Origin of the sequence: Staphylococcus simulans, assembly GCF_002994445.1 — a bacterium.
GTDB lineage: Bacteria > Bacillota > Bacilli > Staphylococcales > Staphylococcaceae > Staphylococcus > Staphylococcus simulans_B.
On record NZ_MRZJ01000001.1, the window covers coordinates 1 to 56,796 of the forward strand.

Genomic DNA, 56,796 nt, shown 5'->3' on the forward strand with positions numbered 1-56,796 from the left:
GTATTAAAATGGAGAATTAGCTCAGCTGGGAGAGCATCTGCCTTACAAGCAGAGGGTCGGCGGTTCGAACCCGTCATTCTCCACCATTTAAATAGCCGGCCTAGCTCAACTGGTAGAGCAACTGACTTGTAATCAGTAGGTTGGGGGTTCAAGTCCTCTGGCCGGCACCATCTCAGAGCCATTAGCTCAGTTGGTAGAGCATCTGACTTTTAATCAGAGGGTCAGAGGTTCGAATCCTCTATGGCTCACCATTTAAACGCGGGTGTGGCGGAATTGGCAGACGCACTAGACTTAGGATCTAGCGCCTTACGGCGTGGGGGTTCGACTCCCTTCACCCGCATATAAGCAGAAGTAGTTCAGCGGTAGAATACAACCTTGCCAAGGTTGGGGTCGCGGGTTCGAATCCCGTCTTCTGCTCCATTTTTTTGCCGGGGTGGCGGAACTGGCAGACGCACAGGACTTAAAATCCTGCGATAAGTGATTATCGTACCGGTTCGATTCCGGTCCTCGGCACCAATTAAATAATGCGCCCGTAGCTCAACTGGATAGAGCGTTTGACTACGGATCAAGAGGTTATGGGTTCGACTCCTATCGGGCGCGCTTTATTTCTACGGGAAGTAGCTCAGCTTGGTAGAGCACTTGGTTTGGGACCAAGGGGTCGTAGGTTCGAATCCTGTCTTCCCGATAACCTTAGAAATTAATATGGGGGCTTAGCTCAGCTGGGAGAGCGCCTGCTTTGCACGCAGGAGGTCAGCGGTTCGATCCCGCTAGTCTCCACCATATATTTCATTACAACATAACAAACTTTACAATGGCGGTGTAGCTCAGCTGGCTAGAGCGTACGGTTCATACCCGTGAGGTCGGGGGTTCGATCCCCTCCACCGCCACTAATTATTAGGTTGTAAAATTATTTAGGACCTTTAGCTCAGTTGGTTAGAGCTAACGGCTCATAACCGTTCGGTCGCAGGTTCGAGTCCTGCAAGGTCCATATAATTTTTTGGAGGAATACCCAAGTCTGGCTGAAGGGATCGGTCTTGAAAACCGACAGGGGCTTAACGGCTCGCGGGGGTTCGAATCCCTCTTCCTCCGCCATTTATAAAATAACATTATCGCGGGATGGAGCAGTTCGGTAGCTCGTCGGGCTCATAACCCGAAGGTCGGTGGTTCAAATCCGCCTCCCGCAATTTTATTATGTTGGTCCCGTAGTGTAGCGGTTAACACGCCTGCCTGTCACGCAGGAGATCGCGGGTTCGATTCCCGTCGGGACCGCCATTCAATAATTTAATTATGGTTCAGTAGCTCAATTGGTAGAGCAATGGATTGAAGCTCCATGTGTCGGCAGTTCGACTCTGTCCTGAACCATTTTTTGCCGGCCTAGCTCAATTGGTAGAGCAACTGACTTGTAATCAGTAGGTTGGGGGTTCAAGTCCTCTGGCCGGCACCATCTCAGGAGGGGTAGCGAAGTGGCTAAACGCGGCGGACTGTAAATCCGCTCCTTCGGGTTCGGCAGTTCGAATCTGCCCCCCTCCACCATCTATTTTTAATAGGGGCATAGTTCAACGGTAGAATAGAGGTCTCCAAAACCTTTGATGTGGGTTCGATTCCTACTGCCCCTGCCATGGCGACTGTGGTGAAGTGGTTAACACATCGGATTGTGGTTCCGACATTCGTGGGTTCGATTCCCATCAGTCGCCCTTTATTATTAATGGGCTATAGCCAAGCGGTAAGGCAACGGACTTTGACTCCGTCACTCACTGGTTCGAATCCAGTTAGCCCAGTTTGCTTTTGGCGGCATAGCCAAGTGGTAAGGCCAAGGTCTGCAAAACCTTTATTCACCGGTTCAAATCCGGTTGCCGCCTCCATGAATTATTATGCGGGAGTAGTTCAACTCTTAGAACACATTCCTTCCCGGAATGAGATATAGGTGTAAATCCTATCTTCCGCTCCATATTTTATTTTATGCGGGAATAGTTCAACTCTTAGAACACGTTCCTTCCCGGAACGAGGTATAGGTGTAAATCCTATTTTCCGCTCCATTTTTAATTTACGCGGGAGTAGTTCAACTCTTAGAACACGTTCCTTCCCGGAACGAGGTATAGGTGTAAATCCTATCTTCCGCTCCATATATTTTATTCATGCGGGAGTAGTTCAACTCTTAGAACACATTCCTTCCCGGAATGAGATATGGGTGCAAATCCTATCTTCCGCTCCATATTATGCCGGTGTGGCGGAATTGGCAGACGCGCGGGACTCAAAATCCCGTTCCAGTCAATGGAGTGCCGGTTCGATCCCGGCCACCGGTATCAGCTTACAAACTTCATAAAAGTTTTAAGAGTAAAACTATTGAGATAATCAATGGTTTTACTCTTTTTTTATATTTGGAATTTGCTATTTGTGTATGTTTTGTAGAAATTATTAATTATTACTATTCAAGTTGTTCATAGCATAATCAGCTTCCTCTTCAGTAAAGTTCTCTCCATAAGGTGAAACTAATTGATCATAAATTCTTTGATCAGACATATTTAATCCATTAGCATAATCTCTAGCTTTTTTTAAAGCATTTTTCTTATAATCTGCTTAAATATTATCAATTGCGTATTGAGCAGCTTCTGAACGAAATTTTTCTCCACTTTCAGATGTTAATTGTGAATATAACCTTTTTTTAGATAGATAAAGTAGTTTATTATACCTTTCTGCTGTTTTAAGTGCAGCAATTTTTTCTCGAGAAAGGTTACTAGTATTAGTTGAATTATTATTTTTATATTCAGTGGAAGTTTGCTCATCACTTGCTAAATTATTTTTCTTTTTTACATCCTCTATTGCTGAATTAATTTTTTCAAAATCTTGTTCTAAACTATTACTTGGAAGTGTTGATAATGGTTCTTTTATTTGGATTGTTTGTTCACTTGTTTCTTCAGTTATGTTGTCTTTTTGCTTTAGTTTGTCTAAGTTTTGCATACATATTACAAATACAAATAATGCAGGGTAATGAATAACCCTATATGCACTTTGTATTTTTGTATACCAAGTTCTTTTGCCTTTTTATTACCATTGTTTTTGGCCAAATCTTTTTTACTATTCATGAAGTCACTTCCTTTGATGTTAGATATAAAATTAATTATACAAAATTAGTATACAAATGAGAGGTTTCTTTGTAACCAATTGTCACATATGTTTCATTCTGCGTATTGTTGCTTTGATTGTTTTGTAATAGAATAAAAGCATTACTTAGTGAACGGAGGATATACAAGTAGCTTATGGCAAAGTCAGAATTAAATATTAAAGTATTTTTAAGCAACATCCTGAATGCGGTAGGAGCAGGTGTTGTTGTAGCATTATTGCCTAATGCATTATTGGGTGAAATTCTTAAAGTTTTTAAAGAGAGCAACCAGTATTTAGAATTAATTTTTCAAATTGTAATTGCTATACAGTCATTTATGGCTTTTATTATTGGTGTACTTGCAGCACATCAATTTAAATTCAGCGGCCCTTCAGCTGCAATGATTGGTACTGCCGCAATGATTGGTTCAGGTGCATTGCAGTTTACACCTAAAGGTTTAGCATTAAAAGGGATCGGCGACATTATAAATGTGATTATTGTCGTAATTATTGCATGTCTATTAATTTTGTTATTAAGCGGTCGTTTAGGGTCTCTTGAAATGATTATCTTGCCTGTTGTGATACCAGTAGTTGCTGGCTTTATCGGTTTGACGACATTACCATATGTCTCGGGTATTACAAAAGCATTAGGCGCTGTTATTCATTCATTTACAGAGCTGAATCCATTACTGATGAGTATCTTAATTGCAATGGCATATTCGCTCTTAATGGTTACACCGATTTCAGTAGTAGCAATCGCAACAGCAATTTCATTAACAGGATTAGGCAGTGGTGCAGCTAACTTAGGTATCGTTGCTGCATGTGTAACATTTATTTGGGGCTCTCTTAGAGTCAATAAAGCAGGGGTTAACATAGTGTTGATTATCGGTGCAGCGAAGATGATGATTCCTGTTTATTTCAAGCATCTGATCATTGCAGTACCTTTAGCATTAAATGGTATTGTAGCGGGATTAGTCGCATACTTTATCAATGTACAAGGTACACCAATGTCAGCCGGTTTCGGTTATACTGGTCTGGTCGGACCGATCAATGCCTTTAACCGTATGGAAGGGGATGCTTTTACAAATATTATTCTTCTTGTCTTCGGCTACTTTATCATTCCATTTGTTTCAGGGTTTATTATTCATCAAGTCTGTAAGCGCATTTTGCCCGGCTATCATGACGATATTTATAAATTTGAAATACCGAAACAGTAATATTTTGAGTCTTGTTCCATTCATTTGGGACAAGGCTTTTTTATTTTACGTAAATGAAAACGTTTACTCTGATTAATTATCAGAAAATTTAAAAATAAGTATTGCATATAGATACATCTAAATGTATAATAATTCCATGAGTTAAGGAGGACACCACTATGATACAAAAGAAAGCAATGAACATAATTAAAGTTATCATTTGTACCGTATTTTTATGCGGATTGATTTTCCCAATCTTCTCAGCAAAAGCGGGTGCTGAGGAACAAGATCAAACATGGGAAAAAATTAAGAAAAGAGGAGAATTAAGAGTCGGGTTATCTGCAGATTATGCTCCATTAGAATTTGAAACAACTAAAAACGGAAAACGTGAATTTGCGGGTATTGATATCGAACTTGCGAAGAAAATCGCTAAAGATAATCATTTGAAATTAAAGATTGAAAACATGTCATTCGACAGTTTATTAGGGGCTTTGAAAACAGGAAAAATCGATATGATTATTTCTGGTATGACTCCTACACCTGAACGTAAAAAAGAAGTCGACTTTTCTGATTCATATTTAAAATCTGGACAATCAATGGTCGTTAAAAAAACAGATTTAGATAAATATAAATCTTTGAGAGACTTTGATAATAAAAGAATTGGAGCTCAAAAACAAACTACACAAGAGCAATTAGCTAAAACAGAAATCAACAACGCAGATGTACATGCTATGACTCGTTTGCCTGAAACTATTCTTTCTTTAAAAAGCGGGAAAGTAGACGGTATTATTATTGAAAAACCAGTCGCAGAAGCATATTTACAACAAAACCCTGAATTAGGATTTGCGAATGTTAAATTCCATGAACCAGAAAAAGACACTTCTATAGCATTACCTAAAAATTCACCAGTCTTTTTAGCACAATTGAATAAGTCAATCAAAGACATGAAAGATCAAGGCTTAATGGAACAATATAAAGAAAAAGCAGCACAATCTATGGAAGAAGACGGCAACTTTTTCACAAAATACAGCTCATTCTTTATTACTGGTATTAAAAATACAATTCTGATTTCGATTGTCGGTGTGGTCTTTGGTGCTTTATTCGGTGCATTGTTCGCATTGATGAAATTAAGTTCTATTAAACCATTAAAATGGTTAGCTTCAGTCTATATCGAATTTATCAGAGGGACACCATTATTGGTACAAGTATTCTTAGTATTCTTTGGTACAACAGCAGTACTTGGTTGGGATATTTCAGCATTGATTTGCGGGATGATAGCGATGGTCATCAACTGTGCAGCTTATATTGCGGAAATTATCAGAGCTGGTATTAACGCAGTAGATAAAGGACAAACTGAAGCAGCCAGAAGTTTAGGCTTAAGCTATGGTCAGACAATGAAAAATATTATCTTGCCGCAAGCAGTCAAAAACATTCTGCCGGCTTTAGGTAATGAGTTTGTGACAGTGATTAAAGAATCTTCAATTGTATCTGTAATTGGTGTCAGCGAAATTATGTTTAACGCGCAAGTTGTGCAAGGTGCATCCTTCGATCCATTTACACCATTGCTTGTCGCAGCAATTTTATACTTCATCTTAACGTTCACATTATCTAGAGTGATGAACATCTTGGAAGGGAGAATGAAAGTCAGTGATTAATATTAAACATTTAAAGAAGAACTTCGGTGAAAACGAGGTATTAAAAGATATTGAACTAGAAGTTCAAGCAGGCGAGGTAGTTGCGATTATCGGTCCTTCCGGCGGAGGCAAAAGTACATTATTACGTTGTATTAATTTATTAGAAAAACCAGACGGCGGTCAAATCATTTTTGAAGGTACAAACATTCTTGATAAAGGTGTTCATGTTAATGAATTAAGACAGAAAATGGGGATGGTATTTCAAAACTTCAACTTGTTTCCGCATAAAACTGTATTAGAGAATATTATGTTGGCACCTAAACTGTTGAAACATACAGATACACAAGAGTTGAAAAAAGAAGCACAAGAGCTTTTAAGCAAGGTAGGTCTTGCGGAAAAAGGAGACAGCTATCCTTCTCAATTATCAGGCGGACAAAAACAAAGGGTTGCCATTGCCCGTGCCTTAGCAATGCATCCGGATGTACTGTTATTTGATGAACCGACTTCAGCACTCGATCCGGAAGTAGTAGGAGATGTATTGCAAGTTATGAAAGATTTGGCCAAAGAAGGAATGACCATGGTTGTGGTTACATATGAAATGAACTTTGCGAAAGATGTCAGCGATAAAGTCGTGTTTATGGCAGACGGTGTAGTAGCAGAAGCGGGTGAACCTTCGCAAATTTTCGGCAATCCGCAACACGAAAGAACACAGCAATTTTTGAAACGTGTATTGTAATTAAGTAAGGGGATGGCAGAAATGATTGAAGTTGGAATAGTAGGCGGAAGCGGATATGGTGCAATTGAATTAATAAGATTACTTCAACATCATCCTGCCGTCCACATCAAATATGTATTTTCACATTCTAAACAAAACAAACCGATAAAAGACACTTTTTCTCATTTGTATCATAAAGATATTATGTTTACTGAATTAGATATTGCTGAAGTGGGATGCGATGTGATATTTTTTGCGACACCGTCAAACGTGTGCAAAAAGTTTGTGCCTGATTTGTTAAACAAAGGTATTAAAGTAATAGATTTATCCGGTGATTTCCGCTTGCAAGATCCAGAAGTATACCGTCAATATTATGGAGAATATCCATTAGCACAAAAATGGCTGAAACAAGCAGTATATGGTTTAGCTGAACAGTAGAAAAATTATCAAGATGTGCAATTAATTGCTAATCCCGGATGTTTTCCAACAGCTTCATTATTAGCATTATCACCACTTATCAAAGCAGGTGTTATTGATGAGGGACAGATTATTATCGATGCGAAAACAGGCATTTCAGGTGCAGGGAGAACTATCAAACAGCAAACACACTTTCCAGAACTGAATGAAAACTTTCAAGCCTATGCAATAGGCAAACATAAGCATACGCCAGAGATTAATCAATTTCTAAGCCAGCTTGCAGGTCATGAGGTTAAAGTTAGATTTACACCGCATCTTGTACCGATGACAAGAGGTATATTAGCAACATGTTATGTATCGTTTAAACATCCTGTGACTGAAGAAGCAATCAGAAAACTATATGATGATGGATATAGCAGCAAACCTTTTATCAGAATCAGATCAAGTAATAATTTTCCAGCAACTAAAGAAGTCTCAGGCAGCAACTTTTGCGATATCGGACTTTATGTTGATGAAACCAGCCAGACAGGTATTATCATCAGCGCCATTGATAATCTCGTAAAGGGTGCCAGCGGACAAGCAATACAAAATATGAATCGGTTATTCGGATTGAATGAACAAACAGGATTAAATCAAACACCCGTATATCCATAAAAGAAGGTGACAACTATGAATACAACACAACACGCATATAAAGTGATTGAAGCTGGTGATGCGGCATCTCCAAAAGGTTTTAGTTCAGGCGGCGTGCATGCAGGATTAAAAAAGAAGAAACGTGATTTCGGCTGGATTGTCAGCGAGGTGCCTGCCAACGCAGCAGGTGTCTATACAGTCAATCCATTTAAAGCAGCACCATTGAAAGTAACAGAACAGACAGTCAAAATACATCAAACATTACGTGCCATTGTAGTAAATTCAGGAGTAGCAAATGCTTGTACAGGTCCAAAAGGCTATCGTGATGCTTTAGCCATGCGCAGTAAAGCTGCTCAAGAATTAGAAGTACCTGTGAATGAAGTAGCCATTGCATCTACAGGTGTAATCGGAACGTTGTTGCCGATGGATGCGATTTATTACGGGTGTTCAAAAATAAAGGAAGCGGCGTACCAAAATAGCCAATATTTTAACGAGGCCATATTAACGACAGATACAACTGCAAAACACATAGCGGTTGAAGTAGAAATAGATCATCAAATTGTCACGATTGGCGGTACAGCCAAAGGGTCAGGTATGATTCATCCTAATATGGCTACTATGTTAGGGTTTATGACTACAGATGCGGTCATTGAAAGCAAGCATTTGCAGGGATTATTGAAGGAAGTTGTGGATGACACATTTAATATGATTACCGTGGATGGCGATACGAGTACTAATGATATGGTGCTGGTACTAGCGAACGGGAAAGTATCAACAAATCCCTTAACACCAGAGCATCCAGCTTGGAATCAATTTAAAGCAGCATTTTTGAAAGTTGCGAAACATTTAGCAATCGCTATCGCGAAAGATGGCGAGGGTGCGACAAAACTCGTTAAAGTAAAAGTAACCGGTGCACCGACTAAAACGATTGCAGGTCAAACTGCTAAAGGTATTATCTCGTCAAATCTGGTGAAAACAGCATTATTCGGTGAGGATCCTAATGTTGGACGCTTATCTTCAGCAATCGGGAATTTCTATCCGAATGTACGTCCTAATGAAGTCAATATTTGGTTATGCGGCACATTAGTCGTTAATAATGGATTGCCTGCAGACTTTAATGAATCTGACTTAAAAGCGCAAATGGGCAATCATATAATAGATATTACCGCGACTATCGGCAAAGGCAAATATGAACAAGAAGCATTCGGCTGCGACTTATCCTATGATTATGTACGTATCAATGCATCTTATAGAACGTGAGGTCATCTTATGAAATACATCGTATTTAAAATCGGCGGCAGTATCATCGAGAAAACGTCATTATCCGTTTTCGAAGAAATTGCGGAGAGTAAAAAGAAGGGTTACTTCCCACTTATTATTCACGGCGGCGGCCCGATGATTAACGAAGCGTTGAAAGAACAAGGCATTCCATCAGAATTTGAAAATGGTATACGCAAAACGGATTTAGCAACACTGAAAATATTAGTGAATACGTTATTGTGCAAAGTCAATGTGGATTTAGTTGAACAAGCCAATACCTTATCCCAGCAATTTATCGGAATTAACGGTGCTTACTTTCCATTGTTTAAATGCCATCCCTTCAACAAAGCATTAGGATATGTGGCAGTGCCTGACTCAGTTAATACTGAAGCATTAAAACAGTTATGCAGCGCTTATATACCGATTATGGCATCTGTCGGACGTTATCATAATCAATTCTATAATGTAAATGCGGATACACTCGCTTATAAAGTTGCTTCTGCCTTAAATGCGCCTTTAGTCATATTAAGCGACATTCCAGGCGTGTTGAATAATGGGGAAGTGATACCAACCATTCAACAAAAGAATCTAGATACATTAATTCAGTCTCATATTGTTTATGGCGGTATGATTCCTAAGCTTAAAGATGCTTCTGAAGCATTGGATGAAGGGTGCCCAAAAGTCATGATTATACCAGGGTACGAACCGCATATTATCGCAGACTATTTTAACGGAGACTCTATAGGAACAACCATTCAAAAATAAATCTAATCATAAGCTGATGTATCTGCATCGGCTTTTAATTTTGAAGAATTTCTTCAATTTCAATATCCATTTTGTGTTAAAATACAGAATGGACCATTAATATGGAGGCATTATGGTGGATAATAAACAATTAAAGAAAGAAATAATAGATTATGCGCATCAAATCGGTATCGACAGTATTGGTTTTACGACTGCAGACCCCTTTGATGAGCTGAAACAAAAGTTAGTAGACTATCATGCCAAAGGTTATGCATCTGGTTTTGAAGAACCTAATATTGAATTAAGAGTCAACCCTAAGTTATCAATGCCGACAGCAAGATCCATTATAGCGATAGCAGTGGGTTATCCGAATAAATTAAAAGGCGCACCGAAAAGTGTACGCGGCGACCGCAGAGGTATGTTCGCAAGAGCTTCATGGGGCCAAGATTATCATACAATTATGCGTAAACGTTTAGATCAGCTTGGCGCATTCATTAAGGAGAAAGTACCTGATGTAGAAATGTTATCGATGGTAGATACAGGCGTATTGTCAGATCGTGCAGTCGCAGAACGTGCCGGCCTTGGTTTTACAGGCAGAAACGGCTTCGTTATCAATCCAGACTTAGGTACATGGACATATTTAGGAGAAATGCTGGTCAGCATTCCGTTTGAACCTGATGACCCGCTGCTGGACAGCTGCGGTGATTGTACAATATGTGTAGATAGATGTCCTACAGGTGCTTTAGTAGGAGACGGTCAATTAAACAGCCAAAAATGTATTTCATTCTTAACGCAAACTAAAGGCTATTTGCCAGACGAATACCGTTATAAAATCGGCAACCGTCTTTATGGTTGCGATACATGTCAGCAAGTTTGTCCGAAAAACAGAGGTATTAATACTGAACACGATGATATTGTATTAGAACCAGAAATACTCAAACCAAGATTGATTCCATTGCTTCAAATGAGTAACAAAGAATTTAAAAATACTTATGGTCATTTAGCTGGAGCTTGGAGAGGCAAGAAGCCGATTCAACGCAATGCCATTGTCGCACTTGCGCACTTTAATGAAACATCAGCGATTCCAGAACTGAAAGAAGTGGCACTCAATGACCCGAGACCTATGATCAGAGGAACAGCGTATTGGGCCATCGGTCAAATTGCAGGCGAAGACGAACGCACCTTTATTGAAACTAACTTTGATGATGAAGAAAAAGAAGTTCAAGAAGAAATGTTAAAAGGATTAGAAAAGAGGAATTAACTTATCATGACGAACCATGTCGTTTTATACCAACCCCAAATACCAGCCAATACCGGCAATATTGCGAGAACATGTGCAGGAACAGATACCCATTTGCATCTGATTAAGCCTTTAGGTTTCAGCACAGATGATAAAATGCTGAAGCGGGCAGGATTAGATTACTGGGTACATGTCAATATTACGTATTATGACAGTATCGAAGCATTTTTCGAACAAACAAAGGGACACTACTACTTAATTACTAAGTTCGGTCAAACAACCTTTACAGACTTTGACTATTCAGATTCAGATGAAGATCATTACTTTGTATTTGGGAGAGAAACGACTGGATTGCCGGATTGGGTGAAAGAAAAATATGCGGACACAGCATTAAGAATACCGATGAACGACCATATCCGTTCTTTAAACCTATCCAATACGGCTGCAATTTTAGTTTATGAAGCGCTAAGACAGCAAAACTATCCGAATTTGCATTAGTAAATTTTTAGATTGAGTGGAAAATCGATACACAAAAGGTATAATAGAGTTGAATTCACTGTATACAAATGCGTTTATTGCTATGATAGAGAGGGTAAATAATGTAGCAAATAACGCTATATACGAACTGAGAATAATTAGAGGAGTGTACATTATGGCAATGAACTTTAAGGTTTTTCCAACTGCAGATAAAGCAGCACGTTATTCTGCGGATATTATCAGAAAGACATTTAATAATAATCCAACAACAATCATGGGTGTGCATCTAGCAGATGACAATGCACCTGTTTTAGAAGACTTAAAACAAAATGTGTTGAGAAATCCAGTAGATTTCAGTCAAATCAACATTTTAGATTATGATGAAAACAAATCATACTACGAAACATTAGGTGTGCCTAGCACACAAGTTTACAACTTATCTTACAATGATGGTGTTGTAGACTTTATCGAAGAAAATATCAAATCAAAAGAAAATAAAGCAAAATTCACATTGCAAGTTTTAACAATCAACGATAAAGGCAGCTTAGATATTGCAGTGAAATCCGGAGTAATGCCTGCACGTGAAGTGATTTTAGTCGTGACTGGACCGGAAAAAGCAGAATTAGTGAAAAAATTATACGAAGAAAATGGTAACTCAAGCTACGTGCCATCTGACTTAAAAGCACACCGTATGGTCAATGTAATTCTAGATGAAGCAGCAGCTGAAGGCTTGCCAGAAGATGTACGTCATTATTTCACTGAGCGTTTTGCTTAAGGAAATCAAATAGAGCAGAAGTATCCGAGTTATGTTGAAGGATTTCGATATAACTCGGATTTTTGTTTGTATTCTTAAATCAATTCATTTATTATTTTTATGAGCGAGTAATATCAGAAAGGAACATTACCATGCAAAACTTACATAAACATTGGAAATTATTAATGATCATTACGTTCATTGTCAGTTTGCTGTCTATTAAAGGATTTCCAATTGCACTAGGCGCATTATATCTGCCAGTACTTTTCAGAGTTGTTAAACTGCAAATGAATCTTTCAGAAGGGTTAGTCAGCCAACGAGATCCGCAGTTATTTATTAAAAGCAATCAAAAGGGTGTGATTATCAGTGTCATCTGCTGTATTGCGGTAACCTTTATTTTGTTTAAACCGCTAGGTGAGTTCTATGCGAGTTTAACGGGCTTTTTAGGCACTTTAATCACACTGAGCCCAATTCTATTAGTTATCAGTATTATCCTTTATATCCTTACAGCTGTTGCAGTGATACAAGCAGTTAAACACTACTTTGCGGCAAAACAATAAATTTCAATACTCAAATTCAATCGAGCTTAGTTTTGACTAGGCTCTTTTTTGTTACATAATACATTATCAGAGAAGTTGGAAACATTAATGAAAGCGTTAACTATATAGCGATTTAATTTAAAAAGGTTTAATGCTATACTTGTGATAAATACCATTCAAAAAGGGGAGACAAGTCAAATGTCAGTAAGAATTGAGCATGATACTTTTGGAGAAATCGAAGTACCTGGAGATAAGTTCTGGGGTGCACAAACTGAAAGAAGTAAACGTAATTTCCCAGTCGGTAAAGAACGTATGCCGATTGAAGTTGTGTATGGCTTTGCACAATTAAAACGTGCAGCAGCATTAGCAAACTTTGAACTAGGCAAGTTAAGCGAAGATAAAAAAGATGCGATTGTCTTTGCATGCGATCGTGTGATTAAAGGGGAATTGGATGAACATTTCCCATTAGTTGTATGGCAAACAGGAAGCGGTACACAAAGCAACATGAACGTCAACGAAGTTGTCAGCTATGTGGCGAATGATTACTTAAAAAAACACGGCAGTGAAGATACAGTACATCCAAATGACGATGTCAACAAATCACAAAGTTCAAACGATACATTCCCAACAGCAATGCATGTTGCTTTATACCACGAAATCGAATCAAACTTGGAACCTGCGTTGAAACAATTACGCGATACGTTTGAAAAGAAAGAAAAAGACTTCCATGACATTATTAAAATCGGCCGTACACACTTGCAAGATGCTACACCGATTCGTTTAGGACAAGAAATCAGCGGTTGGCGCTATATGCTTGATAAATGTGAACAAATATTAGGGGAATCAAAAGCGCATTTATTAAGCTTGGCAATCGGCGGTACTGCAGTTGGTACAGGTATCAACGCGCATCCTAAATTCGGCGATATGGTAGCAGCAAACATTAAAGAAAATACAGGCTATCCATTCGTATCATCAGAAAATAAATTCCATGCATTGACAGCACATGATGAAGTGGTTCAATTGCACGGTTCATTAAAAGCTTTAGCAGCTGACTTGATGAAGATTGCGAATGATATCCGTTGGTTAGCTTCAGGTCCGCGTGCAGGTTTAGCTGAAATCAGCATTCCTGAAAACGAACCAGGTTCTTCAATCATGCCAGGTAAAGTGAACCCGACACAATGTGAAATGTTGACGATGGTGTCAGTTCAAGTTATGGGTAACGATACAGTTGTAGGTATTGCGGCATCACAAGGTAACTTTGAATTAAATGTATTCAAACCAGTGATTATGGACAATACATTACAATCTATTTACTTATTAGCAGACGGTATGAGAACATTTGATGAAAACTGTGCACAAGGCATTGAACCGATTGAAGAAAACATCGATCAATATTTAAATCGTTCATTGATGCTTGTTACTGCATTGAACCCGCATATCGGTTACGAAAAAGCAGCTTCAATTGCAAAAAATGCACATAAACAAGGCATTACATTAAAACAATCAGCAATTGATTCAGGTTATCTGACTGAAGAGCAATTTGATGAATGGATTAAACCTGAAAACATGGTAGAACCTAAAGAATAAAATAGATAATCAAGCAGTAAAAAGGAGAGGGCGCAATGCCTTCTCCTTTTATTATTTGTCATCCAATGAAACAGAAATCAATTGTTTTGTCAGCGGATGTGTAAATTCAATTTTATGACTGTGCAAGCGCAACTTTCTCAGTTTAGAATCACCATATAAAGGATCTCCAAGAACTGGATGGCCGATTGCGGCTAAATGTACACGGATTTGATGTGTACGTCCTGTATCCAGCTTAATATCTAGTTCGCATTCGTTTTCTTTGAGCATACGTGCATCTAAAATGTGCGTAACAGCGTGTTGTCCTGTTGGCGAGACTCTTCTGCGGTTCGGATGAAACTTGTCTTTACCGATAGGCTTATCGATCGTTTGCGGTTTTAACGGCAGTTGGCTTTTAACCACTGCTTTATAAATACGCGCAATTTGATTGTCTTCCAACATACGGTCAAGCAGCTTTTTCATCAATGGGTTTTTTGCCACAATCAACAAGCCGACAGTTTCTTGATCCAGACGATGAATCGGTTCGACATAATCACTGTCAATCGTGTAAATAACATGGTTCATCAGTGTGTTGCTTTCTTTTAAATCATTCGGATGTGTTTTTACGCCTTTGGGTTTCTTGATAATCGCAATATCATCATCTTCATAATAAACATCCGCATAGCGGTAACTCGGCAAATAGTTGCTGACTTCGTCAGGCGTCGGCACAAATACTTGATCGCCTTGTGCAGCTTTATCTGATAATTTAGCTTCCATGCCATTAATCGTAATGGCTTTTGACATATTTAATTGATGCAGTTCTTTTTTAGGTAATTTCACATCTTGAAAAATTTCACGCAATGTATAGCCATTGTATTGTTCAGGTACTTTAAATTCCATAATGTCCTCCTCGATTATTACTTAATATCATAACATATTCTGTTAGTAATGCGTCGAGACTTGAAGTAGAATGCTATCGTTAAGATAGCTGAATCGGTATAATATAGATAAATTGACATTGAGAGGTGACGCTTTTTGGTTAAACCGACACGCCTTGCATTACTAAAAGAAATTGCTGAATATCTGAATGAAGAAACAGAAATCTATACGATGATGCGTGGTGCTTTGCGGCTTTTAGTGGAAGGCAGTGCTTTTACTACCGGTTGGATTTTCTTTATCAATGAGGACGGGCAGCAAGAAATGGCAGCGGACTATCATTTGCCGCCTTCTCTGATGAAAAATGAATGCCAAGGTATGAATGAAGGCACTTGCTGGTGCGTACAAGCTTACCATAGCGAAAAACTGATGAAGGCTTCAAATATTATCCATTGTTCAAGAATCAGTGCAGCCAATCAAGCGTATCTTGACGAATCAGAAGGGATTACACATCATGCGACAGTCCCGCTGCGGTCAGGCAGCGAACGTTTCGGGTTATTGAATGTAGCTTCGCCTTATACTGAGAAATACTCAGAAGAAGATTTGGAGTTGCTCGAATCAGTAGCATTTCAAATCGGTTCGACCATCAAGAGAATCGAGCTGACGAATAAAGAGAAAGAAGCGGCACGATTAAATGAACGCAACCGTTTGGCACGTGATTTGCATGATTCAGTCAATCAAATGCTGTTCTCTTTGAAATTAACAGCACATGCGGCTTATGGTATGACTAAAGAACCTGTAGCAAAGAAAGCCTTTGAAACGATTGAAACAACCAGCCAGCAAGCAGTCAATGAAATGCGTGCATTGATATGGCAATTAAAACCGATTGGCTTAGAACACGGTTTAGTCAGTGCATTAAAACAATATTGCAAACTGATTGGTATACAACCGGATATTGAAGTAGAAGGTTTGATTGATTTATCTAGCACAGTGGAAGAACATATCTACCGTATCTTGCAAGAAACTATGAATAATGTTAAAAAACATGCACAAACCAATAATGCTTATATCTTGCTGCACCAAAAAGATAATCAATTTGAAGTTGTTATTTCAGATTATGGTGTGGGTTTCAATCCAGAATGGGTCAACCAGACTTCTCATGGTATTCACAATATGCGTCAGCGTATCAAACAAATACAGGGAAGTATTGAAATCAACTCGAAGATAAACCAAGGAACGACAATCCGTTTAAATGTTCCTTTAACGTCGGCAAAGAAGGAGATAAATCATGAACCAAGTAGTTTTGATAGATGATCATTACATTGTTCGGCAAGGCCTTGAATTTTTAATTTCAACGATAGATGATTTAACAGTTCAAGGGTCTTTTGCGAACGGAAAAGAATTTATCGACAGCTTGCAAAATACTGATACCTATCCAGATATTGTCCTGTTAGATTTGGTTATGCCGGAAATGAACGGCATTGAAGTAACCGAAATGTTGAAAGCACATTATCCGGATATCAAGATTCTAGTACTGACAAGCTATGCGGATGACGAACATGTCATTTCAGCGCTCAATAAAGGTGCTGATGGTTATGAGATGAAAGATGTAGAACCAGAGGTCTTGATTGATTCCATACATAAGGTACTGCAAGGGGAAAAAATCATTCACCCAGAGGTTCAAAAAGTAATGGATGATGTAGCTAGAAAACCTCACCATATAAACAAGCTGTCGAACAGAGAAAAAGACGTATTAAAAGAAATGGCAAAAGGAAAGACTAACCGAGAAATAGCAGAAGCTTTATTTGTGTCAGAGAAAACGATCAAAACACATGTGAGCCATATTTTTTCTAAATTACAAGTCACAGATAGAACCCAAGCAGCAATTTATGCGATGGAAAACAAATTAATTTAATTTATTAAAAACGTGCAGAAAAGGCGAAATCAAAACCTTTTTCTGCACGTTTTCTTTGTCATGTAAAAATATAAGTAAGATATATATTTACTATTTCTGAAAAATCTGACTATAATATATATAACTAAATAAAAGGGGGATGGAGCCAATGAAAAGCAAAAACTTAACAATGAATATTGTCATTGCTTTAATTGCAGGGATTATCATTGGATCGATTTGTGATATTTATGCACAAACAAGTTTAGTTAAAGGGGTAGACCAGTATTTCTTTAATACTGTTGGCCAAATTTTCTTGAATTTGATCTTTATGCTCGTTGTTCCAGTGGTCTTTGTTTCAATTGTGCTTGGCGTTGTCGGTGTAGGGGATCCGAAATTACTCGGAGGCATCGGCTTGAAGACTTTGATTTTCTTTTTATGTACCACGGCAATTGCGATTACGATTGCAATTGTACTGGCATTGATTGTTAAACCAGGTGCAGGACATTCTGATTTAATGAAAAGTGCAGATGTTTCATCATATCAAAAAACACTAGATAAACAAAACGAAGGTGCAGATGCACCTGCAAAACAAACTTTTGATCAAACATTGATTAATCTATTTCCGAAAAATCCAGTTGAATCCATGACACAAGGCAATATGCTGCAAGTCATTACATTTTCAATATTTATCGGAATCGGAATTATGATTATGGGAGAAAAAGCACTCATTGTTCGGCAGTTCTTTGAACAATTCAATGAAGTACTGATGTATATTATCTCTATGATTATGCGTGTATTTGCGCCGATTGGAACATTTTGTTTAGTTGCACATGCTTTTACAGGTGCAGGCTTAGGTGCAATCCGTCAACTTGGATTATACTTTATCGTTGTACTTGCTGCGTTGATTTTGCACTTCTTCTTAATCTACGGCGGTACTATCAAGTTCATAGCTAAAGATAGTCCTATTAAATTCTTCAAAGGATTTATTCCAGCAATTACAATTGGTTTCGGCGGATCAAGTTCTAATGCAGCTTTGCCGGTTTCAATGGAATGTACGAAGAAAATGGGAGTCAGACCAGCGATTGCTTCATTTGTGCAGCCGTTGGGGGCAACCATCAACATGGATGGTACAGCGATTATGCAAGGGGTAGCAACTGTATTCATCGCACAAATTTCTGGGGCTGAATTGACCATTATTCAAATCTTGACTGTAATTACTATTGCAGTCATCGCAAGTATCGGAACTGCAGGTGTGCCAGGTGTAGGTTTAATTATGTTAGCCATGGTGTTAACAGCAGTAGATTTAAATCCAGCCGCCATCGGTATTATCATCGGTATCGATAGATTGCTTGATATGACGCGTACTGCTGTCAATATTACAGGTGATGCAGCATGTGCCTTTATGATTTCAAAGCAAGAAGATAGAAAAGAATTAAAGCGTGTATAGTTTTTATTTTGGATTGGGGCGAAATAAATTCGTCTCAATCTATTTTTGACTTAAATACACTTTATACAACTGAAATAAATATTTCTACTTTAAGGTAATATTAACTTAAAAAGCAAAAATGACTTGAAAAATCGCAAAATTTCGCCATAATAGAGTAAGAGCTTAAAATCCTAATCAAAATGACCGAGATACTCTATTTCATAGGGATACCGGTGAAAATATAAGCGGAAAAGTGTTTGATTATTTTGATAATTTCGGCTTTAACAAAATACGTTATAAATACGATTTCGGTCTTTTAATTTTTGTTATTTTGTATTAAGATGTTATTTGTGTTTCAAGAAATGTGTATAATTGCAATTTCTTGCGTACGGAAGAATCACATAATAGAAAGGTAGAGTAATGATGGACAGACAAAGTTTTACAGATTTAATTCAAACGAAGTTCAAGATGGTGAGAATAGAAGCAGGCTATACTCAAGATACAATGGCTCAAACGATAGGTTTATCTAAAAAAACCCTTGTTCAAATTGAGAAAGAGCGCGTCTTACCTAACTGGACAACATGTGTTTCAATTTGTGCTTTATTCAGAGACTCAGATGTCTTGAACAGCACATTCGGATGTGATCCATTAGAAATCGTTCAAACGATTTCCAGAAATCACTGTGCATATCCTAAGCATTCAACAACAAGCGATATTTATTGGAATACATTGGATGCTAAAAACGGATTTATTTTACAAAGCAACAAAGTCAGTGAAATCTACCGTGTATTAAATAAGGATAAACAACCTATTTTTGGAACTTCTAAATTAAGAGAAGCCGAAACATACTTCGGAAGAATCTCTAAAGATGAATTAGTGCATGCTTAATTCATAACCGATAAAAAGTGATAACAGAATCTTTTGCAGAGATTGATACACTTTTTAACGATTTGAATCATGATACTTAAAAGATTGGTGGCTCTGGTCATCAATCTTTTTTTATTGGGCGAAACCTCTCAATTGTGAATGGATTCCAATCTATTGTAGTATTATTAATACGAGTGTCAGTAAAAGGAGATAAAATTATGCACGCATTTTTAGTCATATTATTTATGATTGCTATCGGTGCAATTATAGGCGGGGTCACGAATATCATCGCAATCAAAATGTTATTCCATCCGCAAAAAGCCTATCATATAGGTAAGTGGAGAATTCCTTTCACGCCAGGTTTAGTACCTAAGCGCAGAGAAGAAATCGCAAATAAAATCGGACGTGTGATTGAAGAACATCTGATCACGGAAGATTTAATCAAAGAAAAAATCAGTTCAACAAGTGCCAGAACAGCCATAGAAAGCTTTATAGGCCAGCAAATGCATAAGTTAAGCAATGATAAGGCAACTTTGCAGAATTTTGCACAGTCTTTAGATATTGACTTAGAACAAGCAGCACAAACTAAAGTACAGCGTGTGATTGAAGAAAAGTTAACACAATATTATAAAGAGCACGGCCAACAAGAAATTCACCAATTACTACCTGAATCATTAGAACAAGAAATTGATGAAAAAGTTGAAGCCTTAACACCGTTATTATGCGACCGTGCCCGTATTTATTTATCGTCTTCAAAAGGGGAAGAAGATATTTACAATATGCTGGATACGTTTTTTGCAGAAAAAGGCAAAATTGTCGGCTTGCTACAAATGTTCATGACGAAAGAAAGTATTGCTGAACGTATCCAAATGGAATTAATTCGTTTAACCAATCACCCGAAAGCACGAAAAATTGCAGCACAGCTCATTCGAAACGAATATCAGACCTTAAAAGAAAAGCCGCTAGATCATGTGCTGTCACCTGCGCAATTCAATAACATTAAAGACAAAGCAACACCGATTATCATGGCTTATATCGATATTCCGACTAAAGTTAATCAACCGTTAAAAGAACTTGCACCTGGACTTGTGGACTATGCAGAGCAGCATGCGGCTGGTTATATGACAGATTTAATTGTCAATAAAGCAGCTGAGCATATTTCATCCATTATGAAACAAGTGAATCTCAGCGGTATTGTTGAAGAACAAATCAATTCCTTCGATTTGGATTATATTGAACGTTTAATCATTGATATTGCCAACAAAGAATTGAATCTGATTATGCTGCTTGGTTTCATTCTTGGCGGTATTATCGGCTGTTTCCAAGGAATTATCGCTTTATTTGTTTAAATCAGCAATGTCTGGGAATGTATTAAAGGGCAGTTAATAGCAGTGATGATTAAATGTTTCGACAGTGTTAAACATTTATGTTATGTTTATTGACGACGTAGTAAAATAACTAATAGGAGTGAATTTGAAATGGCAGTAGATTTACAAGAACAAGCACACAAATTAGAAGAGGCTTTAAGAGAAAGCAAAGAGTATCAAGCAATTAAAGATGCTTACGATAAAGTTAAAGCCAACGAAGAATCTAAAAAGTTATTCGATGAGTTCCGTGAAACACAATTGAAATTCCAACAAATGCAAATGCAAGGTGAACAAATCGAAGAAGATGACTTGAAAAAAGCTCAAGAGCAAGCACAAGCAATCGAAAAAGACGAAAACATTGCTGAGCTTATGTCTGCTGAACAACAAATGAGCCAAGTATTCCAAGAAATCAACCAAATCATCGTAAAACCTTTAGATGAAGTTTACGCTGAAGAAGAAAAATAAGGTTTGAAATTCTCACTGTCGGAGTAGTATCCGACAGTTTTTTTATGTCTTTTTAAACCTAAGTTCTTTAGACCGTTAACGCGTAGTATGGTAAAATAAGATGATACTTTGGTTGCGAAAACATTGAATTTTACATAAGAAATTTAAAATATGGATGATATATTGAAAAGGAGCTTACCAATATGGTGAAATTTATTCATTGTGCAGATTTACACCTGGATAGTCCGTTTAAAACGCATAGTCATTTGAGTGAAAACATCTATGAAGATGTCAAAAGAAGTACATATGAAAGTTTTAAATCTATTGTCAACTTTGCATTGCAAGAAGAAGTGGACTTTATCGTAATAGCCGGAGATGTGTTCGATCATCGAAATCGTACATTGAAAGCAGAAGTATTTTTAAAAGAACAATTTGAGCGCTTAAAGAAAGAACAGATATTTGTTTATATGTGCCACGGCAATCATGATCCGCTTTCTGATAATGTTACAACAGATTGGCCGGAGAATGTTTCGGTATTCGATAAAAATGTTGAAACATATCAAACCATCACAAAAGGCGGAGAAAAGATTTATCTTCATGGTTTCAGTTATCAAGATGAAGCAAGCTATGAAAATAAATTAGATGAGTATCCTTCCAGTCAAGGCGAGAAAGGCCTGCATATCGGTGTATTACACGGTACTTACAGCAAATCCTCAACAAAACACCGTTATACTGAGTTTCGTTTAGAAGATTTAAATTCTAAGTTGTATCATTACTGGGCATTAGGTCATATTCATGAGCGCCAACAGCTTAATGATATGCCGCCGACATTTTATCCCGGTAATACTCAAGGCCGTCATTTCAATGAAATGGGCGACAAAGGTTTCTTGTTAGTTGAAGGAGATGAGTTCAAATTAAATGTTGAATTCAAGCCTTCGCATTACATTCGTTTTGATGAGGTTAAAATCGAAACAGAAGCAACGACAAAACAAGAACTATACGACGTCATTCAAAAATTTAAAGAGCAAGTACGTAAGCAAGGGAAAGCTTTCTATAGAGTTTTCCTTGAAATCAACAGCGATGAACCTGTCCCTGCACAAGATTTGCAGCAAGTTGATGAAATGCTGAAAGAATATGAAGAGAATGAAAAGAACTTTGTGTTTATTGAATCATTGATTGTATCTTATAAAGATGACGATGCAAGACCATTAGAACAAGAATTCTCTCAAGAGTTAAAAGCGGATGAAGCCGTCTTCGATCAAGCAATGAATGAATTGTATCTCAACCCTAAGGCTTCGAGATTCTTGGATAATTATGATGACTTCGATAAGACAGAATTGATTAATCGTGCTGAGGCATTGCTTAAATCGGATTTGAGAGGTGATAGATCATGAAGATTCTTGCATTAGACATTTATGGATACGGTAAATTTGTTGAAAGAAAGATTAAATTCAACAAAACATTAACACAGATTTTCGGTGAAAACGAAGCGGGTAAATCTACGATTCAAGCCTTTATCCATTCTATTTTGTTCGGATTCCCAACTAAACGTGAAAATGAACCGCGCTTTGAACCGAGATTAGGCAATCAATACGGCGGTAAATTATATCTTCAATTAGATGATGGCCAAAAGATTGAAGTTGAGCGTGTGAAAGGTGCAGCACAAGGTGATGTGAAAATCTTTCTTGAAAACGGCGGTATCCGTGATGAAGAGTGGCTTAGAAATAAATTAAATTATATCGATAAAAATACGTACAAAGGTATTTATTCCTTTGACGTCTTGGGTCTGCAAAATATTCATCGCAATATGGATGAAAAACAGCTGCAAGAATATTTGCTGCAAGCAGGGGCATTAGGCTCTACACAATTTACAACGATGCGCGAACAGTTGGAAACACAAAAAGCAGAGTTATATAAACGCTCAGGCAAGAATCCAATCATCAATCAGCAGTTAGAACAGCTGAATGACCTTCAAAATCAAATCAGAGCGCATGAGAGCGAACTTGAGTCTTATCATAGCCTGATTGATGAACGTGATAAAGCAGAGCGCCGATTAGACCATTTGAAACAAAATTTAATGCAACTGTCTAAAATGCATGAATCAAAACAAAAAGAATTAGCATTGCTGGATCAAGCACAAGAATGGAAAGCATTAGAGCATGAATTGAATATCGAACCGCTGGATTTCCCTGAACAAGGTATCGAGCGTTACGAAGCGTCCAAAGCACGTGAAGACCAGCTTAAAAAAGATATCAGCTTGCGCAGTGAAAAGCTTGAACAATTGCAAAATGAAAACGAACATATTACTGTGCCTAAACAGATTGATATCGAAGCATTAGATAATATTGTGAAACAAGAAGATGAAATCAAACAAAAAGAAACGCAATTGCATGCATTAAATAAAGAGATTGAAGATAAAACAAGAGAAATCGAAGGCTTAAAATCTAATATCGGATGGCAAGAAGACCATGAAAATATTGACACGTCTGATAGTGTGAAAAGCTTTGTCAGCAAACAGATTTCTAAGAAGAACGATCAATCATCTTATATTACGCAGCTTGAACGTACGTTAGAAGAACAGCAAATCGAGCAAGCGAATAATGATGAAGAAAAAGAAGCGGTTGAAGCAGCGCTTGTTTCTGATGAAGTCTTCGACAAGAAAAAACAATATAATCAGCAATCAATTGAGCTTGGCGAAAAGAAAAATCTATATCAAAAAATGAAAGAAGCATTTGATACAGAACAAGAAGAACGTAATCGCAAACAAAAAACAACACGCATTATCTTTATTATATTAGCGCTTATCAGTGCTGGTTTAGCAGCGTTCTCATTTGTGACTCAAGCAATGTTGTTTGCGGTAATATTTGTCATTGCGGCAATCGGCTTTGTGGTCGGCGCTATCTTGTTTAAATCATCAGAAATCGGCCATAGCGAGACATTCTCAAATGAAATTGCGCAATTGGAACAGCAAAATGCTGATTTAGAACAAAACTATGACTTAGACTTTGATTTAGATGAACAATATCGTTTAAGAGAACAAAACCACAGTGTGAATAAAGCGATAGATGTATTGCATTCTAAAATTGAATTGACTGAAGATAAGTTGAAAGAAGCAAAACAAAATTTCGAACACTTCGATAAAAACATCCAAGAAGTCAAATCAGATTTGCATGTATCTGACAAAATGTCTGATGATTTGATTATTGACGGTGTTAAAACTATTGAACGTATTCAAACATTAAAACAACGTGTTGCAGAATTAACAGAGCAGCAAAAAGCATTGAAAGAAGAAGTAGATACATTCTATAACCATGCAGAAGCGGTCACAAAAAATCAATTAACAAGCTTTAATGCCTTAGCATTATTCCATGATACGAAACACTGGTTAAAAGAAGCTGAAGATAATAAAACAAAATGGAAACGTAATGATGAAGATATCCAATTATTGACTAAAGAAATCGAACAATTGAATGAACGTTTAAACGAACATCAACAGTCAATCGAAAGTTTATTCAATTTTGTCAATGTAGGGGATGAAGAAGCATTCTATCGTTATCATAACCGTTATACAACATATAAAGATAATCACAGCCGATACCAAGATTTAAACAAATACTTGGAAAATCAAAATATGATGTATGACGATGCGTCTGATTTAAGTGCGAAAACAAAAGTACAACTAGAAGATGAGAACAATGTGTTAGCTTCTCAAGTTGATGAATACAATGATAAGTATCTTGCATTGCAAACAGAAGTCAGTGATTTGAATGCGCAAATCAAGCATATGGAAACTGACGACACATTAGCACAATTACGTCATAAATATTACATGTTAAGAAATCAAATGAATGAAAATGCGAAAGATTGGGCGAGCCTCAGCTACTTGCAAGCACTTGTCGATGCGCATATCAAACAAATCAAAGACAAACGTTTACCGCAAGTGATTGATGAAGCAACAGACATTTTCAGCCGCTTAACGAACGGCAACTACACACAAGTTACTTATGCGAATGAAGATGTCAGAGTCAAACACCGCAACGGTCAAATGTATCATCCGAATGAAATCAGCCAATCTACGAAAGAATTATTGTATATTGCATTGCGTTTAAGCTTGATTAAAATTTTACAGCCTTATTACTCAATGCCGATTATTATTGATGATGCTTTCGTTCATTTTGATAAACATCGTAAAGCAGCTATGATGGAATACCTAAAAGAATTAGCTGCGAAGTATCAAATTTTATACTTTACTTGCGCGAAAGAAAATTATATTCCGTCTAAACAAACGGTAGTCTTAGAAAAATTAGAAGAAGGAGGCAAAAAATGAGAAATGTAGAAAAGCTTCAGCCAGGAGATTCAGTTGATCATTTCTTCTTGATTCACCGTGCAGCACAAGGTGTAACTGCACAAGGTAAAGATTATATGACTTTATACTTGCAAGATAAAAGCGGTGAAATTGAAGCTAAAGTATGGACAGTCACAAAACAAGATATGGAAGTACTTAAACCAGAAACGATTATCAAAGCTAAAGGTGATGTCATTAATTACCGCGGTCGCAAACAAATGAAAGTCAATCACTTTGAACTTGCACAGCCGGCAGATGGTTTATCTGCGAAAGATTTTATTGATGGGGCACCTTTAACACCTGATCAAATTAAAGAACAAATTGATTATTTCTTATTAGATATAGAAAACAGCAACCTGCAGCGATTGACGAGACATTTATTGAAAAAGCACCACGATGCTTTTTATGTCTTTCCTGCTGCTAGTTCATTCCATCATAACTTTGCGAGCGGTTTAAGCTATCATGTATTAACGATGCTGAAAATCGCAAGCGGATTATGCGACATTTATCCAATGCTGAACAGGAGCTTGTTATACAGCGGAGTTATCTTGCATGATATCGGTAAAGTTAAAGAGTTAAGTGGACCAGTTGCGACATCTTATACTGTTGAAGGTAATTTATTAGGACATATTTCTATCGCCAGCGAAGAAGTTACGAAAGCCGCAGAAGATTTAGGTATCGAGGGCGAAGAAGTGATGTTGCTGAAACATATGATTTTATCACATCATGGAAAACTAGAATACGGTTCACCGAAGTTGCCGATGCTGAAAGAAGCGGAAATCTTAACATATATTGATAATATTGATGCGAGAATGAACATGTTTGAAAAAGCATTCAAAAAGACTGGAAAAGGGCAGTTCACTGAACGTCTTTTCGCAATGGAAAATAGACAATTCTATAATCCGCAAAGTTTAGATTAATATATAATAAAACGCTGAATCCTACGTGGAATTCAGCGTTATTTTTATGCATTCAGATTTGATTAAGGAGTAGACATACCTTCACCAGAACTGCCGCCGCCTTGAGACTGCTGTTTAAGTTTTTCTGGATTTAAGATAGAATCATCGACTGCTTTTTTAATGTCTCTATCTTTAAAGTCTACATTATATTCTTTTAACAGATCTTTGTAAGCATCTACTAAGATTTTCGGGTCTTTTTGAACTTTATTTTGAACGATTTGAGATTTTAATTTCTTACGTTCTGAAGAGAAGTCCGTTGGTTTTTCGGCTTTAATAATGTGATAGCCGTAATCAGTTTTCACTACATCTGAGATTTCGCCATCTTTTAATTTGAATAAAGCTTTATCGAACGGTTCGACCATTTGGCCTTTGATAACATAATCTAAGCTGCCGTCTTTTTTGGCACTTGCTTTATCCATTGATTCTTTTTTCGCAATTTCACCGAATTTATCAGGATTTTTCTTCACTTCTTTTTGGATAGATTCAGCTTTTTGTTTTGCTTCTTTATCACTTAAACCTTCTTTATCTTTGTCGTCAGATTTGACTTTAATAAGGATATGAGAAGCTTTTTTAGTGTTGTCCTTCAACTCTTTATCGGACACTTTGACTTTATCTGTCAGCAGTTGTTTTTGATAAGCTTGAAGTTTCTTTTGTTCTTTATAATCTTTAAGTGTCATACCTTGTTGTTTTAGAGCACTTTCAAACTGATCTTTGCCGCCGTATTGTTTTTGTTCTTCTTTGATTTGTTTATCAATTTCTTTATCATCCACTTGATCAGCATATTTCTTTTCAAGCAATTTGCCAAGCAGGATTTCAAAAGAACTGTTCGCAATTTGTTCATTGCCTATTTTTTTCATAACATCTTCAACTTTAACATCTCCGGCTTTTGAAGATATCAGTACATTATCTTTAGAGTCCGTTGCTTGATTCCCGCATGCGCCTAATAGTACAGCACTTGCTGCGACAGGAATCATAATCTTCTTAAATGATCTCATATCACAATCTCCTTTTTTAAATATAACAATGTTAATATACCATACTATGAATGTGATACAAATTCATTTCTGTTGTATTAAGACCAAAGTATGAAGGAGAAGGTAAAAAAAGAGTCTGAACAAAGCAGTGCAATGTTCAGACCTTTGAATAGTATTTCAAATTTAATTAAAGTTCGGATCCAACGGATAATCGTATTTGTTTAAGATATTGAAACCTGTGCAATGTTCTTCGATATATTTACCTTCATTAGAGAATAAAATCAATTTTAAATACATGAAATCCATTACTGAAAATCCTGCATTGAGAGAAAGTAAAAACATAAAGTAATGACCGTATTGCGGTAATAAAGCAGCGAGATAAATACTAGCTGCTGTAATAACGATTAACGGTGTGATTAAGCATAAGCAGAACAAATATTTGTTCACAGGTGTGCTGACATATAAGTTATATAAAGGTATCCAAGGACGTTTTGTTAAACGTTTCTTTTTAAAGTGTTTATAGTAGGGTGCCAGTACCACTAAATGAATCATTTTATGAATCGGATACAACAACAGCACCGCTGCTAAAAAGACGAAAAAGTATCGATCTGTAATTTCCTTGTGAGATAAAAATATCAGTACCTCATAACTAATTAAAAAAGTAATAATCGTAGTAACGAGCGCTATGAAAAAGATACGCGGTAAGCCAAATCTAGTATTAATGTCAATTTGACGAGAACACATGAACATCACGATACCTCCTCGCATGTATATTTTTGAAATTTTTGGATGTTTTTTTACTTGTTTCTTATCAATACTTAGGTATTATCTATCTTTATTTCAAAAGAGTCAAGTATTATTTACGAGGAATTTTTACATGTGTTTTCAAAGGAAAGAGAAAAGGGGATAAATGTTGTCATAATGCATATTAAAGCGTGATTAAATGCATTGAAAAAGTACAAAAAAAGATTAGAACAAAATGATTTTGTCCTAATCTTAATTGAATGTTTATTCAGCTTCAGTATCAATTTTTTTATCTTTAGGTTGAACAGCTGCTGAATGGTTTTGATAAACAGTTTCTTTTTCATCTCTGCCGATAGCTTGAGTTTTTGGTGTGTAAGGCGGAATGTTTTTCTTGCTTGGGCTTTTAGTAATATCTTGCACCGTAGCTGTAATAACATCACCGCGTTTTTGAATGTCTTCGATATTTTCTTGAATATGATTAATATTCGGTTGAATATCTTTCATGAAGTCGCTGATTAATGTTTTAACTTCGTCGACAATCGTTTTAACTTGTTTTGTTTCTTCTTTGATTTGATTCACATAGCCTGTGATATTGTTGGTAGATTGCTTGATTGCACGTGTACTGTCGTCAAATTCGCCTTGACTAGTTTTAGATTGGTCTTTGTTAAAAGCAGTAACTGCTAAGCCAGCTGCTGTACCGGCTGCTAATCCACCTAAAATACGTAATACTTTCATAGGTTAGTCTCCTTAATTATTTGATGTTCAGATTTGATATAGTATGCTATTACCCGATTTTTAGGCAATCATTCAAATTGTGCTTGAATCTCTTTGGCGATTTCAGCTTTTGCTGCATCGTCAATCGTATCTTCATGTGTAATCCATTTATAACCGAAACCGTCCACGTCGTTTTCATATCTAGGCAAGAAGTGGAAATGTAAATGGAATACTGATTGGTCTGCAAATTCACCATTGTTTTGAATGATGTTTAAGCCGTCTGGATTGAATGCTTTCTTAATCGCATTTGCAATCTTAGGCATCGCAGCACCAATATGCTGCATTGTTTCTGGATCTGTTTCAAAGATATTCGGAGAAGCTTTTTTAGGTACCAATAACGTATGGCCTTTCGTTACTTGAGAGATATCTAAAAATGCATAGACATAATCGTCTTCATAAACTTTATAACTTGGAATTTCACCATCAATGATTTTGCTGAAAATAGTTTCTGACATCACAATTCACTCCTTAAAAGGTTTACTTAATCTACATTATAGCATTACCCGCTGTGAAACGTCATGTAGTGAATGATATCTCTATGAGTTATGTTTCGCTTTTTGGTACAATTAAAAACAGTTGGAGGTTATGAATGATGACTGTAAAAGTAGAACATCTTACAGGCGGCTATGGTAAGAAGCCTGTAATTAAAGATATTAATTTTGAATTGAATGATGGAGAAATCGTAGGTTTAATCGGATTAAACGGAGCAGGGAAGAGTACGACGATTAAACATATGCTCGGCTTGCTGACACCTGCATCTGGTGAACTTTCGATTTCCGGTACTAATATAAAAGAAGATATAGAACAGTACAGACATAAATTGTCATATATTCCTGAAGCGCCCGTAATTTACGAGGAGCTGACACTGCAAGAACATATCGATATGACTGCAATGGCATACGGTATAGATAAAGCAGAAGCGATGAAACGGGCGCAGCCTTTATTGAAGACGTTTCGCTTAGAGAAGGAATTACAAGTATTCCCAAGTCATTTCTCTAAAGGGATGAAACAAAAAGTAATGATTATTTGTGCTTTCATCGTTAATCCTGAGCTTTATATTATTGATGAACCATTTCTTGGATTAGATCCGCTCGGGATTCAATCGATGCTTGATTTGATGGTAGAAAAGAAAAATGAAGGCCGTACTGTATTGATGAGTACACATATCCTAGCTACAGCAGAACGTTACTGCGACCGATTCATTATTTTAGATGAAGGGAAAATCGTCGCGTTCGGCAACTTAGATGAATTAAGAGCACAAACAGGTTTGCATGATAAAACGTTGGATGAAATTTATATTCATGTAACGCAAGGTGGTCAGACAGTATGACAGATCACCGAGCAGTAGCATTATTTAATCAAAGAAGACAAGCAATCAGCAAAGAAAAAGCGCATTACAATAAGTTTATTTTTAATGGGCACTTTTCCGTATTCTTATTGATATTGTTCGGCGCTTTTCTTTTAGGTTACGGGAATTGGCTGAAACATATTCCGACCGGTATTCCTTATGCTTTGCTTGCAAGTTTAGCGGTTGCTGTAATTTCCATATTTCCGCTGAGAACATTATTAAAAGAGGCAGACCGATTATTCTTGCTGCCGTTTGAACGCCATATGTCCAGTTATTTAAAGTACAGTATGCTTTATAGTTATTTGGGCAGAGTGGCTTTGCAGATTGTAGTATTGATAGTGCTGTTCCCGTTATTTAATAAACTAGACAGCAGTAATTTCATCTACTTTGTTTTATTTGCTATCAGTGCATTAATATATCCTTATTTAGGGTTGCTTGCTAAATTGGAATGGATACAAGCCAATCGTCCTGTTTGGGTGATGCAGTTGGTACAATGGGTCTATTTTGCTCTGACTTACTTCATTATTCTTGGTGCACATCAATGGCTCGGTATCATTTTGATTTTCATCTTTGCAAGTTGGATTGTGTTATTAAAGAAAGGGAATCAACAACGGTTATTGCCTTGGGAACGCTTAATTGCGATAGAACAGCAGCACCACATGAATTATTATAAATTCGTCAATATGTTTACAGATGTGAAACATTTGCGCTCAATGGCAGTACGCAGACGTTATCTTGATTTCTTGCTTGTACGTCCGAATGCTAATAAATATAATGCAAAACATATGTATCTCTTCTTATTCAAACGCAGTTTCTTAAGAGGGAAAGATGCATTGAATATTATATTGCGTTTGGTGATTTTGACATTAATTTTAATGATATGGTTATCTAACCAATGGATTTCGCTGATTGTAGGCGGATTGTTCATGTACATCATTATTTTGCAGACAGCACAATTTTATACGCAGCAAGCATATGGGCTTTGGCCGCAAGTTTGGCCGGTTCCTGAAGAACGAGTGATTCAAGGGTATGCCCACTTCCTTTATCATATTATGTTTGCAGTAGCGATTATTTTAACCATCACATATGTCATTTTATTCCCAGCACAATTTTATTTCGCATTATTATTCTTTATTGTCGGGTTTTTAACAATCAGAAACATTGTGAAGAAATTAAAATATCAAGAAGCATTGCTGAGAGATTAACAGCAAAAAAACAACGCCTGATTAACTTTTTAGTTAATCGGCGTTCTTTTAATACTATCGTTTTCGTCTTAATCTTTATCCACGGGGTAGAGGTAACGTTCAAAGTAACTTGAATGTTGTCCGCTAGATCCGAAGAATTGAGATAGTGCAGCTTTTGAAAAGTTTTCTTGATAAACTGAAGAAGCTTTGAAATCTTCAAAATTACGGCGTTCATTAAAGCCAAAGTAAATTTTATAAGTTGTGCCTTTGTCTGGTTTCAATAAACGATAACATTTGAATCCAGGGAACTTTTCAAAGTTTAAAGATAATGATGTTAAACGTTTCTCTAACTGATAAGCATGATTTTCAGCAGTCGGCACAAACACAACTGCATAGAAACATTCTTCTTCAAGCTCTTTAACACTTGATAATACCTCATAAGTTAAAGGCTCTTTTAATGCACTCGGCATATCAGTTTCTTCAAATATTAATGATGTATCATTTGCTGAAAATAAATATAAATGATGGTCTTTGTTGTTCAATCTGATTTGGTTGAGGTATCCGAATGAACCATAGGATGCATAGAATTTCATGGTACTCTCCTCCTTTGTCTTATTTTGCAATAAACAATATTAATTGCTAGCGCAATTCTTTTGCTAGTACTTACATTATAAAGCATTAAATGGATAAAGTGGTAAAAAAATGAAAAGGAAGTTCAAAAAGTTGTCGAAATTGTAAACGGCGAAAATGAGAGTTGTGCTGAATTATGTCATAATATAGAGTGATGAGAAATTAAGAAAGAAATTGTGATTGAAAAGTTCTGTTTCTTTAATTTCCTATGTCGTATTTATGACATTTCCAATGATTAAAATACGCATATTCTTTATATATGCTAGAATAGATTAGAATGATTATTATTGTGGGAGGATACTGTGGTGCATCGTAAAAATAATACAATTTTAAAAATGATTAAGGGAGAAGAGGTGCCGCATACACCATTATGGTTTATGCGACAAGCAGGGCGTTCACAGCCTGAATACCGTGCCTTAAAAGAGAAATATTCGTTATTTGAAATTACACATCAACCTGAGTTATGTGCCTATGTTACACATTTGCCCGTCGATCATTATCAAACAGACGCAGCAATTTTATATAAAGATATTATGACACCGTTAAAACCGATTGGTGTCGATGTTGAGATTAAATCAGGAATCGGACCTGTCATCGATAATACAATTAAAACGTATCAAGATGTTGAAAAGCTAGGTAAAATCGATCCGAAAAGAGACGTTCCCTATGTTTTAGATACAATTAAATTATTAACAGAAGAGAAGCTGAACGTGCCGTTAATCGGATTTGTGGGCGCACCGTTCACATTAGCCAGCTATATGATTGAAGGCGGACCTTCTAAGAATTATCATTTTACAAAAGCAATGATGTATCGTGATGAGGCAACATGGAATGCGTTGATGAATCATTTAGTCGACATGTCGATTACGTATGCGAATGCGCAAATCGAAGCGGGTGCAGAATTAATTCAAATCTTTGATTCATGGATTGGAGCATTGAATGCGCCTGATTTCAGATATTATATTAAACCGCACATGGAACGTTTGATTAAAGGTATAAAAGCTGAACATGATGTGCCGGTTATTTTATTCGGTGTTAATGCGACGCATTTAATCGAAGAATGGAATACATTGCCGATTGATGTGTTAGGTATAGATTGGCGTACAACAATTAAAGCTACTGCTGATGCAGGCGTAACCAAAACAATTCAAGGTAATTTAGATCCGTCATTATTACTTGCTCCTTGGGAAGTAATTCAACCAAGATTAGATGAAATTTTAGATCAAGGTATGGCACATGGCAAACATATCTTTAATTTAGGCCATGGTGTATTCCCTGAAGTGAAGCCGGAAACGCTGAAACAGATTGCGGATTACGTGCATCAATATACGAAAAGAAAATAAATGAATTGTGAAACGAAAGATAAAGGAAGGGTTTATAATGACTCGAACTATAGGATTACTTGTGATGGCTTATGGTACGCCGTATCAAGAAAGCGACATTGAAGCGTATTATACAGATATCCGTCATGGTAAAAAGCCGACACCAGAAGAAGTTCAAAATTTAAAAGATCGTTATGAGTTTATCGGCGGTTTATCACCGCTTGCAAGAATTACAGATGAACAAGCAGAAGCGCTGCAAAAACATCTCAACAACATGTATAAAGAAAAAGAGATTGAATTTAAACTTTATGTTGGATTAAAACATATCCATCCATTTATTGAAGATGCGGTAGAGCAAATGCATGAAGATGGTATTACTGAAGCGGTTACGATTGTTTTAGCGCCGCATTATTCTAACTTCTCTGTAGGCTCATACAACAAACGTGCAGCAAAAGCAGCTGAACCGTACGGTATTAAATTAAAACATGTTAAAAGTTTTTATCAGCAGCCTAAGTTTATTCAGTATTGGGTTAAACAAGTGAATGAAACACTTAAAATGATACCTGAAGCTGAACATGATCAAACAGTCTTAGTTGTTTCTGCACATAGTTTGCCAGAAAGAATGATTATTGAATCAAATGACCCATATCCAGAGCAGCTGAAAGATAACACACGTTTGTTAGAAGAGCTTTCTAACATTCAGCATACTGCACGCGGATGGCAATCAGAAGGGAATACGGGAACGCCTTGGCTTGGACCTGATGTGCAAGATTTAACTAGAAGTTTAGCTGCAGAATACGGTTATAAACATTTCATTTATACGCCGTTAGGCTTTGTCTGCGATCATTTAGAAGTATTGTATGACAACGACCATGAATGCAAAGTTGTGTGTGATGAAGTAGGTGCAACGTATCATCGTCCGCCGATGCCGAATACACAACCGCTATTCATCGGTGCCATGGCAGATGAAATTTATCAGCTCTTATCAGTGAAAGAAGTGGATGAACATGAGTAAGAACATAGCAATCATCGGTGCAGGTATTACAGGCTTATCTGCAGCTTATTATTTGAAAAAAGAACATCCGGACTTTGATGTGACAATCATCGAAGCCGCTAATCGCACAGGCGGTAAAATTCAAACATATCGCAAAGATGGTTTTACGATTGAACTCGGACCGGAATCTTATTTAGGCCGCAAAAAGATTATGACAGAACTCGCAGAAGAGGTAGGGTTAGGTGATGATTTGATTACCAATCAAACTGGACAATCCTACATTTATGCGCGCAATCAGTTATATCCGATACCTGGCGGTTCTATTATGGGTATTCCGACAGATATCAAACCATTTATGACGACTAAGCTGATTTCTTTAAAAGGAAAAGCAAGAGCAGCAATGGATTTGACTAAAAAACCGATTGAAATGGATGGCGATATTTCCGTCGGCGACTTCTTCAGACAACGTTTGGGCGACGAAGTACTAGAAAATTTAATCGAACCTTTAATGGGGGGAATCTATGGTACAGATATCGATCAGTTAAGTTTGATGAGTACTTTCCCTAACTTTAAACATCGAGAAGAAGAATATGGCAGTCTTATCAAAGGTATGCGTCAAGAAAAGTTGGAACGCCAACGCCAAAAAGAATTGTATCCAGGTGCGCCTAAAGGACAATTCAAACAGTTCAGACATGGTTTGAGCTCATTTATAGAAGCATTGACACAAGCAGTTGAAGCACAAGGTACAACGATTCAATATCAAACGAAAGTCGAAGATATTATCGGCTTCCAAAAAGGCTACAATGTGGTTTGTAAAGGTGAGAAACACTTTTATGACGGTGTTCTTGTAACTGTACCGCATCAAACGTTTATGCAATGGTTCTCTGAAGATCCGGCATTAGATTACTTTAAAACAATGGACAGTACTTCAGTAGCTACTGTTGTGCTGGCATTTGATGCGGAAAATGTTGAAAACACTTATGATGGCACTGGATTTGTGATTGCGAGAACATCAGATACACGCATCACAGCATGCACATGGACCAGCAAGAAATGGCCGTTTACAACACCAGAAGGAAAAGTCTTGCTTCGTGCATATGTCGGCAAACCTGGCGATCCCATTCTCGAAGAGATGGACGATGAACAAATTGTTGCGACAGTAAGAAAAGATTTAAGTCAAATGATGACGATCAAAGGCGACCCTGAATTCTCAATCGTCCATCGTATGCCGAAGAGCATGCCGCAATACCATGTAGGTCATATTCAGCATATTAGACGTATACAAGACCATATCAGACATACGTATCCGCATTTGCGTATAACAGGTGCGGGATTTGAAGCAGTTGGTTTACCAGATTGTATTCAACAAGGTAAAGATTCTGCAGAAGAATTAGCAAGCGCTGTACAATAATTATTAAGAAACGATGAAATTTCTGAAAAAAAGATTGACCTTTTTATCAAATAAGATTAATCTGAATATGGAAGACAGTGAGATAATATAATGGATTGTATGATATAGATAGAAGAAGTATACAAGAGAAAGATGACCTGAACCTGGGTTCTATTAGTATTGAAACAAAGACTACCTTTTGATGAGCACAAAAGGCAGCAGTTTGTTTTCAGGAATTTGAACCTGTTATTCAGGTCATTTTCTATTTGAAAGTGCAAGAGGTGAAGTTGATGACAAATATTATTTTAATTCATGCACAAGGTGCAGATGCACATGAAAACTGGTATGAATGGTTAGAACAATCGCTTAAATTAGAAGGTTATCAATCAGATATTGTGAATATTGAACATAGTCTGCCGGTTAATATGGATGAGTGGCTGACACAATTAAATGAGCAAATTGATATTACTAATTATGAAACTTATTTCGTAACTCATGGCTTTGGAACGCTCGCAGGGCTTAAGTATTTAGAGCAGCATCCTGAAGTACATATTGAAGGTTTCTTCAGTATTGCAGGCTTTGGACCGGATGCAAAGGATATCAACCCAGAACTCCATGCATCAGATGTGACATTGGACATAGAAGGGCTTAAACCGCGAATTGATTACTTCTACGGACTTGCTTCTAAGGATGATCCTTTTGTTCCGTATCAAGCAACAGAAGACATTGTAAAAGCATTTGGAGGCAAAACAAGAATTATTAAAGACGGCGGTCATTTTACTACGAATGACGGCTATGATACATTCCTAGCTTTAAAAAATAATATGATGAAACGTATGTCTAAGTAAGATAAATGAAAAATAGATACGAAAAAAAACGTCTCGCCGCAAGAAAGCGGTGAGACGTTTTTTGTATAATCAAGTAATGCTTAACATGCGATCTAAACTTTCTTTCGCATATTTTGTTGTTTCAGCATCTACTTTAATGATGTTGTCGCGATTGCCGTCTAGAATTTTATCTAAGCACCATGCAAGGTGAGGCAAGTCGATACGGTTCATTGTTAAACATGAACACATTAAAGGATTAAGTGAATCGATTTGAATATCTGTGTATGTGGCTTTTAAACGGTTGACTAAGTTCATTTCAGTACCAATCAGCCAACGTGAACCTTTCGGCGCATTTTTAATCGTTTCGATGATGTAACGAGTTGAACCTGCATAATCCGCAGCTTGTACAACTTCAAATTCACATTCAGGGTGAACGATAACATTGATTTCAGGGTCGCGTTCACGTGCTAAATCGATATGTGCTTTATGGAATTTCTCATGAACTGAACAATGACCTTTCCATAAAACAATGCGCAAGTCTTCAACTTTACCTTCGTAAACCAATTCTTTAGCAATAGGGTCCCAAACCGCCATTTGTTCTAAAGGAATACCTAAATCATATGCAGTGTTGCGTCCTAAATGCTGATCAGGCAAGAATAAAATAACTTTGCCTTGTTTTAATGCCCAATCTACGACTGATTTAGCATTACCGCTGGTCACACATGAACCACCATGTTCGCCAACGAATTTTTTAATTGCGGCTGTAGAGTTCACATAAGTAAGCGGAAGAATATCGAGATTATACTCTTTTGTTAAAACATCATAACCATGCAATGCTTGTGTGATATTTGCCATGTCTGCCATAGAACAGCCTGCTGATAAATCTGGTAAATAAATATCTTGGTTGTCATCTGTTAAAATATCAGCTGTTTCGGCCATGAAATGTACACCGTTGAATACAAAGTATTCGGCAGCAGTATTTTCTTTACAAATGCGTGCAAGCTCTAAAGAATCGCCTGTAATGTCCGCAAATTGCACGACTTCATCTTTTTGATAGTGGTGAGTAGGCATAAATAAACGATCGCCTAATTCATCTTTAATAGACTGAATATGATTTTCTAATTCTTCTGTTGACATCTTAAGATACTTTTCCGGTAGTTCTTTTGAAACTGATAACATTGGGTTAAACACTTAAATCACAACCTTTGCAGAAATATCGAGCGCATTTTGCGCATAAAATAGAGCACCCATTGAAATGTAATCGACACCTGTTTGTGCATAGTCGACGACATTATTTTCATTAATATTGCCAGAAGCTTCAGTTTGAATGTGATCAGGAACTGCTTTGATGTGTTCAGTAATCCACTCTGGTGTTTGATTATCAAACATGATAATATCAACATCTTGTGCGATTGCTGTTTGCAGCATTTCTTCATTTTCAATTTCAACTTCTATTTTATCCATTGGACCTACGACTTTTTTTGCATTCGAGATGGCTGCTTCCATAGATGCACTGAATGCAATATGATTATCTTTTAACATTAAACCGTCATTCAAAGAACGGCGATGATTCAATCCTCCGCCGACAGTAACCGCAAATTTTTCAAACATGCCTAAACCAGGTGTTGTTTTACGTGTATCTACAATACGTGTAGATGTATGTGAAATTTTATCTGCTATACGGCGTGTTTGTGTTGCGATACCTGACATACGCTGGATTAAATTCAGTACGATACGTTCCATAGTAAGCAAAACATAGACAGGACCGGTAATTTCAGCAATGATATCACCAGGTTTAACAGCTTCGCCGTCTTTTACTTTCTGATCAATAGTAATATGGCTTTTGAGTAATTTGAAGCCTTCTTTGATGATAGTTTCACCGCAAAAGATACCATTATCTTTTGATTTTAAATACATAGTTCCTTCTTGTGTTTGGTCAAAGATGTGTGTGGCTAAATCGCCATATTGATTATCCTCAATGTAGAATTGTGTGATTTTCTCTCTGACGAGTAACGGATTTAACATGTTCCATGCCTCCTGAATATATTTCAATAACTTCATTTTTAAATTGATTAACTTGGTTCGGATAATCCAATCGGTAATGTACCCCTCTGGATTCTTTGCGTGCTAGGGCAGAAGTACATACAATCTGCAATAATTTAACAATACAATAATGCTGCCATGATGCTTTGCTGATATGTTCTGTTAACGCTGCATTGTTTAATGTTGTTTCAATTGCATTTAAATAATGCTGCATTTGAGTACCGTTGCGTTCTACACCTAATATGTCGAAACTTTGCTGCTGCAAACGTTCTACATCTTCAGCACTGATATTAGGGATTTTATGCACTGCATTTAAATGGCTTTGGCTGACAGATGTAAGTGTTTGATTTAAGTGCTGCGCACAGCATGCACCCATGACTAAACCTTCAAGCAATGAGTTGCTTGCGAGTCGGTTGGCACCATGGAAATTGGTACAAGCCGCTTCACCAATCGCATATACACGGCCTAAGCTTGTTGTACCATTAACATCTGATTGAATACCTCCGACGGTATAATGCGCACCTGGTGTCACAGGAATTCGTTGACACTCAATGGCACCTGGGTAATGTGCTTGAACGGCTTTGTAAATAGTAGGGAAACGTGTTTCGAAATTATCGATAGCACTTATATCTAAGAAACATTGATGGCCAAGCTGCTGCTGATGATAGATAGCACGGCTTGTGACATCACGCGGTGCTAAGCTTTTCATCGGATGCAATTTATCCATAAATGGTTCATCTAATTCATTGACCAGCACAGCACCATCGCCTCTGACTGCCTCTGAAACCAAACTGAAGGCATGTTTCGGCTCACCCAGCAAAGTAGGGTGGAATTGAATCATTTCCATACTTTCTAATGCAATCTTGTTTCGCAATGCAAGGACTGGTCCTGATGCGATAGTATGTGGAATATTAGAGTTAGTAGGAAAGAGATTATTGATACCGCCAGTGGCTAATACAACACTGTCAGCTTCGATAGTTTCTAGTTGATCTGTTTTGTCTAAAACCATAACCCCGCAAACTTCATGCGCTTCATTATAAATAAAATCAACCACTTCTGTTTCTTCAAGTATTGTCAGAAGCGGATGGGATAAATGATGAACCATATGATGTGCAATATATTTGCCGGTTTGATCTCCTCCGGCATGCAGAATTCTAGGTGCAGAATGCGCACCTTCCATAGCATAATCCAGACTATGCGTTTCTTTATCTTTATCAAATGGAACGCCTTCATCTATTAATTCTTGAATCAGCGGGTAACTTTTTGTGATAACTTCTTGAATGACAGGAAAATCTCCCATTTCAGCACCAGCTTCAAAAGTATCTTGACTGTGACTGATGCCTTCATCATTTTCATTTTTTGAAAAACATATGCCACCTTGGGCAAAATTACTGTTGTTTTCAGCAAGCTTGTCCTTAGTGATACAAATCACTTCGATATTATCTTGTAATTGACGAACAAACGAGAGTGCAGCAATTCCGCTCCCAACGACAATGACACGTTTCATGTTTACACCTCTATTTACATTAATATATACAATTATGTTAACATGTATGTATGCAATGATTTTGTCATAAAAGTACGATAATTGCAAGTGGGGGAGAAAATATATGATTTATTTAGATAATGCATCTACAACACAACCAACAAAAGAAGTGTTAAATATTTATAATGAAGCACAACAAGCTTTATTCTTTAATAGCGAAAGTTTACATGCAGGCGGAGAAATGATCAGAGAAGCACTGACTTCAAGCAGACAATTTATTCAAGGTTATTTCAATACCGACAAAGAAGTGTTATTTACAACAAGTGGTTCACACGCAAACCAAATTGCAATCAGTATTTATTTATCTCAAGCAGTAGAAGGTACTGTGTGGGTATCGCCTTATGAACATCCTTCTATCTTTGCGGCACTTGAACCCTATCAAGCACAATTCGAAATTAAAGAAATGCCGATTACAAAAGAGGGTAATATTGATGTAAGTGCACTAAAAGCACAAGTTGATGAAAATTGCGTGCTCTTTATAGCACAGCATGTCAATTCTGAAACAGGCTATATTCTGCCGGTGTATGAGATTGCGGAAATTGCACAATCATACAATGTTCCATTTCATGTAGATGGGGTACAAGCTGTACAAAAAATCGATGAAAAGAATATTGCACCTTTTACGTCTTATGCTTTTTCTGGACATAAATTTAATGGTACGAAAGGCAGCGGTGCATTATTAATTGAGCACAAGTCTGTACGTCCGATTAACACACATTATTTCCATGAAGAGGGAACACGCAACGGAACATTGGATGTGCCGAGCATTCTAGCAATGACCAAAGCTTTATCGCTTGATGCAGCGTATGATCATTTAGAAGCGTTGCACACTTATGCACAAGAACGTGCTGAAGCTGCCGGATTTACTGTTTTAAGCAATCCGAAACAAGCACCGCATATTATTGGTTTATTAACACCTAAATTTGAAGGACAGTATGTAATGCAGTCTTTATCTAGCCGCAACATTTGTATCTCAACTGGTACTGCATGCGGTCATGGTTTATTATTGAGTGACGGATTAATTGATAAAATCAAAAATATCCGCCAAGAAGCTGATCAATATATCAGAATTTCATTTTCAAAAACAACTTCAAAAGAAGATGTTGCTGAAGGATTCGATCAATTAGATAAAATTATAGAAGGAGTGGCTGCGAATGAGTCAAGCTGATCAACGCAGAACAGAAATTGTTGAACTGCTTCAAGACGCACAGCGTCCTGTAAAAGGATCTGAGCTGAGTGAACGTTTCGGCGTCTCCAGACAGATTATTGTTAAAGATATTTCGCATCTCAAAACAAAGGAGTATGCGATCAATTCCACAAGCAAAGGCTATTTTATGGATATCCCGCCGCAAGGCAAACCATGCAAGCGGGTTGTGATGTGCCAGCATGGTATTGAAGAGATGGAAGCGGAGCTGACACTAATAGTTGAAAACGGCGCTATGATTGATGATGTCTCAGTAGAGCATCCTGTATATGGCAGTATCAGAGCGGAGTTAATGATTGAGACTTTAGATGATGTTGATACATTTATTGAAGAAATGACGCGCTATCAAGGTACAATGTTAGCCAAGCTTACAGATGGTATCCATTTGCATACACTATCTGCAGACACTGAAAAGATTTTAGATAACGCGATAGAAGATTTAGATAAAAAAGGTTTTCTTGCTGAAAGCGAAACACCTGTTTAATCATAAGCACCTTTATGTCATGCATAGAGGTGTTTTTATTTTTCATAAACAAATATTCTGATACTATATCAGCAGCAAAACTTAAAATAGAGACCGATATTTATATAAAAATAGCAGGAAAAGGGTGTATCAAGAGAGAATTCTCGATTGATACTTAATAATATTAACGGTATTAACAGTAAAAATCGTCATAATCTAAGAGAAAAAAGGGTTGTTTACACTCTAAACATAAAAATTTATAACAATTATATATTTATTACACTCATTTCTATTGAAATGTTGTTGACTTGGACTAGGGAACTCGATATACTAGTTATTGTCTTGAAAAAAGGGATTACAAATTCAAAACAACTTTTAAGTTTTGAAAATAAAATTCATATTTTGTTAAAAAAGGTTTGACATTGCTTAACAAAGTGTGATATATTAAATAGGTAAGTCGCAAGGTTAATATTATTATCGCGGGATGGAGCAGTTCGGTAGCTCGTCGGGCTCATAACCCGAAGGTCGGTGGTTCAAATCCGCCTCCCGCAATTACATAGTTTTCACATAGGTCTCGTAGTGTAGCGGTTAACACGCCTGCCTGTCACGCAGGAGATCGCGGGTTCGATTCCCGTCGAGACCGCCATTTTAATTACGGTTCAGTAGCTCAGTTGGTAGAGCAATGGATTGAAGCTCCATGTGTCGGCAGTTCGACTCTGTCCTGAACCATTCTATTTTTATTGCAATTTGGCGGTTGTGGTGAAGTGGTTAACACATCGGATTGTGGTTCCGACATTCGTGGGTTCGATTCCCATCAGCCGCCCCATAATCGTTAATGCGGGTGTAGTTTAATGGCAAAACCTCAGCCTTCCAAGCTGATGTTGTGGGTTCGATTCCCATCACCCGCTCCAAATATTATTATTCCACAGTAGCTCAGTGGTAGAGCTATCGGCTGTTAACCGATCGGTCGTAGGTTCGAGTCCTACCTGTGGAGCCATGGCTCCTTGGTCAAGCGGTTAAGACACCGCCCTTTCACGGCGGTAACACGGGTTCGAGTCCCGTAGGAGTCATTCACAATCAGAAACGTAATCACGTTTCTGATTTTTTTATCATTATATGGAGAGTTGTCCGAGTTGGCCGAAGGAGCACGCCTGGAAAGTGTGTAGGCGCCACAAGCGTCTCGAGGGTTCGAATCCCTCACTCTCCGTTAATAAAACGTTGTACAAATTAATATACCAATGTTTCGTATGAGCAAGTGTCAAGTGCGTGTCATGAAAGATAATTTCTGACATGTTGGCCTTGCTCTTTTTTATGCTCATCAAGTAAATGTGAATAAGTGTCAAGCATGATAGATATACTCGAAAGTCTTAAGTGCTTGCTAATTAATCAATAGGAATGCGTTTGAAAATAAATAAGATGTGAGGGTGTGTTTAAGTGAGTGGGTCGGAAATTTTATCATCAATTAAGTTCATTTTTTCGTAGTGTGATTAAATACTTTTTGAATGTCGCTGTGATAATTCTTAAATAATTCGCGGTCCGTTCTTTTAGGTAATTTGGAAAACTTTAAATTAATCAAATCAATGTCTTTTGAGGTCACTTCTAAAATATGATATGAAATACTTGTTTTTGTATCTCGCAAATGAATGGTTCACATTAAAGAAAAAATAATAAGGGTACGAGATGTACCCTAAATTATAACACTAGATAATCCTTATTGATCTAATTCACTCTCGTGTTGTTCCATGATAGCTTCTCCTTCTTCAGGTGTAATCATTTCTCCGACTTCGTCTTCATCAACATTACGGTTTTCTTCTAAAATTCTTTCAACTTCTTCATAATCAATCATTCCAGCGTCGCCGTTAGGAATACCAGTGTAACCATGTTGTTTAGCAACTTCGGCGTTAGCACGCATTTGTTCCTCGTATGACGGTTCTTGTTGTGGTGGTGCTTGGTTGGCTTGTTGGTTTTGTTGTTGTTGGTTCACTTGATTTTCTTGTGATTGTTGTTGCTCAACTTGTTGTTCGTTTTCTTGTGTTTGAGCAGTTTCTGAAGCATCTTCGTTTTGTTCTTTTGATTCACTTTCTTTCTTAGCTTGTTCTTCTTGTTTATTTTTATCCTCTTTTTCTTTGTCCGCTTTCTTTTCCTTGGCTTGCTTATTTTCTTTCTTATCCTTATGTTCTGCTTCTTGATTATTTCCGCAAGCCGATAATACTAACACAGAGGACAATAGAATGTTCACTAAATATTTCACTTGCTGCACCTCCATTAAGTTTATATATGTTAACTATTTACCCTGTGTGAAATTTAAATAACACGGCAGTTAATTGTGTATTGGTAAATAGATCGTAATTAAAATGCCGCCTCAAGTTTGAAGCGGCTTGTTTGGTATTGGTGCTATTCATTAATTTTTAAGCGTTTTGATTTAGTTGCTTGTTTTTCGTCGATATCATCTACACTCTTTTGACTAAAGCGATAGATTTTCATCAAGGCAGGTTTTGATAATGCTAAGAATGAAAGAAATGTTGCTAGAAAAGAGAAGTGGGTTACATTTAAAACAAACAGCATAGGTACGAATATCAAAATAAAGAGTGCAATAAAGATAATCAATGGCAGTATTTTGGTTAACAAACCATTCAGTGTGCCTTTAGACAGGCGTGTCAGAATGAATACGATTAATCCGATTAAAAGCAATGGGATAATGATCGTAGTCAATGTTGCGACGTAAGCTTCTGCATAGCGGTTCCAATCCAAATGGATAATGTAATACATAGATAAGTCCTTTGGAATGTCTATTTTAAATAGATTGTTGCCGTAATTTGCATAGAGATAATATACTATGAGTAACAATAATGTGATTGAGCCGCAGTATTTAATAATTATGCGTGTTATTTTTGCAGGTGATTGGCGCAAAACGATTTCCTCATTTCAAGTAATTTCTATTATTATCATATGCTTTTGTTTTAAAAGCAACAGTGATGTCGTTATAGATACGACTTTTATACGAGGTGCAAGATGACTACGCGTGGTACAATAGTGGTAAGAGTAATATAAGAAAAACTTTAACATTATTTCGAAATAAGGTGATAGACATGAAACGCTCAGATAGAAATCAACCTGATTATGACCGCTATAATCGCGACCCTCGTGACCCTAGAGATGGGCAAGATCCACGTCATCGTGATACGCGCGAAGATGAATACCGCAGACGTTCTGATGAAGACGGCCGTTATTATAATGAACGAGATTACAGACGCGAACGTATGCTGGAAGATGAAAATCGTAAAAACAGCAAATGGAAAAAAGGCTTGGCAGCTATCGTTGTGATATTATTGATTGTCGTTGCTGTCTTTATAGTCAGAAACATGATGCAACCGAAAGACAGTACAGAAACTGCTAATCAAAATGCACAAACACAACAAACGCAAGCAAACAATAATTCAAGCCAAAAACCGGTAACGAACAACTATAAAGAAATCATCAAAGAAAAAGAAACAATCATTAAAGAAAAGATTGAAAGTGCCAAAAACAATATTCAAAACGGCCAAAACAGTCAAAGTGCTATTGAATCTGCACAAAACGAAGTGAACCAGTTAAAAGATAAAGCAACAAATGCAACAGATCAAAACGTGACAGATCAATACCAAAATGCAGTTGATAAATTAAAACAAGCAAACCAAGCACAGCAAAATGGTGAAAATCAATCTAAAGTGAACAGCTTGCTAAACGATATCGACAGTAAGCTTCAAAGTATTAAAGATAAATTAAGCCAGTTTTTTAATTAAATATAATCATTTACAGGGGATGCGTGCGGCATCCTCTTTTTTCAATTCGAAAATTAAGGGTAAAATATAGAAATTTGTTATGATAGATAAGTATAGAAAATAGGAGGCAGATAGTATGGATTTTTGGTTAAAGCAAAGTGCAGAAAGTGTACCGCAAAATATTGCATTAGATGATGGTACGACTCAACTTACTTTTGCGAATGCTTATCAAGCAGCAAAGCAGTATGCATATGTATTAAAACAGCAAAATGAAAAGAGAATTGCATTTTATATTGATAACCGTATTGATTCCGCATTGATTGTTTACGGGGCATGGCTTGCTGGGGTAGAAGCGGTCATGATTAATACCAGACTTACATATGAAGAAATTAAAGCACAGCTGAAATCCGTACAAACAAATACGATTGTCGCAGTGTTACCGTTAGAATTAGATGGATTTAATATTATCAGCTGGAGTGACATCGAAGCGCAACGTTCAACAAAAACATATGAGACAGAGTTGGATTTAGAACGTATTGCTTCGATTATGTTTACATCAGGGACAACAGGACCGCAAAAAGCAGTGCCGCAAACTTTCAGAAATCATTTAGCCAGCGCAAACGGGTGCAGAAAAAGTTTAGGTTTTGACCGTCATACGAAGTGGTTATCGGTATTGCCGATTTATCATATTTCAGGTTTAAGCGTGTTGCTTCGCAGTATCATTGAAGGATTCACAGTGCGTATCGTTCAAAAATTTGATGCAGCACAAATTTTAAAACAAATTCAAACTGAACAAATCACGCATATTTCATTAGTCCCGCAAACATTGCAGTGGCTGATGAATCAAGGATTGAATCAACCTTACCAATTGGAAAAAATCTTACTTGGCGGTGCGAAATTATCTGAAACACTGATTGAGCAGGCTTTAGATGCAAAATTGCCTATTTATAACTCTTTTGGAATGACAGAAACATGTTCTCAATTTTTAACAGCTTCACCGACAATGCTGAAACAAAATCCGAATACAGTAGGGAAACCAAGTCCAAATGTGCAAGTTAAACTCATTAATGCCAATCACGAAGGCCATGGGGAACTGTTATTAAAAGGCGATAATGTGATGGACGGTTATTTATATCCAAAAAATTTAACAGATGTATTTGAAGATGGTTATTTTAAAACGGGTGATATCGCAAGTATTGATATGGATGGATTTGTGATGATTTATGATCGCAGAAAAGATTTAATTATCAGCGGCGGAGAGAATATTTATCCATATGAAATCGAAACAGCAGCCAAGCGTTTTCCAGGTATCGCTGATGCAATGTGCTATGCTCAAGATGATGATGTATGGGGTCAAGTACCTGCGCTTTATTATGTGAGTGAACATACGATTGAAGCAGCACAATTAGAAGCCTTCTTAAAAGAACATTTAGCTAAATATAAGGTGCCGAAAACATACCAGCGCAAAACTTCATTATCGTATACATCTACAGGTAAATTAAAACGAGGAAAAATCGAGGATTAAATGATGAGATTCAATACTATTCGCTTTTATTCCTACGAGGCACCTTTTAAACACCCGATTAAGACACCTAAAGTGAATTTGAGCAGCAGAAAAGTGCTGGTTATTGAATTAGTCAATGAAGCAGGTACATCTTATTTTGGAGAAGCAAATGCGTTTGAGACAGATTGGTATGATAAAGAAACCATCGAAAGTGTATACACAGCAATTAATAATTGGTTTTATCATCATTTAAAAGGACAAGAGATTTCTGATTTTGAAGAAGCGGCGGTTTATTTAAATGCGTTGGATGCGGCACCGACCGCAAGAAGTACAGCAGCGATGGCTTTATTCCAAGCTTTTCATACACTGCCTGCTTTTGATGTTGCTTACGGGGCAACAATCAGCGGATTATCTGAAGATAATTACCAGCAGCTGTCAGCAACACAGCCGAAGCGGGTTAAATTGAAATGGTCGCAACATGTTTTAGAGGACTTAAAACAGCTCCAAGCATTATCTTTTCAACCAGAACTGGCTTTAGATGCCAATGAATCTTTAACAGAACATGATAGAGAGACATTGAAACAAGTGCATGCGGCTGCTGACTTACTGTATATCGAAGAACCTTTTAAAGATTTAAATATATTAAATGCTATAGATAGTGCTCAGATACCGCCGGTTGCTTTAGATGAAAAGGCACGCGATCTAGAAACGATATTAAAATATGTACAGGATTATCCGATAGATACAGTGGTTTTAAAGCCGTTCAGACTGGGTGGCATTGATAAAGTATTAACAGCTATTGAAAAGCTTGAGCATTATAATATTAAAGTGGTTATCGGGGGGATGTACGAGTATGGTTTAAGCCGATACTTTACAGCGTACTTAAGCCGTTTCACAGAATATCCTGGTGATGTTACACCGTACGGTTATTATTTCGAACAAGAATTTGTGTCGAAAAACGGCATATTAAAAGAGGGACACATCCATTTTGTGCCCCCTGAAGTCAATGTTCAATTATTAAATGCTTATGAATGATGATGGTGGTGATGATGCTTTTTGTCGTGTTTCATTGGAACCGGGTCGAAGCCGCCTTTATGAAATGGGTGGCATTTAGAAATACGTTTAATACCGAGCCAAGCGCCTTTAATCGGTCCATGCACTTCAATGGCTTCTTTCGTATAATTGGAACAAGTAGGGTAGAAGCGGCATGTGGGCGGTGTCAGCGGTGATATAAAATGCTGATACAGCCAAATGATGCCTAAAAAGAGCTTCTTCAAATTAATCCCTCCGCTTTATATAAACTAAATCGTAACGAATCTATTTTAGCATAGAATACAAAGGAATGTGATGGAATGTGATTATGCATGATCAATTTGATAAAGAGATAAGGCTCCATTTTGCAGATGAGAATGATCAGCCGGATGGAGAACATGTATTAGCAATTACGTGTATGAAGGGGCATTATTTGCTGACGCGTCATAAGAAAAGAGGGATTGAATTTCCTGGAGGAAAAATTGAAGCAAGAGAGAGCAGTGAAGCAGCTGTTTTACGTGAACTGTATGAAGAAACAGGGGGACATGCCAAAGCAATGACTTATATTGCGCAGTATACTGTGTTTCATCCTGATGGTGAAAAATGGTTTACGAAAGATGTGTATGCTGTTCTCGTCGATCGTTTGGATGAAAAGTCAGATTATCTAGAAACAGAAGGTCCTGTTTTATATCGTTCGTTGGACGCAATTCGTGATGAGGATAAAAGTTATTTGTTGGAAGATGAAGCAATATTAAAATGTGTAGAAAGAGTGATACAACTTGGACTTTATCAAAACGAAACGGATGCCGATTGATTTATCGACACACATTGGTGAAGAAGTGACATATTTGGTGGATCATTTGCGTGTAAAGGGCTTAATGATGAAGCCGAAAAAAGATGTGAAGCGGATTGTAATTTATCTTAGGGGCGGCAAAGGCAAAGTAGGCCGTGTACGTGCTGGACGTATGCTGCAGTTTGCGGATGAGCATACTTTAGTCTTCGGTCCGTATTATCGAGGCAACAACGGCAGTGAAGGCAGAGATGAATTCAGCGGTGATGATTTGCATGATGTTACACAGGCTATTCGAATTTTGAATGCTAAGTATCCTAAAGCACATGTGCATATCATTGGTTTTTCACGCGGCGGTTTGCAAGGGTTGTTAACATTCCAAGATTTGCCGGCAGATAGTTATATTATTTGGGGCGGTGTTTCTGATTTGCATCTCATGTATGAAGAACGTGTAGATTTAAGAGGCATGTTGAAACGTATGGTAGGACATCCTAAGAAAGATGAAGCAGCCTATGATCAACGAGAAGCACTGCAATATATTGATGCAGACAGTCCGCCGATACTTATTGTGCATGGCGGTGAAGATATTCAAGTCGGGATACATCAAGCCTATTATTTAGAGGAATACTTAGAACGTATCGGACATCGTTATCAAACTTTCTATCAAATGAAAGAAGGGCATGTACCGCGCCCTAAAGCATTAAAAGAAGTACTAAAAGTCATCCGTCAGTGGATGGCAAAAGTTGAAAATAAGAAAAAATAAAACGACCGAAGCGATGGCTTACGGTCGTTTTGTAATAGATAAGCTATTTTATTAAAAGGGTGATTATGCTTTGAATCCGCCTTTATCAGCGATTTCTTGGCTTTCTTCACCGAATTTCTTGAAGTTTTCAACGAAGCGTGAGATTAAATCTTGCGCTTGTTCACGGTAAGCATCTTGATTGCTCCAAGCATTGATAGGTTGCAAGATTGAATTTGGAACGTCTTTAATTTCTTTTGGAACACTTAAACCAAAGACTTCATCTTTTTCAAACTCTGCTTTCTTCAAATCACCTTTAATGGCAGCATCTACCATACGACGTGTATATTTAAGGCTGATACGACGACCTACGCCGTATTTACCGCCTGTCCAACCTGTGTTCACTAAGTAAACATCTACGTCATGTTTATCGATTAAATCACCTAAAAGCTCAGCATATACTTTTGCGTGCAATGGTAAGAATGGTGCACCAAAGCAAGTTGAGAATGATGGTACAGGTTCTGTGATACCGCGTTCTGTACCTGCAAGTTTAGAAGTGAAACCACTTAAGAAGTGATAAAGTGCTTGTGCTTTATTTAATTTAGAGATTGGCGGCAACACGCCGAATGCATCTGCAGTAAGGAACACAATGGTATTTGGATGTGCACCCTTAGAAGGTTTTGCGATATTTTCAATATAGTCGATTGGATAAGCGGCACGAGTGTTTTCAGTGTGTTCGTTGTCATCGAAGTCAACAGAACCATTATCTTCAACAACTACGTTTTCTAAAATCGTACCGTAACGGATTGCATTGTAGATTTGAGGTTCTTTTGATTTTGATAAGTTGATAGCTTTTGCATAGCAGCCGCCTTCGATGTTGAAGATACCGTTTTGGTTCCAACCATGTTCATCATCACCGATTAATTTACGATCAGGTGCTGCAGATAAAGTAGTTTTACCTGTACCTGATAAACCGAAGAATAATGCGACATCGCCTTTTTCTCCAACGTTTGCTGAGCAGTGCATACTCATGATATCTTGCTGCGGCAATAAGTAGTTCATTACTGAGAAGATACCTTTTTTCATTTCACCAGCATATTCTGTTCCCCCGATTAGAATTACGCGGTGTTTGAATGAAATGATAACAAATGTTTCTGATTTTGTGCCGTCAACTTCAGGATTAGCTTTGAAATGCGGTGCTGAAACGATTGTGAAGTTAGCTTTGATTTTTTCAGCTTCATCTTTTGAAGTAGGGCGGATGAACATATTATGCGCAAATAAGTTATGCCAAGCCATCTCGTTAATTACAGTTAAACGTAACTGAGTATCTTGGTCACTGCCTGCATAACCATTGAAGACATAGAGTTCATCTTTTTGGTCTAAGTAATCTAATACTTTGTCATACAATCTTAAGAATGTTTCTTCTTCGATAGGTTGGTTAATTGATCCCCAGTCAATTGCATCTCTATAGGAAGGTTCGTTTACAATAAATTTATCCTTAGGAGAACGACCTGTGTATTGTCCAGTAAGTGCGTTGATTGCACCTAGTTCTGTCAATTCACCTTCGTTATTGTCTAAAATCTTGTTGTAAAGCTGTGTTTTAGTCAGTTGGAAAAGTGATGATGATTTTCCAATTAAATGTTCCAATTTTTTTCGGTTAGTTTGTGCATCTACTGCCATTTTAAATAACCCCTCCAGAGCATTAAGTATTAATTGTAATTGTAAGCCTTTACATTTTCATAGTATAACATATTACCATGATTATTCCACAACAGATTAAAGATTTTGTAAACATAGAATTGACAAGTGTAAATTGTTTGGGTAGTATTGTGTGTAACGGATTCTCTTATCCTGAGTGGCGGAGGGACATGGACCCAAAGAAGCCCAGCAACCTCTCCTTGTTGGAGAAAGGTGCCAAACCGTTTGCAAATGTCATAGAAGACGTTTGAACGATAAGAGCGAAAGGACGTTTAAGGGCTTTCTCTCTATGTATATAGTTAGAAAGTCCTTTTTTATTTGAGCTCGTAGATAGAGAATTTTCGTAAAAAAATCAAAAGGAGTCAGTTATGTCGAATAATAGAAGATTATTTACGTCAGAATCTGTTACAGAAGGGCATCCTGATAAAATAGCAGACCAAATTTCAGACGCTATTTTGGATGAATTATTAAAGAAAGATCCGGATGCAAGAGTAGCTTGCGAAACAGTAGTCACTACAGGAATGGCTATGATTGTCGGAGAAATTTCTACAGCAACTTATGTTGATTTTCCTAAAGTTGTCAGAGATACAGTAGAAGAAATCGGTTATACACGAGCAAAATATGGTTATGACAGCCAAACAATGGCAGTTATGTCAGCAATTGATGAACAATCACCTGATATTGCTCAAGCAGTTGACCGTGCGCTGGAATACAGAAATGAAATTACGGAAGAAGAAATCGAAAGTACGGGTGCAGGGGACCAAGGTTTAATGTTTGGTTATGCGACTAATGAAACAGAAACATATATGCCTTCACCTATCTATTTCTCTCATCAATTAGCAAAACGCTTATCAGATGTTAGAAAAGACGGAACTTTAACATACTTAAGACCAGACGGCAAAGTTCAAGTGACTGTTGAATATGATGAAAACGATCAGCCTGTTCGTATCGATACTATTGTCTTATCTACACAACATGCAGAAGATGTAAGTTTAGATCAAATTCAAAAAGACATCAAAGCACATGTTATCGATCCAATCGTACCGAAAGCATTATTAGATGAAGAAACAAAATTCTTCATCAATCCTACAGGACGTTTTGTAATCGGCGGACCGCAAGGTGATGCTGGTTTAACAGGCCGTAAGATTATTGTTGACACTTATGGCGGATTTGCACGCCACGGCGGCGGATGCTTCAGCGGTAAGGATCCTACAAAAGTGGACCGTTCAGCAGCTTATGCGGCACGTTATGTGGCTAAGAATATTGTTGCTGCGGGCTTAGCAGATAAATGCGAAGTACAACTTGCTTATGCAATCGGTGTTGCTGAACCAGTATCGATTTCAATTGATACATTTGGAACAGGAAAAGTTTCAGAAGGTGTATTAGTTCAAGCAGTCAGAGATAACTTTGACTTGCGCCCAGCTGGCATCATTAAGATGTTAGACTTGAAACGCCCGATTTATAAACAAACAGCAGCATATGGTCACTTCGGCCGTACAGATGTTGCATTACCTTGGGAACGTGTTGATAAAGTGGATGTATTGAAAGCAGCAGTCCAAGCATAATTTCGTACTTTTTGAATAAAATACGCTTTATTATCGATACATTTGAAAATTTCCTTTATAATTGGTAGTAAGATAAGTAAAGGAGCGGAAATATGTTATGGGACCATTGGAAATTGGTTTAATTGCAGCAATTGTTGTAGCTGTTATCTGTTTTGTACTCTTCTTAATTGCGTTAAACAGTAAGAAGAAAGCAAAACTGCAAGCAGAAGAACAATATGAGGCAAAAGAAAGAAGTTTAAAAGAAAATTATGAAGACGAGTTGGAAAAAGAACGCGTCGAACATAAAAAAGCGGTCACTAAACAACGCGCTGATTTTGATGAAACAGTAACTTCGAAAGACCGTGAAATTGATGCGCTGAAGCTCTTCTCTAAAAATCATAGTGAATATGTGACAGATATGCGTTTAATCGGTATCAGAGATCGTTTGGTCAAAGAAAAACGTATCCGTCCTGAGGATATGCATATCATGGCGAATATTTTCTTGCCGAAGAACGATTTCAATGATATTGATCGTATCAGTCATTTAGTGTTAACGCGCACAGGGTTATACATTATTGATTCACAGTTATTGAAAGGACATGTTTATAACGGTATCAGTAAGGAACAATTCAGTACTTTACCGACGATTGAACAAGTCTTTGATGTACTTGATTTAGATAAACGTCATCCTCAAACATTAGTGTTAGATGAGAATGATGATAAGCAATCAGCTTCATTTGTGAATTATTCAAATCAATTAAAACGTGTAGAACAGCTTGCTGAAACACTGAAACGAGAATTAGATTTGAAATATACACCAATGGCATTGCTTTACTTCAACCCTAAAAATGAGGGTGCTGTAACGATTTCTAACTATTCTCAAACAACGAATACAAAAGTATTAGTTGGACCTGAACAGTTAGATGAATACTTTAATAAATTCGTATTCCATGGACGTATTCAATACAATGTTGAAGATTTGCAACGTGTCATGGAAGAAATCGAATCATTCAACTAAACGATAAAGTACCATTCACTGCAAGTATTGCAGTGGATGGTACTTTTTATTTTCTATTAAGACTTTCACTCATGCACTGTTTAAAAATTAAGCGTATAGTAAAGGTTGAGAAAAGCGAAGTCTAAAGGAGAGATAGAGATGGAGTATATTACATTTTATAATGGAAATACAATGCCGAAAGTCGGATTAGGCACTTTCAGAGTAGAAAATAATGATCAATTAAAAGCATCTGTTCAATATGCTATTGAACAAGGTTATAGAAGTATTGATACCGCTATGATTTATCAAAACGAAGAAAAAGTAGGAGAAGGAATTAAAGCAGGTATAGCCGCTGCAGGATTAAAACGATCAGATGTGTTTATTACTTCTAAACTATGGTTGGATGATTATGGTAGAACGAATGTAGAAGCGGCTTATCAAACATCACTGGATAAATTAGGACTGGACTATTTAGATTTATACTTAATGCACTGGCCTGGAACAGATGAAGATTTAATGATAGAAACATGGCAGGGAATGGAAGATTTATTAAAAGATAATAAAGTTAAAAACATCGGTGTCAGCAATTTCCATCCTCATCATTTAGAATCCCTGTTATCACATGCTTCTATCAAGCCTGTCATCAACCAAGTTGAATTTCATCCTTATCTGACACAAAGTGATTTAAACTTATATTTAAATGCACAGCGAATTCTAATGGAATCATGGTCCCCATTAATGAATGCACAAATCCTTGAAGATGAAACTGTAAAACAAATTGCAGAAGAAGTTGATAAATCTCCAGCACAAGTTATTATTCGTTGGAATCTTCAACATGATGTGGTAGTAATTCCAAAATCAGTAACACCTTCTCGTATCAAAGAGAATATACAAGTCTTTGATTTCGAACTTACCGATAATCAAATGCAGCGCCTTGATGATTTGAATCAAAATAAAAGAGTAGGACCTGACCCAGAACATTATGAAGGTCATAAATAAAGAACGCATAATAGAAGGAATAATAAAAGCGAGACTAAAGTGAATAACATAGAATAAAAATAGAGAAGCGGGTTTACTACAAAACCTGCTTCTCTATTTTTGCATTTATTTTCATTTTTAAACTAAATGATAACCAATCAGACAAGCCGCAAAACATAATCCATACTGCAACAAACTGTAGACAATAAACAGTGTCAGTTTTGTTTTATTTATTAGCATTTGTGACAGTTCTGAAGAAAGCGTAGAAAAAGTGGTTAAACCACCTAAAAAGCCTGTAACGAGCAATGGCGACACAAATGCATGTCCTATGGCCATACCTGAAATAATACTGATTAAAAAGCTGCCGGCTAAGTTGACGATTAACGTCGCAATCGGAAGCTGCGTCCGTAAATTTTTACAACTGTTTGTGACAGCTGAACGCAAAACTGCACCTAAACCGCCGCCAAGCATTACTAAAAGCAGATTAATCATTGCTTAACGCACCTCCCAATTTGGTTCCGATATAACATAAAATTATACCTAACACATAACTTGAAAGGGCATAAATAATGAGTAAAGCTATTTGCTGATGCGCGAACATTTTAACCAGTTCAAATTGAAACGTGGAAAAGGTTGTCAATGCACCTAGCAAACCTGTAGTGATGCCTTTCTTGACTAATGGATAATCTTTAAAGTATTGAATCACCAATGCTGAAATCAATCCCATTAAAAAGGCACCAGCTAGGTTTGCGGTGAATGTGCCTATCGGAAAACCTTGTCCGGAATTTAAAAATGAAAATAAGTAGCGCAGCAATGCACCTATGGCACCGCCTGCAAAAACATATAAATACTGCACATTATCGCCTCTTACAATCGTAATATATAAATTATTCTACGATGCACCTAAAATGTCAATCTAGTTTTAGGATTATTTAAGCATACCGAAAGAGAATAAAGACGCAACAATATGAATGACAATTACAATCAGTAAAAGGATAGGCAGAAATTTGCTTGCTGGTCGAATCCAATCTTTACGATCTTTGGCATGTTTGATTGATTTATCCGCTAGAATAATAGCAACAATCAAAATAATGACATTAATGATACTGCTTGTAATAATCTTTTTGACGATAGAATGAAATTGTTCGTTTAATAGTGGATTAAACATGTTGAAGTTAAAACTTATAACAATAAGTATAAGCGTGAGATAAAAATAAAGTTTTGACCGTGACATGATGACCTCCATTTCTTTACATTCTTTAATATTATCATAGATTATGAAGGTGCAACCATTTCTTTACAAAATCGTAAGATAGGAATGAACGTTTGAGTTAATCAATCGCGATTTGAACGTCTGAGTGTTATAATCAAATTACTTTAAAAAGGAATGCAAGTAATATGAAGGAGGCACTTATATTATGGTAAAAGCAGATTTAAATGTTGAAGTATTTGCGGATGGTGCAGATATTGAAGAAATGAAAAGAGCCTATAAAAACAACGAGGTAGATGGTTTTACTACAAACCCAAGTCTAATGGCTAAAGCGGGTGTAACAGATTATAAAGCATTCGCAGAAGAAGCAGTCAAAGCAATTCCTGATGCTTCAATTTCATTCGAAGTTTTCGCAGATGATCTTGAAACAATGGAAAAAGAAGCTGAAATTTTAAAACAATACGGTAAAAACGTATTTGTTAAAATTCCTATTGTTAATACAAAAGGCGAATCAACAATTCCTTTAATTAAAAAATTATCAGCTAATCAAGTGCAATTAAATGTGACAGCTGTTTATACAATCGAACAAGTTAAAGAAATTACTGAAGCGGTAACTGAAGGTGTACCGACTTATGTTTCTGTATTCGCAGG

At 37.1% G+C, this 56,796-nt stretch carries 53 protein-coding genes, 34 tRNA genes, 2 pseudogenes and 1 riboswitch (1 of these 90 only partly in view); of the genes and pseudogenes, 71 read left to right on the forward strand and 18 right to left on the reverse strand.

Translation table 11 applies throughout. The features are described 5' to 3' along the window. Positions 1–10 precede the first annotated feature (10 nt). The 26 genes from C7N65_RS00005 (at position 11) to C7N65_RS00120 (ending at position 2,303) form a co-directional block, all read left to right on the forward strand. A tRNA-Val gene (locus C7N65_RS00005) sits at positions 11–86 on the forward strand. An 8-nt stretch (positions 87–94) separates the two neighbouring features. Further along, a tRNA-Thr gene (locus C7N65_RS00010) sits at positions 95–170 on the forward strand. A 5-nt stretch (positions 171–175) separates the two neighbouring features. Further along, positions 176–251 (forward strand) — tRNA-Lys (locus C7N65_RS00015). Between the two features lie 7 nt (positions 252–258). Further along, positions 259–340, forward strand: a tRNA-Leu gene (locus C7N65_RS00020). Positions 341–345: 5 nt separating this feature from the next. After that, positions 346–420, forward strand: a tRNA-Gly gene (locus tag C7N65_RS00025). A gap of 7 nt (positions 421–427) precedes the next feature. After that, positions 428–516 (forward strand) — tRNA-Leu (locus C7N65_RS00030). A gap of 10 nt (positions 517–526) precedes the next feature. Beyond that, positions 527–600: transfer RNA gene (locus C7N65_RS00035), tRNA-Arg, on the forward strand. Between the two features lie 11 nt (positions 601–611). Continuing rightward, positions 612–685, forward strand: a tRNA-Pro gene (locus C7N65_RS00040). Between the two features lie 19 nt (positions 686–704). Continuing rightward, positions 705–780 (forward strand) — tRNA-Ala (locus C7N65_RS00045). A gap of 33 nt (positions 781–813) precedes the next feature. Then, positions 814–887: transfer RNA gene (locus C7N65_RS00050), tRNA-Met, on the forward strand. Positions 888–914: 27 nt separating this feature from the next. Beyond that, positions 915–988 (forward strand) — tRNA-Ile (locus C7N65_RS00055). A gap of 11 nt (positions 989–999) precedes the next feature. Further along, positions 1,000–1,092 (forward strand) — tRNA-Ser (locus C7N65_RS00060). 18 nt (positions 1,093–1,110) lie between these two features. After that, a tRNA-Met gene (locus C7N65_RS00065) sits at positions 1,111–1,184 on the forward strand. Between the two features lie 12 nt (positions 1,185–1,196). Then, positions 1,197–1,272, forward strand: a tRNA-Asp gene (locus tag C7N65_RS00070). Positions 1,273–1,289: 17 nt separating this feature from the next. Further along, positions 1,290–1,362, forward strand: a tRNA-Phe gene (locus C7N65_RS00075). Between the two features lie 6 nt (positions 1,363–1,368). Continuing rightward, positions 1,369–1,444, forward strand: a tRNA-Thr gene (locus C7N65_RS00080). Between the two features lie 5 nt (positions 1,445–1,449). Next, positions 1,450–1,533, forward strand: a tRNA-Tyr gene (locus C7N65_RS00085). A gap of 12 nt (positions 1,534–1,545) precedes the next feature. After that, positions 1,546–1,619 (forward strand) — tRNA-Trp (locus tag C7N65_RS00090). Positions 1,620–1,621: 2 nt separating this feature from the next. Then, positions 1,622–1,694 (forward strand) — tRNA-His (locus C7N65_RS00095). Positions 1,695–1,706: 12 nt separating this feature from the next. Further along, positions 1,707–1,778: transfer RNA gene (locus C7N65_RS00100), tRNA-Gln, on the forward strand. A 9-nt stretch (positions 1,779–1,787) separates the two neighbouring features. Further along, positions 1,788–1,862 (forward strand) — tRNA-Cys (locus C7N65_RS00105). A gap of 11 nt (positions 1,863–1,873) precedes the next feature. Next, positions 1,874–1,948 (forward strand) — tRNA-Gly (locus C7N65_RS12510). Between the two features lie 13 nt (positions 1,949–1,961). Beyond that, positions 1,962–2,036, forward strand: a tRNA-Gly gene (locus C7N65_RS12515). A gap of 12 nt (positions 2,037–2,048) precedes the next feature. Next, positions 2,049–2,123: transfer RNA gene (locus tag C7N65_RS12520), tRNA-Gly, on the forward strand. Between the two features lie 14 nt (positions 2,124–2,137). Next, positions 2,138–2,212, forward strand: a tRNA-Gly gene (locus C7N65_RS00115). A 6-nt stretch (positions 2,213–2,218) separates the two neighbouring features. Further along, positions 2,219–2,303: transfer RNA gene (locus tag C7N65_RS00120), tRNA-Leu, on the forward strand. Positions 2,304–2,415: 112 nt separating this feature from the next. On the opposite strand, the pseudogene C7N65_RS12880 reads toward C7N65_RS00120, so the two are convergent. Together C7N65_RS12880 and C7N65_RS00130 are read right to left on the reverse strand one after the other, a co-directional pair. Next, positions 2,416–2,562 (reverse strand): annotated as a pseudogene (locus C7N65_RS12880) (Ltp family lipoprotein); the annotation flags it as partial. A gap of 15 nt (positions 2,563–2,577) precedes the next feature. Next, positions 2,578–2,958 carry an Ltp family lipoprotein gene (locus C7N65_RS00130; RefSeq protein ID WP_105992445.1) on the reverse strand — a complete coding sequence of 127 codons (381 nt, stop codon included), beginning with the start codon at positions 2,956–2,958 and terminating at the stop codon, positions 2,578–2,580. A 299-nt stretch (positions 2,959–3,257) separates the two neighbouring features. Here C7N65_RS00130 and C7N65_RS00135 point away from each other — a divergent pair, with 299 nt between their 5' ends. The 11 genes and pseudogenes from C7N65_RS00135 to fumC all read left to right on the forward strand — a co-directional run bounded on the left by C7N65_RS00135 (position 3,258) and on the right by fumC (position 14,295). After that, on the forward strand, positions 3,258–4,316 hold the full coding sequence (locus tag C7N65_RS00135) for a PTS transporter subunit IIC (RefSeq protein ID WP_105992446.1): 1,059 nt from the start codon (positions 3,258–3,260) through the stop codon (positions 4,314–4,316). A gap of 158 nt (positions 4,317–4,474) precedes the next feature. Then, positions 4,475–5,950: an ABC transporter permease subunit gene (locus C7N65_RS00140; protein WP_105992447.1), complete on the forward strand. Its 1,476-nt coding sequence runs from the start codon at positions 4,475–4,477 to the stop codon at positions 5,948–5,950. Beyond that, positions 5,943–6,665, forward strand: a complete 723-nt coding sequence (locus tag C7N65_RS00145; RefSeq protein WP_105992448.1) for an amino acid ABC transporter ATP-binding protein — start codon at positions 5,943–5,945, stop codon at positions 6,663–6,665. Before C7N65_RS00140 ends, C7N65_RS00145 begins: the two co-directional genes overlap by 8 nt. Before the next feature lie 21 nt (positions 6,666–6,686). Then, a pseudogene (gene argC, locus C7N65_RS00150) lies at positions 6,687–7,715 on the forward strand (N-acetyl-gamma-glutamyl-phosphate reductase). 15 nt (positions 7,716–7,730) lie between these two features. Beyond that, positions 7,731–8,954 (forward strand): bifunctional glutamate N-acetyltransferase/amino-acid acetyltransferase ArgJ, encoded by a 1,224-nt coding sequence (gene argJ, locus C7N65_RS00155; RefSeq protein WP_105992449.1) that lies wholly within the window; start codon positions 7,731–7,733, stop codon positions 8,952–8,954. 9 nt (positions 8,955–8,963) lie between these two features. After that, positions 8,964–9,719: an acetylglutamate kinase gene (gene argB, locus C7N65_RS00160; protein WP_105992450.1), complete on the forward strand. Its 756-nt coding sequence runs from the start codon at positions 8,964–8,966 to the stop codon at positions 9,717–9,719. Between the two features lie 112 nt (positions 9,720–9,831). Further along, positions 9,832–10,959 carry a tRNA epoxyqueuosine(34) reductase QueG gene (gene queG / locus C7N65_RS00165; RefSeq protein WP_105992451.1) on the forward strand — a complete coding sequence of 376 codons (1,128 nt, stop codon included), beginning with the start codon at positions 9,832–9,834 and terminating at the stop codon, positions 10,957–10,959. A 6-nt stretch (positions 10,960–10,965) separates the two neighbouring features. Further along, complete coding sequence (trmL, locus tag C7N65_RS00170; RefSeq protein ID WP_105992452.1) at positions 10,966–11,436, forward strand: tRNA (uridine(34)/cytosine(34)/5-carboxymethylaminomethyluridine(34)-2'-O)-methyltransferase TrmL; 471 nt, start codon at positions 10,966–10,968, stop codon at positions 11,434–11,436. Positions 11,437–11,590: 154 nt separating this feature from the next. Further along, complete coding sequence (locus C7N65_RS00175) at positions 11,591–12,190, forward strand: 6-phosphogluconolactonase (protein WP_105992453.1); 600 nt, start codon at positions 11,591–11,593, stop codon at positions 12,188–12,190. Positions 12,191–12,321: 131 nt separating this feature from the next. Then, entirely contained in the window at positions 12,322–12,729 is a 408-nt protein-coding gene (locus C7N65_RS00180; RefSeq protein WP_105992454.1) for a hypothetical protein, read from the forward strand. A gap of 177 nt (positions 12,730–12,906) precedes the next feature. Then, complete coding sequence (gene fumC / locus C7N65_RS00185; protein ID WP_105992455.1) at positions 12,907–14,295, forward strand: class II fumarate hydratase; 1,389 nt, start codon at positions 12,907–12,909, stop codon at positions 14,293–14,295. A 51-nt stretch (positions 14,296–14,346) separates the two neighbouring features. Here fumC and C7N65_RS00190 read toward each other — a convergent pair whose 3' ends face one another. Beyond that, positions 14,347–15,171, reverse strand: coding sequence for an RluA family pseudouridine synthase (locus C7N65_RS00190; RefSeq protein WP_105992456.1), 825 nt, complete (start codon positions 15,169–15,171; stop codon positions 14,347–14,349). Between the two features lie 135 nt (positions 15,172–15,306). Here C7N65_RS00190 and C7N65_RS00195 point away from each other — a divergent pair, with 135 nt between their 5' ends. The 9 genes from C7N65_RS00195 to yhaM all read left to right on the forward strand — a co-directional run bounded on the left by C7N65_RS00195 (position 15,307) and on the right by yhaM (position 26,410). After that, a complete protein-coding gene (locus C7N65_RS00195) occupies positions 15,307–16,461 on the forward strand; it encodes a GAF domain-containing sensor histidine kinase (protein ID WP_105992457.1) in 1,155 nt (384 codons plus the stop codon). Then, the gene (locus tag C7N65_RS00200; protein WP_105992458.1) at positions 16,436–17,062 is read left to right on the forward strand and encodes a response regulator; all 627 of its coding nucleotides are present in this window, start codon (positions 16,436–16,438) and stop codon (positions 17,060–17,062) included. Before C7N65_RS00195 ends, C7N65_RS00200 begins: the two co-directional genes overlap by 26 nt. Before the next feature lie 148 nt (positions 17,063–17,210). After that, positions 17,211–18,488: a dicarboxylate/amino acid:cation symporter gene (locus C7N65_RS00205; RefSeq protein ID WP_105992459.1), complete on the forward strand. Its 1,278-nt coding sequence runs from the start codon at positions 17,211–17,213 to the stop codon at positions 18,486–18,488. A 402-nt stretch (positions 18,489–18,890) separates the two neighbouring features. Continuing rightward, complete coding sequence (locus C7N65_RS00210) at positions 18,891–19,355, forward strand: helix-turn-helix transcriptional regulator (RefSeq protein WP_105992460.1); 465 nt, start codon at positions 18,891–18,893, stop codon at positions 19,353–19,355. 197 nt (positions 19,356–19,552) lie between these two features. Further along, complete coding sequence (locus C7N65_RS00215) at positions 19,553–20,683, forward strand: DUF445 domain-containing protein (protein WP_105992461.1); 1,131 nt, start codon at positions 19,553–19,555, stop codon at positions 20,681–20,683. A 129-nt stretch (positions 20,684–20,812) separates the two neighbouring features. Continuing rightward, a complete protein-coding gene (locus C7N65_RS00220) occupies positions 20,813–21,166 on the forward strand; it encodes a YlbF/YmcA family competence regulator (protein ID WP_105992462.1) in 354 nt (117 codons plus the stop codon). A gap of 182 nt (positions 21,167–21,348) precedes the next feature. After that, complete coding sequence (locus tag C7N65_RS00225) at positions 21,349–22,539, forward strand: metallophosphoesterase family protein (RefSeq protein ID WP_105992463.1); 1,191 nt, start codon at positions 21,349–21,351, stop codon at positions 22,537–22,539. Continuing rightward, complete coding sequence (locus C7N65_RS00230; RefSeq protein ID WP_105992464.1) at positions 22,536–25,472, forward strand: AAA family ATPase; 2,937 nt, start codon at positions 22,536–22,538, stop codon at positions 25,470–25,472. Before C7N65_RS00225 ends, C7N65_RS00230 begins: the two co-directional genes overlap by 4 nt. Continuing rightward, the gene (gene yhaM, locus C7N65_RS00235) at positions 25,469–26,410 is read left to right on the forward strand and encodes a 3'-5' exoribonuclease YhaM (RefSeq protein WP_105992465.1); all 942 of its coding nucleotides are present in this window, start codon (positions 25,469–25,471) and stop codon (positions 26,408–26,410) included. Before C7N65_RS00230 ends, yhaM begins: the two co-directional genes overlap by 4 nt. A 62-nt stretch (positions 26,411–26,472) precedes the next feature. On the opposite strand, the gene C7N65_RS00240 is transcribed toward yhaM, so the two are convergent. From C7N65_RS00240 to C7N65_RS00255, 4 genes are all read right to left on the reverse strand, one after another. After that, the gene (locus C7N65_RS00240) at positions 26,473–27,444 is read right to left on the reverse strand and encodes a foldase protein PrsA (RefSeq protein WP_105992466.1); all 972 of its coding nucleotides are present in this window, start codon (positions 27,442–27,444) and stop codon (positions 26,473–26,475) included. A gap of 162 nt (positions 27,445–27,606) precedes the next feature. Continuing rightward, the gene (locus C7N65_RS00245; RefSeq protein ID WP_105992467.1) at positions 27,607–28,173 is read right to left on the reverse strand and encodes a DUF3267 domain-containing protein; all 567 of its coding nucleotides are present in this window, start codon (positions 28,171–28,173) and stop codon (positions 27,607–27,609) included. A 258-nt stretch (positions 28,174–28,431) separates the two neighbouring features. Further along, positions 28,432–28,902, reverse strand: coding sequence for a hypothetical protein (locus C7N65_RS00250; RefSeq protein ID WP_105992468.1), 471 nt, complete (start codon positions 28,900–28,902; stop codon positions 28,432–28,434). 68 nt (positions 28,903–28,970) lie between these two features. Beyond that, positions 28,971–29,396 carry an HIT family protein gene (locus C7N65_RS00255; RefSeq protein WP_105992469.1) on the reverse strand — a complete coding sequence of 142 codons (426 nt, stop codon included), beginning with the start codon at positions 29,394–29,396 and terminating at the stop codon, positions 28,971–28,973. A gap of 137 nt (positions 29,397–29,533) precedes the next feature. Here C7N65_RS00255 and ecsA point away from each other — a divergent pair, with 137 nt between their 5' ends. Together ecsA and ecsB are read left to right on the forward strand one after the other, a co-directional pair. Further along, positions 29,534–30,271, forward strand: a complete 738-nt coding sequence (gene ecsA, locus C7N65_RS00260) for an ABC transporter ATP-binding protein EcsA (protein WP_105993045.1) — start codon at positions 29,534–29,536, stop codon at positions 30,269–30,271. Beyond that, positions 30,268–31,494 carry an ABC transporter permease EcsB gene (gene ecsB, locus C7N65_RS00265; protein WP_105992470.1) on the forward strand — a complete coding sequence of 409 codons (1,227 nt, stop codon included), beginning with the start codon at positions 30,268–30,270 and terminating at the stop codon, positions 31,492–31,494. The genes ecsA and ecsB overlap by 4 nt, the downstream gene beginning before the upstream one ends. Before the next feature lie 68 nt (positions 31,495–31,562). On the opposite strand, the gene C7N65_RS00270 is transcribed toward ecsB, so the two are convergent. Then, positions 31,563–32,066: a signal transduction protein TRAP gene (locus tag C7N65_RS00270; protein ID WP_105992471.1), complete on the reverse strand. Its 504-nt coding sequence runs from the start codon at positions 32,064–32,066 to the stop codon at positions 31,563–31,565. Positions 32,067–32,405: 339 nt separating this feature from the next. Here C7N65_RS00270 and hemE point away from each other — a divergent pair, with 339 nt between their 5' ends. The 4 genes from hemE (at position 32,406) to C7N65_RS00290 (ending at position 36,657) form a co-directional block, all read left to right on the forward strand. After that, positions 32,406–33,446 (forward strand): uroporphyrinogen decarboxylase, encoded by a 1,041-nt coding sequence (hemE, locus tag C7N65_RS00275; protein ID WP_105992472.1) that lies wholly within the window; start codon positions 32,406–32,408, stop codon positions 33,444–33,446. A 37-nt stretch (positions 33,447–33,483) separates the two neighbouring features. Continuing rightward, entirely contained in the window at positions 33,484–34,440 is a 957-nt protein-coding gene (gene hemH / locus C7N65_RS00280) for a ferrochelatase (protein ID WP_105992473.1), read from the forward strand. After that, the gene (gene hemY, locus C7N65_RS00285; RefSeq protein WP_105992474.1) at positions 34,433–35,830 is read left to right on the forward strand and encodes a protoporphyrinogen oxidase; all 1,398 of its coding nucleotides are present in this window, start codon (positions 34,433–34,435) and stop codon (positions 35,828–35,830) included. The genes hemH and hemY overlap by 8 nt, the downstream gene beginning before the upstream one ends. 269 nt (positions 35,831–36,099) lie before the next feature. Then, positions 36,100–36,657 (forward strand): RBBP9/YdeN family alpha/beta hydrolase, encoded by a 558-nt coding sequence (locus C7N65_RS00290; protein ID WP_105992475.1) that lies wholly within the window; start codon positions 36,100–36,102, stop codon positions 36,655–36,657. A 69-nt stretch (positions 36,658–36,726) separates the two neighbouring features. Here C7N65_RS00290 and nadA read toward each other — a convergent pair whose 3' ends face one another. From nadA to C7N65_RS00305, 3 genes are read right to left on the reverse strand one after another with little or no spacing between them, the layout of a single operon-like run. After that, positions 36,727–37,827 carry a quinolinate synthase NadA gene (gene nadA, locus C7N65_RS00295; protein ID WP_105992476.1) on the reverse strand — a complete coding sequence of 367 codons (1,101 nt, stop codon included), beginning with the start codon at positions 37,825–37,827 and terminating at the stop codon, positions 36,727–36,729. Beyond that, entirely contained in the window at positions 37,828–38,661 is an 834-nt protein-coding gene (gene nadC / locus C7N65_RS00300; protein ID WP_105992477.1) for a carboxylating nicotinate-nucleotide diphosphorylase, read from the reverse strand. Beyond that, positions 38,612–40,186, reverse strand: a complete 1,575-nt coding sequence (locus tag C7N65_RS00305; RefSeq protein ID WP_105992478.1) for an L-aspartate oxidase — start codon at positions 40,184–40,186, stop codon at positions 38,612–38,614. The genes nadC and C7N65_RS00305 overlap by 50 nt, the downstream gene beginning before the upstream one ends. Positions 40,187–40,289: 103 nt before the next feature. Between C7N65_RS00305 and C7N65_RS00310 the strand changes: the two genes are divergently transcribed. From C7N65_RS00310 to C7N65_RS00360, 10 genes are all read left to right on the forward strand, one after another. Beyond that, entirely contained in the window at positions 40,290–41,393 is a 1,104-nt protein-coding gene (locus C7N65_RS00310) for a cysteine desulfurase family protein (RefSeq protein ID WP_105992479.1), read from the forward strand. Further along, a complete protein-coding gene (locus tag C7N65_RS00315; RefSeq protein ID WP_105992480.1) occupies positions 41,380–41,913 on the forward strand; it encodes a transcription repressor NadR in 534 nt (177 codons plus the stop codon). Before C7N65_RS00310 ends, C7N65_RS00315 begins: the two co-directional genes overlap by 14 nt. Positions 41,914–42,370: 457 nt before the next feature. Continuing rightward, positions 42,371–42,444 (forward strand) — tRNA-Met (locus C7N65_RS00325). 18 nt (positions 42,445–42,462) lie between these two features. Further along, a tRNA-Asp gene (locus C7N65_RS00330) sits at positions 42,463–42,538 on the forward strand. 10 nt (positions 42,539–42,548) lie between these two features. After that, positions 42,549–42,621: transfer RNA gene (locus tag C7N65_RS00335), tRNA-Phe, on the forward strand. A gap of 21 nt (positions 42,622–42,642) precedes the next feature. Next, positions 42,643–42,718: transfer RNA gene (locus tag C7N65_RS00340), tRNA-His, on the forward strand. An 11-nt stretch (positions 42,719–42,729) separates the two neighbouring features. Continuing rightward, positions 42,730–42,803, forward strand: a tRNA-Gly gene (locus tag C7N65_RS00345). Positions 42,804–42,814: 11 nt separating this feature from the next. After that, positions 42,815–42,889 (forward strand) — tRNA-Asn (locus C7N65_RS00350). A gap of 1 nt (position 42,890) precedes the next feature. Then, a tRNA-Glu gene (locus C7N65_RS00355) sits at positions 42,891–42,962 on the forward strand. Between the two features lie 48 nt (positions 42,963–43,010). Next, positions 43,011–43,099 (forward strand) — tRNA-Ser (locus C7N65_RS00360). Positions 43,100–43,603: 504 nt separating this feature from the next. Here the strand turns inward: C7N65_RS00360 and C7N65_RS00365 are convergent. Beyond that, positions 43,604–44,143 (reverse strand): hypothetical protein, encoded by a 540-nt coding sequence (locus C7N65_RS00365; protein WP_105992482.1) that lies wholly within the window; start codon positions 44,141–44,143, stop codon positions 43,604–43,606. A gap of 143 nt (positions 44,144–44,286) precedes the next feature. Continuing rightward, positions 44,287–44,661 (reverse strand): hypothetical protein, encoded by a 375-nt coding sequence (locus C7N65_RS00370; protein WP_234019034.1) that lies wholly within the window; start codon positions 44,659–44,661, stop codon positions 44,287–44,289. A gap of 320 nt (positions 44,662–44,981) precedes the next feature. Here C7N65_RS00370 and C7N65_RS00375 point away from each other — a divergent pair, with 320 nt between their 5' ends. The 3 genes from C7N65_RS00375 (at position 44,982) to menC (ending at position 48,192) form a co-directional block, all read left to right on the forward strand. After that, positions 44,982–45,674 carry a hypothetical protein gene (locus tag C7N65_RS00375; RefSeq protein WP_105992484.1) on the forward strand — a complete coding sequence of 231 codons (693 nt, stop codon included), beginning with the start codon at positions 44,982–44,984 and terminating at the stop codon, positions 45,672–45,674. Positions 45,675–45,789: 115 nt separating this feature from the next. Next, positions 45,790–47,178 (forward strand): o-succinylbenzoate--CoA ligase, encoded by a 1,389-nt coding sequence (gene menE, locus C7N65_RS00380; RefSeq protein WP_105992485.1) that lies wholly within the window; start codon positions 45,790–45,792, stop codon positions 47,176–47,178. Positions 47,179–47,181: 3 nt separating this feature from the next. Continuing rightward, entirely contained in the window at positions 47,182–48,192 is a 1,011-nt protein-coding gene (gene menC / locus C7N65_RS00385; RefSeq protein ID WP_105993046.1) for an o-succinylbenzoate synthase, read from the forward strand. On the opposite strand, the gene yidD is transcribed toward menC, so the two are convergent. Continuing rightward, on the reverse strand, positions 48,183–48,434 hold the full coding sequence (yidD, locus tag C7N65_RS00390; RefSeq protein WP_105992486.1) for a membrane protein insertion efficiency factor YidD: 252 nt from the start codon (positions 48,432–48,434) through the stop codon (positions 48,183–48,185). The two genes, menC and yidD, sit on opposite strands and share 10 nt — an antisense overlap. 83 nt (positions 48,435–48,517) lie before the next feature. Between yidD and ytkD the strand changes: the two genes are divergently transcribed. Together ytkD and C7N65_RS00400 are read left to right on the forward strand one after the other, a co-directional pair. Then, complete coding sequence (gene ytkD, locus C7N65_RS00395) at positions 48,518–49,003, forward strand: RNA deprotection pyrophosphohydrolase (protein ID WP_415918782.1); 486 nt, start codon at positions 48,518–48,520, stop codon at positions 49,001–49,003. Beyond that, positions 48,969–49,742: an alpha/beta hydrolase family protein gene (locus C7N65_RS00400; RefSeq protein WP_105992488.1), complete on the forward strand. Its 774-nt coding sequence runs from the start codon at positions 48,969–48,971 to the stop codon at positions 49,740–49,742. The genes ytkD and C7N65_RS00400 overlap by 35 nt, the downstream gene beginning before the upstream one ends. A 63-nt stretch (positions 49,743–49,805) precedes the next feature. Here C7N65_RS00400 and pckA read toward each other — a convergent pair whose 3' ends face one another. Further along, entirely contained in the window at positions 49,806–51,398 is a 1,593-nt protein-coding gene (pckA, locus tag C7N65_RS00405; RefSeq protein WP_105992489.1) for a phosphoenolpyruvate carboxykinase (ATP), read from the reverse strand. 163 nt (positions 51,399–51,561) lie between these two features. Beyond that, a riboswitch (SAM riboswitch) is annotated at positions 51,562–51,677 on the forward strand. 107 nt (positions 51,678–51,784) lie between these two features. On the opposite strand from pckA, the gene metK reads away from it, so the two are divergent. From metK to C7N65_RS00420, 3 genes are all read left to right on the forward strand, one after another. Continuing rightward, the gene (gene metK / locus C7N65_RS00410) at positions 51,785–52,981 is read left to right on the forward strand and encodes a methionine adenosyltransferase (RefSeq protein WP_105992490.1); all 1,197 of its coding nucleotides are present in this window, start codon (positions 51,785–51,787) and stop codon (positions 52,979–52,981) included. A gap of 97 nt (positions 52,982–53,078) precedes the next feature. Then, a complete protein-coding gene (locus C7N65_RS00415; RefSeq protein ID WP_105992491.1) occupies positions 53,079–53,978 on the forward strand; it encodes an NERD domain-containing protein in 900 nt (299 codons plus the stop codon). Between the two features lie 138 nt (positions 53,979–54,116). Further along, positions 54,117–54,956 (forward strand): aldo/keto reductase, encoded by an 840-nt coding sequence (locus tag C7N65_RS00420; protein ID WP_105992492.1) that lies wholly within the window; start codon positions 54,117–54,119, stop codon positions 54,954–54,956. Between the two features lie 117 nt (positions 54,957–55,073). On the opposite strand, the gene C7N65_RS00425 is transcribed toward C7N65_RS00420, so the two are convergent. The 3 genes from C7N65_RS00425 to C7N65_RS00435 form a co-directional block, all read right to left on the reverse strand. Continuing rightward, entirely contained in the window at positions 55,074–55,427 is a 354-nt protein-coding gene (locus tag C7N65_RS00425; protein WP_105992493.1) for a fluoride efflux transporter FluC, read from the reverse strand. Then, a complete protein-coding gene (gene crcB / locus C7N65_RS00430) occupies positions 55,420–55,791 on the reverse strand; it encodes a fluoride efflux transporter CrcB (RefSeq protein WP_105992494.1) in 372 nt (123 codons plus the stop codon). Before crcB ends, C7N65_RS00425 begins: the two co-directional genes overlap by 8 nt. 72 nt (positions 55,792–55,863) lie before the next feature. Continuing rightward, positions 55,864–56,169 carry a hypothetical protein gene (locus C7N65_RS00435; protein WP_105992495.1) on the reverse strand — a complete coding sequence of 102 codons (306 nt, stop codon included), beginning with the start codon at positions 56,167–56,169 and terminating at the stop codon, positions 55,864–55,866. Between the two features lie 184 nt (positions 56,170–56,353). On the opposite strand from C7N65_RS00435, the gene C7N65_RS00440 reads away from it, so the two are divergent. Beyond that, positions 56,354–56,796: the 5' portion of a transaldolase gene (locus tag C7N65_RS00440; RefSeq protein WP_105992496.1), read on the forward strand. 274 nt of this gene lie beyond the right edge of the window; 443 of the gene's 717 nt are visible here — the first part of the coding sequence; the start codon lies at positions 56,354–56,356; the stop codon falls past the right edge of the window.

Coding starts and splice junctions, on each gene's coding strand:
- C7N65_RS00130 (WP_105992445.1), bottom strand. CDS start 2,958: ATGCAAAACTTAGACAAACTAAAGCAAAAAGACAACATAACTGAAGAA.
- C7N65_RS00135 (WP_105992446.1), top strand. CDS start 3,258: ATGGCAAAGTCAGAATTAAATATTAAAGTATTTTTAAGCAACATCCTG.
- C7N65_RS00140 (WP_105992447.1), top strand. CDS start 4,475: ATGATACAAAAGAAAGCAATGAACATAATTAAAGTTATCATTTGTACC.
- argJ (WP_105992449.1), top strand. CDS start 7,731: ATGAATACAACACAACACGCATATAAAGTGATTGAAGCTGGTGATGCG.
- argB (WP_105992450.1), top strand. CDS start 8,964: ATGAAATACATCGTATTTAAAATCGGCGGCAGTATCATCGAGAAAACG.
- queG (WP_105992451.1), top strand. CDS start 9,832: ATGGTGGATAATAAACAATTAAAGAAAGAAATAATAGATTATGCGCAT.
- trmL (WP_105992452.1), top strand. CDS start 10,966: ATGACGAACCATGTCGTTTTATACCAACCCCAAATACCAGCCAATACC.
- C7N65_RS00175 (WP_105992453.1), top strand. CDS start 11,591: ATGGCAATGAACTTTAAGGTTTTTCCAACTGCAGATAAAGCAGCACGT.
- C7N65_RS00180 (WP_105992454.1), top strand. CDS start 12,322: ATGCAAAACTTACATAAACATTGGAAATTATTAATGATCATTACGTTC.
- fumC (WP_105992455.1), top strand. CDS start 12,907: ATGTCAGTAAGAATTGAGCATGATACTTTTGGAGAAATCGAAGTACCT.
- C7N65_RS00190 (WP_105992456.1), bottom strand. CDS start 15,171: ATGGAATTTAAAGTACCTGAACAATACAATGGCTATACATTGCGTGAA.
- C7N65_RS00200 (WP_105992458.1), top strand. CDS start 16,436: ATGAACCAAGTAGTTTTGATAGATGATCATTACATTGTTCGGCAAGGC.
- C7N65_RS00205 (WP_105992459.1), top strand. CDS start 17,211: ATGAAAAGCAAAAACTTAACAATGAATATTGTCATTGCTTTAATTGCA.
- C7N65_RS00210 (WP_105992460.1), top strand. CDS start 18,891: ATGGACAGACAAAGTTTTACAGATTTAATTCAAACGAAGTTCAAGATG.
- C7N65_RS00215 (WP_105992461.1), top strand. CDS start 19,553: ATGCACGCATTTTTAGTCATATTATTTATGATTGCTATCGGTGCAATT.
- C7N65_RS00220 (WP_105992462.1), top strand. CDS start 20,813: ATGGCAGTAGATTTACAAGAACAAGCACACAAATTAGAAGAGGCTTTA.
- C7N65_RS00225 (WP_105992463.1), top strand. CDS start 21,349: ATGGTGAAATTTATTCATTGTGCAGATTTACACCTGGATAGTCCGTTT.
- C7N65_RS00230 (WP_105992464.1), top strand. CDS start 22,536: ATGAAGATTCTTGCATTAGACATTTATGGATACGGTAAATTTGTTGAA.
- yhaM (WP_105992465.1), top strand. CDS start 25,469: ATGAGAAATGTAGAAAAGCTTCAGCCAGGAGATTCAGTTGATCATTTC.
- C7N65_RS00240 (WP_105992466.1), bottom strand. CDS start 27,444: ATGAGATCATTTAAGAAGATTATGATTCCTGTCGCAGCAAGTGCTGTA.
- C7N65_RS00245 (WP_105992467.1), bottom strand. CDS start 28,173: ATGTTCATGTGTTCTCGTCAAATTGACATTAATACTAGATTTGGCTTA.
- C7N65_RS00250 (WP_105992468.1), bottom strand. CDS start 28,902: ATGAAAGTATTACGTATTTTAGGTGGATTAGCAGCCGGTACAGCAGCT.
- C7N65_RS00255 (WP_105992469.1), bottom strand. CDS start 29,396: ATGTCAGAAACTATTTTCAGCAAAATCATTGATGGTGAAATTCCAAGT.
- ecsA (WP_105993045.1), top strand. CDS start 29,534: ATGACTGTAAAAGTAGAACATCTTACAGGCGGCTATGGTAAGAAGCCT.
- ecsB (WP_105992470.1), top strand. CDS start 30,268: ATGACAGATCACCGAGCAGTAGCATTATTTAATCAAAGAAGACAAGCA.
- C7N65_RS00270 (WP_105992471.1), bottom strand. CDS start 32,066: ATGAAATTCTATGCATCCTATGGTTCATTCGGATACCTCAACCAAATC.
- hemH (WP_105992473.1), top strand. CDS start 33,484: ATGACTCGAACTATAGGATTACTTGTGATGGCTTATGGTACGCCGTAT.
- hemY (WP_105992474.1), top strand. CDS start 34,433: ATGAGTAAGAACATAGCAATCATCGGTGCAGGTATTACAGGCTTATCT.
- C7N65_RS00290 (WP_105992475.1), top strand. CDS start 36,100: ATGACAAATATTATTTTAATTCATGCACAAGGTGCAGATGCACATGAA.
- nadC (WP_105992477.1), bottom strand. CDS start 38,661: ATGTTAAATCCGTTACTCGTCAGAGAGAAAATCACACAATTCTACATT.
- C7N65_RS00305 (WP_105992478.1), bottom strand. CDS start 40,186: ATGAAACGTGTCATTGTCGTTGGGAGCGGAATTGCTGCACTCTCGTTT.
- C7N65_RS00310 (WP_105992479.1), top strand. CDS start 40,290: ATGATTTATTTAGATAATGCATCTACAACACAACCAACAAAAGAAGTG.
- C7N65_RS00315 (WP_105992480.1), top strand. CDS start 41,380: ATGAGTCAAGCTGATCAACGCAGAACAGAAATTGTTGAACTGCTTCAA.
- C7N65_RS00370 (WP_234019034.1), bottom strand. CDS start 44,661: ATGTATTACATTATCCATTTGGATTGGAACCGCTATGCAGAAGCTTAC.
- C7N65_RS00375 (WP_105992484.1), top strand. CDS start 44,982: ATGAAACGCTCAGATAGAAATCAACCTGATTATGACCGCTATAATCGC.
- menE (WP_105992485.1), top strand. CDS start 45,790: ATGGATTTTTGGTTAAAGCAAAGTGCAGAAAGTGTACCGCAAAATATT.
- menC (WP_105993046.1), top strand. CDS start 47,182: ATGAGATTCAATACTATTCGCTTTTATTCCTACGAGGCACCTTTTAAA.
- ytkD (WP_415918782.1), top strand. CDS start 48,518: ATGCATGATCAATTTGATAAAGAGATAAGGCTCCATTTTGCAGATGAG.
- pckA (WP_105992489.1), bottom strand. CDS start 51,398: ATGGCAGTAGATGCACAAACTAACCGAAAAAAATTGGAACATTTAATT.
- metK (WP_105992490.1), top strand. CDS start 51,785: ATGTCGAATAATAGAAGATTATTTACGTCAGAATCTGTTACAGAAGGG.
- C7N65_RS00415 (WP_105992491.1), top strand. CDS start 53,079: ATGGGACCATTGGAAATTGGTTTAATTGCAGCAATTGTTGTAGCTGTT.
- C7N65_RS00420 (WP_105992492.1), top strand. CDS start 54,117: ATGGAGTATATTACATTTTATAATGGAAATACAATGCCGAAAGTCGGA.
- C7N65_RS00425 (WP_105992493.1), bottom strand. CDS start 55,427: ATGATTAATCTGCTTTTAGTAATGCTTGGCGGCGGTTTAGGTGCAGTT.
- C7N65_RS00435 (WP_105992495.1), bottom strand. CDS start 56,169: ATGTCACGGTCAAAACTTTATTTTTATCTCACGCTTATACTTATTGTT.